This is a genomic window from Sphingomonas yunnanensis, from assembly GCF_019898765.1.
GTDB classification, from domain to species: domain Bacteria; phylum Pseudomonadota; class Alphaproteobacteria; order Sphingomonadales; family Sphingomonadaceae; genus Sphingomonas; species Sphingomonas yunnanensis.
The window spans coordinates 340,918-395,358 of the sequence record NZ_JAIOKB010000001.1 but is presented as its reverse complement, the minus strand read 5'-3'; the positions used below and the strand labels follow the sequence as shown (position 1 = coordinate 395,358).

58 protein-coding genes, 2 tRNA genes, 1 pseudogene and 1 riboswitch (2 of these 62 cut by a window edge) are annotated in these 54,441 nt (G+C 71.0%); of the genes and pseudogenes, 34 read left to right on the top strand and 27 right to left on the bottom strand.

Annotation, left to right across the window (positions count from 1 at the left end; translation table 11 throughout):
• Positions 1-97 carry the final stretch of a bacterioferritin gene (gene bfr / locus K7957_RS01830; RefSeq protein ID WP_223010287.1) on the top strand. The gene continues 419 nt to the left of window position 1, outside the view, so 97 of the gene's 516 nt are visible here — the last part of the coding sequence; the start codon falls outside the window, past its left edge; it ends in the stop codon at positions 95-97.
• A 22-nt stretch (positions 98-119) separates the two neighbouring features.
• Here the strand turns inward: bfr and K7957_RS01825 are convergent, their stop codons facing one another.
• The 10 genes and pseudogenes from K7957_RS01825 to K7957_RS20220 all read right to left on the bottom strand — a co-directional run.
• The gene (locus tag K7957_RS01825) at positions 120-536 is read right to left on the bottom strand and encodes an Hpt domain-containing protein (protein ID WP_223010286.1); all 417 of its coding nucleotides are present in this window, start codon (positions 534-536) and stop codon (positions 120-122) included.
• A gap of 68 nt (positions 537-604) precedes the next feature.
• The gene (gene der / locus K7957_RS01820) at positions 605-1,966 is read right to left on the bottom strand and encodes a ribosome biogenesis GTPase Der (RefSeq protein ID WP_223010285.1); all 1,362 of its coding nucleotides are present in this window, start codon (positions 1,964-1,966) and stop codon (positions 605-607) included.
• Between the two features lie 281 nt (positions 1,967-2,247).
• On the bottom strand, positions 2,248-3,570 hold the full coding sequence (locus K7957_RS01815; protein ID WP_223010284.1) for a PQQ-like beta-propeller repeat protein: 1,323 nt from the start codon (positions 3,568-3,570) through the stop codon (positions 2,248-2,250).
• On the bottom strand, positions 3,567-4,277 hold the full coding sequence (locus K7957_RS01810) for a tetratricopeptide repeat protein (protein ID WP_223010283.1): 711 nt from the start codon (positions 4,275-4,277) through the stop codon (positions 3,567-3,569). Before K7957_RS01810 ends, K7957_RS01815 begins: the two co-directional genes overlap by 4 nt.
• A gap of 112 nt (positions 4,278-4,389) precedes the next feature.
• A complete protein-coding gene (gene panB / locus K7957_RS01805) occupies positions 4,390-5,268 on the bottom strand; it encodes a 3-methyl-2-oxobutanoate hydroxymethyltransferase (RefSeq protein ID WP_223010282.1) in 879 nt (292 codons plus the stop codon).
• A gap of 22 nt (positions 5,269-5,290) precedes the next feature.
• Positions 5,291-5,704, bottom strand: a complete 414-nt coding sequence (locus tag K7957_RS01800; RefSeq protein WP_223010281.1) for a hypothetical protein — start codon at positions 5,702-5,704, stop codon at positions 5,291-5,293.
• 5 nt (positions 5,705-5,709) lie between these two features.
• Positions 5,710-6,054 (bottom strand): ArsC family reductase, encoded by a 345-nt coding sequence (locus K7957_RS01795; protein WP_223010280.1) that lies wholly within the window; start codon positions 6,052-6,054, stop codon positions 5,710-5,712.
• Between the two features lie 1,118 nt (positions 6,055-7,172).
• Positions 7,173-7,382: a hypothetical protein gene (locus K7957_RS20230; protein WP_246616608.1), complete on the bottom strand. Its 210-nt coding sequence runs from the start codon at positions 7,380-7,382 to the stop codon at positions 7,173-7,175.
• Positions 7,379-7,711, bottom strand: a complete 333-nt coding sequence (locus tag K7957_RS20225; protein ID WP_246616607.1) for a zinc-binding dehydrogenase — start codon at positions 7,709-7,711, stop codon at positions 7,379-7,381. The genes K7957_RS20230 and K7957_RS20225 overlap by 4 nt, the downstream gene beginning before the upstream one ends.
• A 53-nt stretch (positions 7,712-7,764) precedes the next feature.
• Positions 7,765-8,199 (bottom strand): annotated as a pseudogene (locus K7957_RS20220) (alcohol dehydrogenase catalytic domain-containing protein); the annotation flags it as partial.
• 280 nt (positions 8,200-8,479) lie between these two features.
• On the opposite strand from K7957_RS20220, the gene K7957_RS01785 reads away from it, so the two are divergent.
• Positions 8,480-8,662, top strand: a complete 183-nt coding sequence (locus K7957_RS01785) for a hypothetical protein (RefSeq protein WP_223010279.1) — start codon at positions 8,480-8,482, stop codon at positions 8,660-8,662.
• A 1,910-nt stretch (positions 8,663-10,572) separates the two neighbouring features.
• On the opposite strand, the gene K7957_RS01780 is transcribed toward K7957_RS01785, so the two are convergent.
• Positions 10,573-10,782 (bottom strand): hypothetical protein, encoded by a 210-nt coding sequence (locus K7957_RS01780; RefSeq protein WP_223010278.1) that lies wholly within the window; start codon positions 10,780-10,782, stop codon positions 10,573-10,575.
• 99 nt (positions 10,783-10,881) lie between these two features.
• A complete protein-coding gene (locus K7957_RS01775) occupies positions 10,882-11,088 on the bottom strand; it encodes a cold-shock protein (protein ID WP_223010277.1) in 207 nt (68 codons plus the stop codon).
• 729 nt (positions 11,089-11,817) lie between these two features.
• Here K7957_RS01775 and K7957_RS20730 point away from each other — a divergent pair.
• Positions 11,818-12,150: a DUF3768 domain-containing protein gene (locus K7957_RS20730; protein ID WP_425517141.1), complete on the top strand. Its 333-nt coding sequence runs from the start codon at positions 11,818-11,820 to the stop codon at positions 12,148-12,150.
• 374 nt (positions 12,151-12,524) lie between these two features.
• Here K7957_RS20730 and K7957_RS01765 read toward each other — a convergent pair.
• Positions 12,525-12,601: transfer RNA gene (locus tag K7957_RS01765), tRNA-Pro, on the bottom strand.
• A gap of 181 nt (positions 12,602-12,782) precedes the next feature.
• Between K7957_RS01765 and yajC the strand changes: the two genes are divergently transcribed.
• The 11 genes from yajC to cobJ all read left to right on the top strand — a co-directional run bounded on the left by yajC (position 12,783) and on the right by cobJ (position 24,954).
• Positions 12,783-13,121: a preprotein translocase subunit YajC gene (yajC, locus tag K7957_RS01760; protein ID WP_223010275.1), complete on the top strand. Its 339-nt coding sequence runs from the start codon at positions 12,783-12,785 to the stop codon at positions 13,119-13,121.
• 1 nt (position 13,122) lies between these two features.
• Complete coding sequence (gene secD, locus K7957_RS01755) at positions 13,123-14,724, top strand: protein translocase subunit SecD (RefSeq protein ID WP_223010274.1); 1,602 nt, start codon at positions 13,123-13,125, stop codon at positions 14,722-14,724.
• A 73-nt stretch (positions 14,725-14,797) separates the two neighbouring features.
• On the top strand, positions 14,798-15,769 hold the full coding sequence (gene secF, locus K7957_RS01750; protein ID WP_223010273.1) for a protein translocase subunit SecF: 972 nt from the start codon (positions 14,798-14,800) through the stop codon (positions 15,767-15,769).
• Entirely contained in the window at positions 15,769-16,155 is a 387-nt protein-coding gene (locus tag K7957_RS01745) for an MTH938/NDUFAF3 family protein (RefSeq protein WP_223010272.1), read from the top strand. Before secF ends, K7957_RS01745 begins: the two co-directional genes overlap by 1 nt.
• 145 nt (positions 16,156-16,300) lie before the next feature.
• On the top strand, positions 16,301-16,750 hold the full coding sequence (locus K7957_RS01740; protein ID WP_223010271.1) for a DUF4126 family protein: 450 nt from the start codon (positions 16,301-16,303) through the stop codon (positions 16,748-16,750).
• Positions 16,751-16,815: 65 nt separating this feature from the next.
• A riboswitch (cobalamin riboswitch) is annotated at positions 16,816-17,044 on the top strand.
• 172 nt (positions 17,045-17,216) lie between these two features.
• A complete protein-coding gene (gene cobW / locus K7957_RS01735) occupies positions 17,217-18,254 on the top strand; it encodes a cobalamin biosynthesis protein CobW (protein ID WP_223010270.1) in 1,038 nt (345 codons plus the stop codon).
• Between the two features lie 7 nt (positions 18,255-18,261).
• Entirely contained in the window at positions 18,262-21,693 is a 3,432-nt protein-coding gene (gene cobN, locus K7957_RS01730; protein WP_223011074.1) for a cobaltochelatase subunit CobN, read from the top strand.
• Entirely contained in the window at positions 21,690-22,853 is a 1,164-nt protein-coding gene (locus tag K7957_RS01725; protein WP_246616606.1) for a cobalamin biosynthesis protein CobG, read from the top strand. Before cobN ends, K7957_RS01725 begins: the two co-directional genes overlap by 4 nt.
• On the top strand, positions 22,854-23,483 hold the full coding sequence (locus tag K7957_RS01720) for a precorrin-8X methylmutase (RefSeq protein ID WP_223010269.1): 630 nt from the start codon (positions 22,854-22,856) through the stop codon (positions 23,481-23,483).
• Positions 23,480-24,205 carry a precorrin-2 C(20)-methyltransferase gene (cobI, locus tag K7957_RS01715; RefSeq protein WP_223010268.1) on the top strand — a complete coding sequence of 242 codons (726 nt, stop codon included), beginning with the start codon at positions 23,480-23,482 and terminating at the stop codon, positions 24,203-24,205. Before K7957_RS01720 ends, cobI begins: the two co-directional genes overlap by 4 nt.
• A complete protein-coding gene (gene cobJ, locus K7957_RS01710; RefSeq protein ID WP_223010267.1) occupies positions 24,202-24,954 on the top strand; it encodes a precorrin-3B C(17)-methyltransferase in 753 nt (250 codons plus the stop codon). Before cobI ends, cobJ begins: the two co-directional genes overlap by 4 nt.
• On the opposite strand, the gene K7957_RS01705 is transcribed toward cobJ, so the two are convergent.
• Positions 24,930-25,679: a cobalt-precorrin-6A reductase gene (locus K7957_RS01705; RefSeq protein WP_223010266.1), complete on the bottom strand. Its 750-nt coding sequence runs from the start codon at positions 25,677-25,679 to the stop codon at positions 24,930-24,932. The genes cobJ and K7957_RS01705 overlap by 25 nt on opposite strands.
• Here K7957_RS01705 and cbiE point away from each other — a divergent pair.
• The 5 genes from cbiE to cobF are packed head-to-tail and all read left to right on the top strand — an operon-like array spanning position 25,678 to position 30,074.
• Entirely contained in the window at positions 25,678-26,880 is a 1,203-nt protein-coding gene (gene cbiE / locus K7957_RS01700) for a precorrin-6y C5,15-methyltransferase (decarboxylating) subunit CbiE (RefSeq protein WP_223010265.1), read from the top strand. The genes K7957_RS01705 and cbiE overlap by 2 nt on opposite strands.
• Positions 26,877-27,236, top strand: coding sequence for a cobalamin biosynthesis protein (locus K7957_RS01695; protein ID WP_223010264.1), 360 nt, complete (start codon positions 26,877-26,879; stop codon positions 27,234-27,236). The genes cbiE and K7957_RS01695 overlap by 4 nt, the downstream gene beginning before the upstream one ends.
• Positions 27,233-28,000: a precorrin-4 C(11)-methyltransferase gene (gene cobM / locus K7957_RS01690; protein WP_223010263.1), complete on the top strand. Its 768-nt coding sequence runs from the start codon at positions 27,233-27,235 to the stop codon at positions 27,998-28,000. Before K7957_RS01695 ends, cobM begins: the two co-directional genes overlap by 4 nt.
• An 11-nt stretch (positions 28,001-28,011) precedes the next feature.
• Positions 28,012-29,301, top strand: coding sequence for a cobyrinic acid a,c-diamide synthase CobB (locus tag K7957_RS01685; RefSeq protein ID WP_223010262.1), 1,290 nt, complete (start codon positions 28,012-28,014; stop codon positions 29,299-29,301).
• Complete coding sequence (cobF, locus tag K7957_RS01680) at positions 29,298-30,074, top strand: precorrin-6A synthase (deacetylating) (protein WP_223010261.1); 777 nt, start codon at positions 29,298-29,300, stop codon at positions 30,072-30,074. The genes K7957_RS01685 and cobF overlap by 4 nt, the downstream gene beginning before the upstream one ends.
• Here the strand turns inward: cobF and K7957_RS01675 are convergent.
• Positions 30,016-30,591, bottom strand: coding sequence for a histidine phosphatase family protein (locus K7957_RS01675; protein ID WP_223010260.1), 576 nt, complete (start codon positions 30,589-30,591; stop codon positions 30,016-30,018). The genes cobF and K7957_RS01675 overlap by 59 nt on opposite strands.
• 196 nt (positions 30,592-30,787) lie before the next feature.
• Between K7957_RS01675 and K7957_RS01670 the strand changes: the two genes are divergently transcribed.
• The 7 genes from K7957_RS01670 to cobS are packed head-to-tail and all read left to right on the top strand — an operon-like array spanning position 30,788 to position 35,027.
• The gene (locus K7957_RS01670) at positions 30,788-31,009 is read left to right on the top strand and encodes a CbtB domain-containing protein (protein ID WP_223010259.1); all 222 of its coding nucleotides are present in this window, start codon (positions 30,788-30,790) and stop codon (positions 31,007-31,009) included.
• A gap of 15 nt (positions 31,010-31,024) precedes the next feature.
• Positions 31,025-31,735 carry a CbtA family protein gene (locus tag K7957_RS01665; protein ID WP_246616605.1) on the top strand — a complete coding sequence of 237 codons (711 nt, stop codon included), beginning with the start codon at positions 31,025-31,027 and terminating at the stop codon, positions 31,733-31,735.
• Positions 31,732-32,334, top strand: coding sequence for a cob(I)yrinic acid a,c-diamide adenosyltransferase (gene cobO / locus K7957_RS01660; protein WP_223010258.1), 603 nt, complete (start codon positions 31,732-31,734; stop codon positions 32,332-32,334). Before K7957_RS01665 ends, cobO begins: the two co-directional genes overlap by 4 nt.
• Positions 32,334-32,747 carry a DUF1636 domain-containing protein gene (locus K7957_RS01655; protein WP_223010257.1) on the top strand — a complete coding sequence of 138 codons (414 nt, stop codon included), beginning with the start codon at positions 32,334-32,336 and terminating at the stop codon, positions 32,745-32,747. Before cobO ends, K7957_RS01655 begins: the two co-directional genes overlap by 1 nt.
• Positions 32,744-33,757, top strand: coding sequence for a nicotinate-nucleotide--dimethylbenzimidazole phosphoribosyltransferase (cobT, locus tag K7957_RS01650; RefSeq protein WP_223010256.1), 1,014 nt, complete (start codon positions 32,744-32,746; stop codon positions 33,755-33,757). Before K7957_RS01655 ends, cobT begins: the two co-directional genes overlap by 4 nt.
• Positions 33,758-33,780: 23 nt before the next feature.
• The gene (locus tag K7957_RS01645; protein WP_223011072.1) at positions 33,781-34,320 is read left to right on the top strand and encodes a histidine phosphatase family protein; all 540 of its coding nucleotides are present in this window, start codon (positions 33,781-33,783) and stop codon (positions 34,318-34,320) included.
• Complete coding sequence (gene cobS / locus K7957_RS01640) at positions 34,320-35,027, top strand: adenosylcobinamide-GDP ribazoletransferase (protein WP_223011071.1); 708 nt, start codon at positions 34,320-34,322, stop codon at positions 35,025-35,027. The genes K7957_RS01645 and cobS overlap by 1 nt, the downstream gene beginning before the upstream one ends.
• Before the next feature lie 32 nt (positions 35,028-35,059).
• Here the strand turns inward: cobS and K7957_RS01635 are convergent, their stop codons facing one another.
• The 3 genes from K7957_RS01635 to K7957_RS01625 are packed head-to-tail and all read right to left on the bottom strand — an operon-like array spanning position 35,060 to position 38,545.
• Positions 35,060-36,523, bottom strand: coding sequence for a cobyric acid synthase (locus tag K7957_RS01635; RefSeq protein WP_223010255.1), 1,464 nt, complete (start codon positions 36,521-36,523; stop codon positions 35,060-35,062).
• Positions 36,511-37,533, bottom strand: a complete 1,023-nt coding sequence (locus tag K7957_RS01630) for a cobalamin biosynthesis protein CobD/CbiB (protein WP_343228267.1) — start codon at positions 37,531-37,533, stop codon at positions 36,511-36,513. Before K7957_RS01630 ends, K7957_RS01635 begins: the two co-directional genes overlap by 13 nt.
• Entirely contained in the window at positions 37,523-38,545 is a 1,023-nt protein-coding gene (locus tag K7957_RS01625) for an aminotransferase class I/II-fold pyridoxal phosphate-dependent enzyme (protein WP_223011070.1), read from the bottom strand. The genes K7957_RS01630 and K7957_RS01625 overlap by 11 nt, the downstream gene beginning before the upstream one ends.
• Positions 38,546-38,597: 52 nt before the next feature.
• Between K7957_RS01625 and cobU the strand changes: the two genes are divergently transcribed.
• Positions 38,598-39,113 (top strand): bifunctional adenosylcobinamide kinase/adenosylcobinamide-phosphate guanylyltransferase, encoded by a 516-nt coding sequence (gene cobU / locus K7957_RS01620; protein WP_223010253.1) that lies wholly within the window; start codon positions 38,598-38,600, stop codon positions 39,111-39,113.
• A 259-nt stretch (positions 39,114-39,372) separates the two neighbouring features.
• On the opposite strand, the gene K7957_RS01615 is transcribed toward cobU, so the two are convergent.
• Positions 39,373-40,860: a replicative DNA helicase gene (locus K7957_RS01615; protein ID WP_223010252.1), complete on the bottom strand. Its 1,488-nt coding sequence runs from the start codon at positions 40,858-40,860 to the stop codon at positions 39,373-39,375.
• A gap of 106 nt (positions 40,861-40,966) precedes the next feature.
• Here K7957_RS01615 and K7957_RS01610 point away from each other — a divergent pair, with 106 nt between their 5' ends.
• Genes K7957_RS01610 through K7957_RS01600 form a run of 3 tightly spaced genes read left to right on the top strand, consistent with a single transcriptional unit; the run spans position 40,967 to position 42,593 of the window.
• Positions 40,967-41,449, top strand: a complete 483-nt coding sequence (locus tag K7957_RS01610; protein ID WP_223010251.1) for a UPF0262 family protein — start codon at positions 40,967-40,969, stop codon at positions 41,447-41,449.
• A 32-nt stretch (positions 41,450-41,481) separates the two neighbouring features.
• The gene (locus K7957_RS01605; protein WP_223010250.1) at positions 41,482-42,135 is read left to right on the top strand and encodes a glycoside hydrolase family 25 protein; all 654 of its coding nucleotides are present in this window, start codon (positions 41,482-41,484) and stop codon (positions 42,133-42,135) included.
• A complete protein-coding gene (locus K7957_RS01600) occupies positions 42,132-42,593 on the top strand; it encodes a cytidine deaminase (RefSeq protein WP_223010249.1) in 462 nt (153 codons plus the stop codon). The genes K7957_RS01605 and K7957_RS01600 overlap by 4 nt, the downstream gene beginning before the upstream one ends.
• Positions 42,594-42,752: 159 nt before the next feature.
• Here the strand turns inward: K7957_RS01600 and cyoD are convergent, their stop codons facing one another.
• The 7 genes from cyoD to K7957_RS01565 all read right to left on the bottom strand — a co-directional run bounded on the left by cyoD (position 42,753) and on the right by K7957_RS01565 (position 48,661).
• Positions 42,753-43,127: a cytochrome o ubiquinol oxidase subunit IV gene (gene cyoD / locus K7957_RS01595; RefSeq protein WP_223010248.1), complete on the bottom strand. Its 375-nt coding sequence runs from the start codon at positions 43,125-43,127 to the stop codon at positions 42,753-42,755.
• On the bottom strand, positions 43,124-43,771 hold the full coding sequence (cyoC, locus tag K7957_RS01590) for a cytochrome o ubiquinol oxidase subunit III (protein ID WP_223010247.1): 648 nt from the start codon (positions 43,769-43,771) through the stop codon (positions 43,124-43,126). The genes cyoD and cyoC overlap by 4 nt, the downstream gene beginning before the upstream one ends.
• Complete coding sequence (locus K7957_RS01585) at positions 43,768-45,666, bottom strand: cbb3-type cytochrome c oxidase subunit I (protein ID WP_246616702.1); 1,899 nt, start codon at positions 45,664-45,666, stop codon at positions 43,768-43,770. Before K7957_RS01585 ends, cyoC begins: the two co-directional genes overlap by 4 nt.
• A 53-nt stretch (positions 45,667-45,719) precedes the next feature.
• Positions 45,720-46,601 carry a ubiquinol oxidase subunit II gene (gene cyoA / locus K7957_RS01580; RefSeq protein WP_223010245.1) on the bottom strand — a complete coding sequence of 294 codons (882 nt, stop codon included), beginning with the start codon at positions 46,599-46,601 and terminating at the stop codon, positions 45,720-45,722.
• The gene (locus tag K7957_RS01575) at positions 46,598-46,795 is read right to left on the bottom strand and encodes a DUF5818 domain-containing protein (RefSeq protein ID WP_425517140.1); all 198 of its coding nucleotides are present in this window, start codon (positions 46,793-46,795) and stop codon (positions 46,598-46,600) included. Before K7957_RS01575 ends, cyoA begins: the two co-directional genes overlap by 4 nt.
• Before the next feature lie 99 nt (positions 46,796-46,894).
• Positions 46,895-46,970: transfer RNA gene (locus tag K7957_RS01570), tRNA-Ile, on the bottom strand.
• Positions 46,971-47,023: 53 nt separating this feature from the next.
• Positions 47,024-48,661 (bottom strand): histidine kinase dimerization/phospho-acceptor domain-containing protein, encoded by a 1,638-nt coding sequence (locus tag K7957_RS01565; RefSeq protein WP_223010243.1) that lies wholly within the window; start codon positions 48,659-48,661, stop codon positions 47,024-47,026.
• Between the two features lie 206 nt (positions 48,662-48,867).
• Here K7957_RS01565 and K7957_RS01560 point away from each other — a divergent pair, with 206 nt between their 5' ends.
• Positions 48,868-49,329 (top strand): Lrp/AsnC family transcriptional regulator, encoded by a 462-nt coding sequence (locus tag K7957_RS01560; RefSeq protein ID WP_223010242.1) that lies wholly within the window; start codon positions 48,868-48,870, stop codon positions 49,327-49,329.
• A gap of 100 nt (positions 49,330-49,429) precedes the next feature.
• Here K7957_RS01560 and K7957_RS01555 read toward each other — a convergent pair whose 3' ends face one another.
• The gene (locus K7957_RS01555; protein ID WP_223010241.1) at positions 49,430-50,704 is read right to left on the bottom strand and encodes a hypothetical protein; all 1,275 of its coding nucleotides are present in this window, start codon (positions 50,702-50,704) and stop codon (positions 49,430-49,432) included.
• Positions 50,705-50,879: 175 nt separating this feature from the next.
• Here K7957_RS01555 and yaaA point away from each other — a divergent pair, with 175 nt between their 5' ends.
• From yaaA to gyrA, 3 genes are all read left to right on the top strand, one after another.
• Entirely contained in the window at positions 50,880-51,626 is a 747-nt protein-coding gene (gene yaaA, locus K7957_RS01550) for a peroxide stress protein YaaA (RefSeq protein WP_223010240.1), read from the top strand.
• Complete coding sequence (locus tag K7957_RS01545) at positions 51,623-52,282, top strand: SDR family oxidoreductase (RefSeq protein ID WP_223010239.1); 660 nt, start codon at positions 51,623-51,625, stop codon at positions 52,280-52,282. Before yaaA ends, K7957_RS01545 begins: the two co-directional genes overlap by 4 nt.
• Before the next feature lie 209 nt (positions 52,283-52,491).
• Positions 52,492-54,441, top strand: partial view of a DNA gyrase subunit A gene (gene gyrA, locus K7957_RS01540; protein WP_223010238.1) — the 5' portion only. The gene runs 864 nt beyond the window's last position; the window shows 1,950 of its 2,814 coding nt (coding positions 1-1,950); it begins with the start codon at positions 52,492-52,494; its stop codon lies beyond the right edge, outside the window.

Here is a 54,441-nt window from a genome sequence, read left to right as displayed (position 1 = left end):
GATCGAACGGATGGGCATCCACAATTACATCCAACTCAACTCGGTGAGCGAGCATGACAAGCCCGAGAGCGGCGCGGCCCCTTATCTGAAGGGGTAGGTCACGACTGCACGCGGTCGGCTCACGCCACCCTGCGCCCGAAGCCGCCCGGCCGTCGCACCGCGCCGGCCGGCGCGGTCCCCTCGCCTTCCAGCATGGCAAGCGTGCGCAGGAACAGAGGACGCAGCGCCACCACGTCCTCGATCGCGTCCTGCGGTGACTCATGATGCTCGACGCAGCCGCGCGCGTGGTCCTCGATCTTCTCGGCCAGCGCGGCGAGCACGATGGCGCCGAACTGGCTCGCCTCGCCTTTTAGCGTATGTGCGGGGATCACCATCGCCGCGGCATTGCCCTTGCGCATCGCGTCCTCGAGCGCGCTCAGCGACTTGACGCCGTCCTCGCGGAAATATCCGAGGATGCGCGCGAAACCGGTGCCCAGCTCGGCGCGCGCGCGCGCCAGCGCCACACGATCCACCAGTTGCTCCACCTCATCCGTCACGCGCCGCCTCCTCTTTTGCGCGCAAGCACTTAGCGGCGCAGAGGTAAAGAGGAGGTAAGCACCCCGGCTCAGCCCCCGGCGAACGGATTCTTCGGCGCGCGCAGCATCAACCGCACCGGCACCGCGCCGAAGCCGAGCTCGCGCCGGATGCCGTTGATGAGGTAGCGCTGGTAGCTCATCGGCAACTCGTCGACGCGCGTGCCGAACAGAACGAAGCCGGGCGGCCGCGTCTTGGCCTGGGTGAGATAGCGCAGCTTGATCCGCTTGCCCCCGGGGGCCGGCGGCGGGTTGGCCTCGATCGCGCGCTCGAACCAGCGGTTGAGCTCACCCGTGCCGACGCGGCGCGACCAGGCCTCGCGCGTCGCGAACGCCGCACCGATCAGCTGGTCGATCCCCTTGCCCGTCGCCCCCGACACCGTGAGCAGCGGCACGCCGCGCACCTGCGCCAGCCCCTCGTCGAGCGCGGTGCGAACGCCGTTGAACAGCTTGGACGGGTCCTCGGCGACGTCCCATTTGTTGAGCGCGATGACCAGCGCGCGCCCCTCTTCCAACACGCGGTCGGCGATGCGCAGGTCCTGCGATTCCAGCCCTAGCGTCGCGTCGAGCAGCAGTACCACCACCTCCGCGAAATCGACCGCGTGGAGCGCGTCGGCGACGGAGAGCTTCTCCAACTTGTCCTGCACCTTGGCGCGCTTGCGCATGCCGGCGGTGTCGATCAGGCGGACGTCGCGCGCGCCGTGGGGGCCGTGCCACACCCAGTCGATCGCGATCGAATCACGCGTGATCCCCGCCTCGGGACCGGTGATCATCCGGTCCTCGCCGAGGATACGATTGACCAGGGTCGACTTGCCCGCGTTGGGTCGGCCGACGATGGCGAGCTTGAGCGGCGCGTCGGGGCTCTCGTCCTGCTCCTCCTCCTCTGCCTCCAGCGCCTCGAGATGAGGCAGCAGCGCCTCGAACAGGTCGGCGACGCCCTCGCCGTGCTCGGCGGAGAGCTGCACCGCGTCGCCGAACCCGAGCGACAGCGCCTCGATCAGCCCGGCCTCCGCGGCACGCCCCTCGGCCTTGTTGCCGACGAGCACGATCGGGGTGGAAGCACCGCGCAGCCAGCGCGCGATCTCCTCGTCGAGCGGCACGATGCCGGCGCGCGCGTCGATCATGAACAAAGCGACGTCGGCGCTGTCGACCGCGGCCTGGGTCTGGCGGCGCATGCGTCCGGGCAGCGTGTCGGGGTCCTCGTCCTCGTAGCCGGCAGTATCGATCACGCGGAAGTCGAGCCCGAGCAGATGCGCGTCGGCCTCGCGGCGATCCCGGGTCACGCCGGGTCGGTCGTCCACCAGCGCCAGCTTCTTGCCGACGAGGCGGTTGAACAGCGTCGATTTGCCGACATTGGGGCGGCCGACGATGGCGACGGTGGGGAGACGGGACATGGGACGGGGACCTAGCGCGCTTCGAACGAGAGTGCCCCTCCCCTTCGAGGGAGGGTTGGGGTGGTGCGCTTTCTCGGGCCAAGCGCTCGCGGCGACACCCCACCCCCGCCCCCTCCCCTGAAAGGGAGGGGAGTTCAGGCTGCTCTACCCGCTAATCGACCGAAGCGATAGCGGGCGACACCGTGTCCCTGCCCACGCAGTAACCCAGGGCCATGCGCCCCATCGTTCGTGGCCCTGGGGTCCCGCCTACGCGGGAGCACGAGAGAGCATCAGACCCTCCCTCACCGCCAGGCGGTGATCACGCCCTTCTCGTCGAGCGTGTACAGTGTCTGGTTGGCGACGATCGGCGGGAGCGAGAAGCTGTCGCCGGCGCGGATCGTGGTCTGCACCTTGCCGTCCGCGACCGAGAGCGCGACCAGCTCGCCGCGCGAGTTGGTCAGCCACAATTTCTCGCCCGCCAGCACCGGTCCGAACCAATTGTACGGGTCCGAGCGCTTCTCCTCGTTCTTGTAGGCGCGCAGCTGACTGATCCAGCGGATCTTGCCGTTGGCGCGCGACAGGCACACCAGTCGCGCGTCGTCGGTGACGACGAAGATCCACTCGCCCGCGATCCACGGCGTCGAGATGCCCGCGAGATTCTGCTCCCACAGGCGCTGGCCGGTGGCGAGTTCGAGCGCGATCATGCGGCCGCCCTGCCCGATGGAATAGACGCGGCCGTCCTCGATCACCGGGTCGGCGTCGATATCGGCGAGGCTCGACACCGAGGTGGTGATCGAAGTGCGCGACAGCGCGTCCTGCCACAGCGAGCGGCCGTTCTCGTAGCGATAGGCGTTGAGTTCGCCGCTGGAGAAGCCCGCCACCACCGTACCCGAGCTCGCCGCGGGCGCGGCGACGCCGAACACGCCCTGGGTCTCGAGGCTGGCGGTCTGAGTCCACACCACCTTGCCGTCGGCCTGGTTGAGCGCGACGATCTGATTGTCCTGGCTCAGCACATAGACCTGGCCATTGGCGATCGTCGGCGCGCCGCGCAGCGGACCGCCCGGCTTGGCGCGCCACAGCACCGCGCCGTCGGCGGCGTTGGCGGCGATCACGTCGCCCAGCCCATCGGTGGCATAGACCTTCGCGTCGTCGTAGCTCACCCCGCCGCCGAAGCGCGCGGCGCGGTTCTCGTCACCCTCGGTGATCGCGCGGGTCCACAGCTTGGCCCCCGTGTCAGCGGTGAAGGCGTTGATCACGCCGTCGACGTCGACCACGAACAACTTGTTCTCGGCGATCACCGGCATGGCGGCGAGCCGCGCGCGGTTGCTGCCGCCGTCGATCTGGGCGGTCCAGCGCTTCGCCGGCGCGGCGGCGAGCAGCAGATGGCCCATCGACTTGGCCGCGCTGCCACCCGGCTGGGTCCAGCCGTCGTTGGCGGCCGGCGTCGGCAGCGTCACCTGGACGTCGGCGAGCCCCTTGTCGAGCTCGGCCGGGTTCTCCGACACGAGGATCGGCACGCGCTGGCCGACCGTGGGCGTCTTCTTGGGCGCGCTCTTGAAGATGCCGCAGCCGCTCAGCCCCACCAGCGCGGCGATCGCCACCCCGGTCGCGAACCTCGTCCTCATCGCTTGCTCACACCTTCGTTCTTGGCCGGCGCAGCGGGCGCCTTGGTCTCCAGTACGCCCGCCATCTGAACCGCACGTTGACGCAGCGAGCTGGGCACACCCGGGTCGGCGGCGATGCGCGCGAAGGTCTGGCCGGCGAGATCGCGCCGCCCTTCACGCAGATACGCCGCCGCCATCAGCTCACCCGCGCTGCCCAGCCACGCCCCGCCCGTCACCGCGAGCGGACGCATCCGCTCGACGATCACCTGGGGCTGCAGCTGGTCGAACTCGGCGCTGGTCTGGCGGATCACCGCCAGGTCGCGAAACGGCTGCGCCAGCGAGGTGTCGGCGGCGATCTTGGCGAAAGCCGCCGCGGCGCCGCGCAGATCGTCCTTCTGCAGCAGCACGTCGGCCTGGGTGAAACGAGCGGCAGCACGATAGCCGTCGCGCGACGAGTCGGTCAGCGCGGCGAGCGGCGCCGCGGCCGCCTTGGTGTCCTGCGCGGCGAGCGAGTCGAATGACTGCTGCAGCTGCTCGCCCTCGCGCTCGGCCGCGACCGCCTGGCGGTGCTGCCAGAACAGGAAGGCCGCCAGCGCGGCGAGCGCCAGCACCACGGCGGCGATGATCGCCCGGCCGTAGCGCTTCCACACGTGGATCGCCTGGTCGCGACGCAGCTCGTCATCGACCTCGCGCAGGAACGCTTCATTGTTTTGCGGCGTCAGAGCCACCGATCACTCCGGGCTGAAGGGGAACCGCCGCGCTGTAGCGACTCGGCCGGCGCGAGGAAAGGGCGCGCGCGAGCGCTTCGTCCCGCACCGCGCGCCGCGACGATCCGCACGCCTACTCCTTCGGTGCGTAGACCTGGTCGGCACCGGGGAAAGCGCGCGCGCGCACCTCATCGGCGAAGGCGGTGACCCGCTCGGACACATAGCCCGCCATGTCGCCGTAGCGCTTCACGAAGCGCGGCGTACGCTCGAACAGTCCGAGCATGTCCTCGGCGACGAGCACCTGACCGTCGCAGGCGGCGGAGGCGCCGATGCCGATCGTCGGCACCGCGACGCTGGTCGTGATCTCGACCGCGATCGGCTCGACCACGCCCTCGATCACCAAGGCGAAGGCTCCCGCCTCGGCGACCGCGCGCGCGTCGCCGACGATCTTGGCGGCCTCGGCGGCGCTGCGCCCACGCGCGCCATAGCCGCCGAGCGTGTTGACCGCCTGCGGGGTGAGCCCGACGTGACCCATCACGGGGATGCCGCGCTCGGCGAGGAAGGCGACCGTGTTCGCCATCGCGTTGCCGCCCTCCAGCTTCACCGCTGCCGCGCCGCTTTCCTTGAGAAGCCGCGCCGCGCTCTCGAACGCCTGCTGCGGCGACGCCTCGTAGCTGCCGAACGGCATGTCGACGACGACCAGCGCGTGGTAGCTGCCGCGCACCACCGCGGCGGCGTGCGCGGCCATCATCTCCAGCGTGACGGGAACGGTGGAGGGCAGGCCATAGATCACCTGCCCGAGGCTGTCGCCGACCAGCAGCAGGTCGCACTGCGCGTCCATCAGCTGGGCCATGCGCACGGTATAGGCCGTGAGCATCACCAGTGGCTCGCCCTTCCCCGCCGCGATCTCGACCTTGCGCTGGCGGATCGCGGGGACGGTGAGCCGCTTCATCGGCGCGGCGACGGGGGTGGCGCGGCTGGTGGCGGAGTCGATCGTGAAGGTGGTGGACATGCGCCCTGCTACTCCGGCGCGCTCACCCGATCCAGCCGCGCCGCGCGGCGAGATGCGCGAGCTGGAGCGCGACGGCGCCGACCAGCAGGATCAGCAGCGGGAAGAAGAGCGTGCCCGCCCCGCGCCGCGCGAGCAGGTCGGTCATCGCGAACAGCCAGCCGAATTGGATCAGCGCCGCCACCAGCGACACCGTCAGCGCGGGCACCGCCACGCGCCGGCGCAGCAGCAGGGCGAGCGCGCCGAGCAGCAGTCCGAGGCTTGCCACCCCATAGTCGACCCCATACCAGCCCGGCAGGGCGGCGAGCAGCGCGCGGTCCGCCGGGTCGGCCGCCGCGCCCGCGCCCGCCATCAGCTGCGTGACGCAGGCATAGGCCGAGAGCGCCGCCCAGGGCAGCAGCGCGCCGACGAGCAGCCGAAACCAGAGTGGCGCGCGCATCCCGCTCAGCCGAACAGCGCGTTGTAGAACTCGGGCTTGAAGCCGACCTCCACGCCGCCGTCATGGACCAACACGGGCCGCTTGATCATCGCGGGCTGCGCCAGCATCAATGCGGTCGCGCGCACCCGGTCAAGCCCGGCGCGCTCCGGCTCGGGCAGCTTGCGAAAGGTGGTGCCGGCACGATTGAGCAACGGCTCCCAGCCGAGCCGGTCGATCCAGGCATCGAGCAGCGCGGGGTCGAGGCCGTCCCTTCGGAAGTCGTGAAAGCGATGGGCGACGTTGTGGTCGGCGAGCCAGAGGCGTGCCCTCTTCACCGTGTCGCAATGAGGGATACCGTGGAGCGTGATCATGCGGCCGCCGTGGCATCGCCGAGCGCCGATGGGAAGCGCCGTCGGCCGCGCGCCACGGCAGCTCTCGCATCAAGGTCACCCTCGATGGCACCAAAACCTATCTGATCCAGTAACGACCGTAAGATCGCGCCTCGAAAACTCAGCGGCTGTCTATCGCGCGGCATGGATCCCCCCCGCGTGCGCCTCCAGCAGCTACCAGATTATGTCGGTGGATCACGATGGCTCGACGGCGACGTCAGCGCGGGTGACCTAATGACGGCCTCTGTGCTGCTGCGCTTCCGCGTCACGGGTCTGCTTGATGTCTTATCGGAGTTCGCGGCTCACGTCACCCGCGGGGAGACTAGGCCAGCGGATCGCCGCGCCTTCGCTGCTCAGGCCGCCGCTGCATGTCGCTTAAGACATCGATCACTGCTTAGTAGACCCGCGCCTTTGACCCAGCAGCGGCCGTCCCCGACGCCCTGCCGGTCCCCCATTTCCGGTCACTCACTCATCTCAGCGTTGGGCGAACGACCCTGCCAGGCGCAGAGTGTTGGGGTGCTGAGGAAAAGCCGTGAAGCCATTGCTGACGCTCCCGCGCCATTAACAGCGAGCTGTATGGGCAGTCGTCGAGCGTGGAATCGGCGTCGCCTGCGCGGATCAGCCCCTCGTTGTAGGGGTTCTGCATTCATACCCTCCTACCAAAGTCGGCCGTACAATCCCGATTCGCTTTAGGGTTAGATCTACACCAAAGGATACCTTTATGTTCGACGAGGGCCACCAGCACCTGCATGATCGACATTAGTACGTTATCGGTCTCTTTCTGCAGTCTGACATATTTTGAACTGTGGGCGAATGTACGATCGTCTGCCTTCGCTTGCGAGCGGGTGCATCGCGGTGAACGGCCCGCAGCCCGTGCAATCATAGTCATAGAGAGGCATGGCATTTCTCAACCGACAGGCGCTCGCGAGCGGGGGCGGGACGGCACCACCACCCGCTCGCTCCGGGTCGCCAGACGGCCTTCAGGATCACCTTGGTCCAGCCGTCGTCGCGAGCGTCGAAGTGACGATAAGCGGTCGGCGCCTCGTCAAGCGGCAACTCGTGCGACACGATGAACGACGGCCGCGCTCGACCGGTCGAGATCAGGTCGCGCAGTAAGCGATTATACGCCTTGACGTTACACTGGCCGGTACCGATCCGCTGACCTTTGAACCAGAACAGGCCATAGTGAAGACGATCTCACCCTGCTTGTAGAGCTTGTCCTGCGGCGCCGGATCCTCGGGTACGAACACACCGACCACGCCGATCCCGCCAGTGAACTTCACCGATCGCATCAGGTCGTTCATGGTCATGTTGGGGTGCTCGGCTCCCGCGGGTCGTGCGCCTGATAACCGACACATTCACAGCCTCGGTCCGCGCCGGTGCCGCGGGTGAGTTCCAGCACCCGATCGACCGCCGAGCCTTGGGAATCATCGATCGCGATCGCACCGATCGACTCGGCGAGGCGCAGGCGGTCGGCGTGGCGATCGACGACCATGACCAGGCAGGCGCCCTTGATCATCGCGGCGTGTGCGGCCATGAGCCCGACCGGACCCGCGCCGTAGATCCCGATCGACTCGCCGGGGCGCAGCCCTGCCAACTCGGTGGCATGCCAACCGGTCGGGAAGATGTCGGCGAGCATGACATAGTCGCTCTGCCACTCTGCCGCTCTGCCGCGTCGGGCGGCAGCTTGAGGCAGTTATAGTCGCCGTAGGGGACGCGCAGCAGGTCGGCCTGACCGCCCCGATGAGGACCTATGCCCGCGAAGCCGTAGGCCGCGCCGGCCATGTCGGGGAAGACGCTCTTGTCCGCGGTGGTCAGGCAGAAGGCGCTCAGACCCCGCTCACAGTTGCGGCAGAAGCCGCAGCCAATGTTGAAGGGAATGACAAACCAGTCGCCGACCTTCACGCGATCGACGGCCGCTCCCACCTCGATCACCTGGCCGAGGTTCTCGTGGCCGAAGACACCCCCAGTGGGGAAGTCGGTCCGACCTTCGTACAGGTGGAGGTCGAAGCCGCAGATGTTGGCGCTGGTGATGCGGACCAGGACGTCGGTCGGCCGCTCGATCTGAGCGTCAGGTACCTCCTGGACCGCGATGTCGCGTGGCCCGTTGTGAACGACTGCCCTCATCGGACACTCCGTCGGAGAGAGTGGATTAACGGCGCGATCCTTCGCCGACGAGCGATGGAGCGATCGCGCATTTCGGCAGACTGCCTCATCCGGCCGCCTCGCGAACGGGATCGATCGGGCAACCATCAGGCCAGATCAGGGAGGGACCTGGCCGTTTTCGCCCGGAACCGCCTCAGGCGCGTACGACCATCGGTCTGCAATGACCTGTTCGCACCCCTTGCGCGCCCTACGCTGTCGTGGTCATGCCTTCACCGCGTCCAACGATCGAGGGAGCCGCGGCATGCAGGTGAACGCAGAGGGTGAGGATACTGAATCAGAGCGCGCCGAAGTTCACTTTCTCGCCGCGTTGCTAGACGAGCTGATGCGCAAGATGCTCAGTGCCGGCGTGCTGACGCAAGCCGACCTGAACGAGGTAGAGGCCGTCGCTGCTAAGAGGGTCGGCGGAGTACCTCGAGCTTGGTGACGTCAGGATTGTACGAGGCTCAAAAAAGGTTTTTACAGGAATAGCCGCTGGATCGCACAAAATTGGACGTCGTTCGACGAATTGATATGTCACGGACTCGGTCACATATATGTGCGGCGGCCGCCTCTGTCGTTCGTGGACCAAGCCTCTTAGCAGATAAGGTTCTGCATCATCGCAAGTACGATAGAGGTACGATTTTCAGGCAGAGGGCCACCAAGGTGTAGGTAGCCCCCCTTACTTATCATCCCCTCAGAAACACTCTCACATCTCCTATGCTGAGGCAACTTAGCTCAGGAAAAAGTAATTCTCATTCGTGCGGAAGCGGCCTATGAGCGATTTAGCCTATTCGTTAATTGCCCTTCTCTGCAGTATTGACTTACATAGCGCGTGAATGGAGCTAGCGATGACGACGAAAGATCAAGCTGCGCAATATCGGCAGCAAGCTGAAGATGAGAGACAGAAGGCGGTCGGCTCACCGTATGGTGGTGTGCGAGCTCGCGGGCTCGCATCAGCGGCAGCTTTGGATAAGCTGGCCGAGCGAATGGAGCTCAGCGCTCGCTACTCGGACGACAGGGCTGCGTACCGGTAATATTGGGCGGGAGCTTCTGGAACGCCGCTCTTGGATCCGGCCGGCTGTCGCTCTCTGGCGGAGGGCCCATGAGCGGTCGTTCAGGCCGCTTAACCTGCCCCATCATCAGACGCATGTTCAATGCTGGATCCTGTTTGGATCACGGCTTCTCAAGGGCGGCGATGTAGCTGACGCTCGCTCCTGAAACAACAATCCGGCCCTTGCTGAGCACGCCTTCCTTGATCGTCCGCCTTTATCTGCATCTCAGGGGTAAGAACCTTCTCACGACCTTGCGCTTACCGAATGGTCTTGCAAGCACCTCCGTGAAGGTTCATGGTTCAACGATCGCTGACATTCGCCTCGTAAGCGTCGGCGGCTGAGAGACTTAGAGCTCCCGCTTACGCGCGGAGCGATGTAGATGGAGCTCTCTAAAAATCCTCTAACCCGGGGCGTGTACACGCACGACTGCAACTGCGCCCTTTTGTCTGGAGCCCGACGGGCAGGTTCTCCGGCTGACGATGCCAGTATTGCCTTCGTTCGCGCTGACACCTTGATACAGGCTGCGACATCGGCCAGTCGGCCATGATCTGGCTCCTTGTCGTGCTAAGCGTCATCTGGATCACGCCCAGCGCGCTGGTCATCATGCTCTATCTCAGCTCCGTAACGTCGCCACGTGCCCGCGGCTGGCTGCTACGTCACCTTGTTTCATAATGGTCGTTGCGACTGGAGTCGCGCATCGGCGATGGACGCAGAGCGATATAACCGCCTTACGGGGCGGCATTCTCGCCGGGCATGGAAGCGGTGCGCTAGCGAGAACGCTCGATCGCGAAGTGGCTGATCTCTCGCGGATGGCCGCGCGCCTAAATCTGACACTCGGCCCCGCCGAGGCAACCTGAGGTGTCAGGTGTCAGCCTTGCACGTCTGATGCCCTCTCGAGCGTGAGCAGCATAAGGACGTCTCGCACCATCGTTGTCCAACGGCACCCAGAACCTCACGACGATGTCCCAGAGTATTGCTCCTGCCGCGGTCGGACCGCCAAGAAGAGCGTGCAGAGACTTCTACGAGCGCGCCTTGATGCCGCTAATCGCGATCAGGAAGCAGCTGCAACCGATCGCCGCATCGAGCGCAAGCCGATACGCTGCGATACCAGGACGTCGAGCCCTTTCGGCGACCATCGAGTAGATCGACGTCAGGTCCGAACCCATCGAATAAGACCGAGCTCTCCACTCGTGCTTGGCGAACGTGAGCCTCTCGGATGATCCGCCTGCTGGCGGCGGAGGACCTGAATCCGACAAGCACCTCGGCAGGCGGCGCAAGCTGAACGTTTAGCCGGTCACCTCACCTATTTGGCGGCAAAGTCACCGGGAACGGCGCCATGATGCTGCTTCGCGAAAGCGCGGGCGGCATGGGCGCTCTCGAAGCTCTCCGGCTGAAGGGCGGAGGTCACGATCGGATAATGCTGGGAGTTGTACCGAACCTGCCGCAGCGTGAGCCGGAACGCGCCCGCATCATCTTTGGCAATGAGAAATGGCTTTGGAATGCTTCTCGACATGATTGTGCCTCCGGATCATCGAACAGATAAATAGGGATCGCAGCCGGGCGAGCCTGTCACGCTCAAGCGTTGGCCGGGTTCCCGCCCGGCCGCGATCATTCAAGCGTCCTGCAGGTTCACCGCGGAAGACTTGCCACGTCGGTCGGTCTCGAGTTCGTAAGTGACCCGTTGATCCTTGTTGAGCGTCTGCATGCCTGCACGCTCGACAGCCGAAATGTGAACAAAGGCATCATCGCCGCCACTCTCTGGCGCGATAAAGCCATAGCCCTTGTCGTTATTGAAGAACTTAACGGTTCCGATGGTCATAGCACGGTCCTGCCCAATTGTTGGCGGGCATGCGCAAAAGCAGCGCATCCCGGCCTCAGTGATGCTTGAAAGGGACAAGGAGGCGACGACGTCAGCTCGTATATCCGTCACACGCGACGTCAGCCACCTCAATATAAGCGATTTAAACGAAAATGGAAGGGTTGATTCGTACGGATTGATGCGAACAAAAATGCACAGTAATCTGGGCTGGTGACAAAGATTTCATGCCAGTGAGCTATCGAGGCCTTATATTGCGCCGTTGTCGAAATGCCGCGTAATTCCAGTTTTTACCGATCAGTCGTGGTCAGTCCTTCGGCGCCACCGGCTGAGAGACATAGTGCTCCCGCTTACGCGTGGAGAGCAGCCATGAACCTCACCGAATTGTACCGTCGTCAACAGATTCACATGGGCATGGCAGCGGCCGCCGCCACGCCGGAGGCATGATCGTCCCATCGTCAATTTGCCTCAGCCTATGCTACGCCGATCAAGAACTTCGACGCAGACGCCGAGGAGCGTTTTTCGGCCACCCGGGTGATCGAACAAGTAGCAGTCCGCCGTGCTGATCATGCCGCTGCGCCGTTTGCGAACGAGGATGTCGCGGTGGTACGGCCGCCAACTTGAGTCGGTCTCTGGCCGCCGCGCTCCGCGAGCCAGGGAAACCCTTGTCGATCGAGCGAGAGAGCGCAGTCCCGAGCGGCGCGTCGTTCTCGCTGACCGTCCACGGGGACAGTGGTTTGTATCCATGGTGTGTTCGCGCTTGCACCAGAGGCGCTGCCGATCATCCTGAAGCTGGTGCAAGCCTTTGACGCGTTCACGCCCGAGAACGATCCACTTAGCGAACACAGGTTCGCTGCCCTTGGCTTGCAGGGCAAGCGCCTACCCTGCACACCGTCTGCCTGGCGGGTAAACCGATCGAGGATAAGGAGCTTACCGACGGCGCCTTCTCGGAAGAGACGGCCGCAGCCGCTCGATCTGCTGGTCCGTCGGCCAAAACAGGTCGCTCATCCCGGTCTCCGCGCGACGCCCGAATCAGATCGCGACGCGCGCATCGATGAGTTCTGACCCGAGCCGGAGGCCGGAACGATCGTCATGCCTGTCCAACCTGATAGCGGTGCTGCCCGGGCCGGTTTGCATCGTCGAGGCGTACTGCGCCAATACAAGGGGAGCGAAACCCTGATCGGGGCATGTTCGTCTCGGTTCGAAGGGTCGGGCGCTCCCCAGCCCGACCGTACGTCCGGCGTCGGGTGATCTACTCGCGGCGACGCGACTTGAAGGGTCCGTCCGCCCCAGAAGCCGGACAGCGCCTTGTCACGCTTTAGCTCGCGTCATCTGGGCAAGCGAGGCCAGTCGGTTCTGATCGACCGCGTCGTTCTTGCTATGTGAAGGCTGACCCGTGCTGCACGGCCATGCGGCCAAAGCTAAGTCGCTTGAAACATTGGTCGGGGCGACAGGATTCGAACCTGCGACCCCCACACCCCCAGTGTGATGCGCTACCAGGCTGCGCTACGCCCCGACCGAGGGGGCGCCTCTACGCGCGGTCGCAGGGCATTGCAAGCGGCTAGGCACAGGGCACGGCGGACGACGCGCGCGCCGTCGCGGGGCGAGCCCATGTTGCGCCCGCGCCCCGGCGATGATAGCGGCAGCGGCTTCGTGCGGCCGGGTTTCGGCCGCCCCAATGTCATGCACGGAATCCGATGCTCATTCCTCCCGCTTACGCGCAGACGGCCGGCGGCGCCGCACAGGGCGGCGGCCTCGCCGGCTTCATCAGCCTGGCGCCGCTCCTGCTGGTGTTCGTCGTCTTCTACTTTCTGATGATCCGCCCGCAGCAGGGTCGCATGAAGTCGCTTCAGAACGCGATCGCCGCGGTCAAGAAGGGCGATGCGGTCGTCACCGCGGGCGGACTGGTCGGCCGCGTCACCAAGGTCGAGGAAGGTTTCGTCGAAGTCGAGATCGCGCCCAACATCCGCGTGCGCGTCGTCAAGGCGACGCTGGCGGAAGTGACGCCGCTCGGCGGCAAGCCGGCGAACGACTGACATGCTGGACTTTCCCCGCTGGAAAGTAACCGCCATCTGGCTTTTGCTGGCGGTGCTAGTGTCGCTCTCGATTCCCAGCTTCCTGCCCGATCGGGTCACCCAGGGTTTGGGCATCAGGGCGCCCCAGATCAATCTCGGGCTGGACCTTGCCGGCGGCAGCTACCTGCTGCTCGAGGCTGACACCGACGGGCTTGCCGCGGCGCGCGTCGAGGCGATGCGCGAGCAGGTGCAGACCGAGATGCGCCGCCAGACGCCGCGCATCGACATCGGCGAGATCTCCAGCCGCAACGGCCAGCTCTCCTTCCTGCTGCGCGATCCCAGCCAGGTCGACGCCGCGCGCGAGCGGCTGCTCCAGATCACCGGCACCGGCGCGGGGATGACGGGCCAGCGCCAGTGGGACATCCAGGTCATCGATACCAGCCGTTTCGTGCTGACGCCGACGCGGGCGGGGCTCGATCAGGCGATCAAGACCGCGATGAGCGACACCGTCGAGGTGGTGCGCAGGCGCATCGACGCGCTCGGCACGCGCGAGCCGACGATCATCGGCCAGGGCACCAACCGCATCGTCGTCCAGGTCCCCGGCCTGCAGGATCCGCAGCAGCTCAAGGCGCTGGTGGGCAAGACCGCCAAGCTCGAGTTCAAACTGGTCGACATCAACGCCGATCCGCAGGCGCTCGCCAAGGGCCAGGCGCCCGCCGGCGACCAGATCCTGCCCTACCCCGGCAACCCACAGGGCATCCCGCTGATCGCGGTCAAGCGTCAGGCGATCATCACCGGCGACATGCTGAGCGACGCGCGCCAGGAGTTCGCGCCCGAGACCAACGCGCCGCAGGTGGCGATCACCTTCGACAGCCAGGGCGGACGCCGCTTCGCCCAGGCGACCAAGGAGAATGTCGGCCGTCCGTTCGCGATCGTGATCGACAATCAGGTGATCTCGGCGCCCAACATCAACGAGCCGATCCTCGGTGGCCGCGCCTCGATCAGCGGCGGCTTCACCGTCGACAGCGCCAACCAGCTCGCCATCGCGCTGCGCTCGGGCAAGCTCGCGGTCGACCTCAAGGTGGTCGAGGAATCGACCGTCGGCCCCGACCTCGGCGTCGACTCGGTTCGCGCCGGTATCCTCGCGTCCGCCGTCGCGGTGGCGCTGGTGGTGGCGTTCATGCTCGTCACTTATGGCCGGTTCGGTTTCTACGCGAACCTCGCCGTCGTCATCAACGTGTTCGTCATCCTCGGCGTGATGGCGCTGATCAACGGCACGCTGACGCTGCCGGGCATCGCCGGCTTCGTGCTGACGATCGGTACCGCGGTGGACGCCAACGTGCTGATCAACGAACGCATCCGCGAGGAGCGTCACCGCGGTCGCGGGGTCGTCCAGGCCGTCGAGCTCGGCTATAAGGAGGCCAGCCGCACGATCTTCGAGGCGAACGTAACCCACGCCATCTCGGGTATCATCATGTTCCTGCTGGGCTCGGGCCCGGTCAAGGGTTTCGCCGTGGTGCTCCTGATCGGCATCGCCACCAGCGTGTTCACCGCGGTGACCTTCACGCGCATGCTCGTGGCGGGATGGCTGCGCCGCGCCAAGCCGAAGACGATCAACATATGAGGGCGGCGGCGCTCGCCCGCGGGCTCACCATGATCACTCGCACGGCACCCACGACACGGGGTGACGAGGTACTATGAAACTGCTCAAGCTCGTCCCCGACGACACCAACATCGACTTCGTCCGGCTGCGCGGCATCGCCTTCGCGCTGACGCTGCTGCTCAGCGTGCTCGCGGTCGGCCTCACCGTCTACAAGGGCCTCAACTTCGGCGTCGACTTCGAAGGCGGCCTGATGATCGAGGAGAAGTTCGCGCAGCCGCCCGCGATCGAGGCGGTGCGCGCGCAGGTCGACTCGCAGGGGCTCGGCGAGGCCAACATCCAGCCGATCGGCGACGGCAAGACGCTGACGATCCGTTTGCCCGTCCAGAAGGGCGGCGACGAGGGCGCCACCAACGCCGCGGTGCGCAAGGTGGAGAGCGCGCTCGCCGCCAAATTCCCCGGCAGCACCTTTCTCCGCTACTCGACCGTGTCGGGCAAGGTATCCAACGAGCTGATCCGCAACGGCGTGCTCGCGGTGGTGCTGGCGATCCTCGGCATCGGCCTGTTCGCGATCTTCCGCTTCGAGTGGCAGTTCGGCGTCTCGACGATCGTCGCGATTGTCCACGATCTGCTGATGACGCTCGGCTTCTTCGCGATCACGCGGTTCGAATTCGATCTCAACATCGTGGCCGCGGTGCTGACGATCATCGGCTATTCGATCAACGACAAGATCGTGATCGACGATCGCATCCGCGAGAACATGCGCCGCTATCGCAAGATGGACATGCGCGAGATCATCAACCTTTCGGTCAACGAGACCCTCCCGAGAACGGTGATGACCTCGGTGACGATCCTGCTCGCGCTGCTCGCGCTGCTGTTCCTCGGCGGCCACGTGCTGCGCGGCTTCACCGCGGCGATGATCCTGGGCATCGTCGTGGGCACCTATTCGTCGATCTACGTCTCGTCATCGCTGCTGATCTCGCTCGGGCTACGCGCCGAGCCCGAGGGCGGCGCCGCGCCGAAGCGGAACGGTATCGAGAACGCCGAGCGCGTCGGGCCGCGCAGCTGATGCGGATGGACCGCGAGCGCCCGGCGCCTGGGCCGCTCGTGCGCGGCTTCGGCGCGGGCGGCTACCGAGTCGACGCGCCCGACGGGACGATGGGGGTCTACCCAGCGCTGCTGCTCACCGAGACTCGCGCCGACAACTGGTCGCCACCGGCACTAGAGATGCTCGACGAGACCGCACTCGCGCGGCTCTTCGGCAGCCAGATCGAGTTCCTGCTACTCGGTACCGGCGATACGCTTCGTCGTGCGCCCAAGGCGCTGGTCGCGGCGCTGGACGCGCGCGGGATCGGCATTGAGGCGATGGACAGCCGCGCCGCCGCGCGTGCCTGGGGCGTGCTGCGCGCCGAGGAACGCCAGATCGCCGCGGCGCTCTACCCGCTCGATTACTAAGTCGCTGCCGTACTCCTGCGCCCGCAGGGGCCCAGCGCCGCGGCGACGCGCTCGACCATTCCTACGTTCGAGGGAACACGGCTGACGACGTGAACTCTCCCCCGCCCTAACGGTTCTTCCAGCACCCCCGCGGAGACCACCCACCATGCTCGCCTCGCTGTTGATCGCTGCCGTCTCGGGCATGCGCGCGATGACCCCGCTCGCCACCGTCGCCAATGCCGCACGCCGCGGCGAGCTGCCGCGCGACGGCGGCGCGCCAGCGCTGCTCGCGCACCCGCTCGTCTCGGCGGGCACGCTCGCGCTCGCCGCCGGTGAGCTCGCCGGCGACAAGATGAAGACCGCGCCCGACCGGATCATCCTGCCCGGCATGGTCGCGCGCATCGCGACCGGCGCCTTCGCCGCGGCGAGCCTCGCGCCGAGGAAGCAGCGGACGATGGCGGCATTGCTCGGCGCCGGGGTGGCAGCCGGCGCCTCCTATGTCACCTTCCGCGCGCGGGCGGCAGCGATGCGTCGCTTCGGCCAGATCGGCACAGGCGCGGTGGAGGATGCGATCGCGCTCGGCACCGCCGCGCTGGCGGTGCGCGCCGCACGGTGACGCCGCCGCATATTGGCAGCGGCGCGACGATCGGCTAGGCCGCGCGACGGGGCCGGTATCCGGCCCCACGATCGCGCCGGTGCCCCGACGAGGGGCTCAAATGGGAATGCGGTGAGGGGAGGACTCCCCGAATCCGCGGCTGTCCCTGCAACTGTGAGCGGCGAGCGAGCGGCACATGTCTCCTGCGAAGGCGGGGGGCGGTCACTGGAGCGCGGGGTTCGCCCCGTCCCGGGAAGGCCGTGCCGGGAGCGACGACCCGCGAGCCAGGATACCTGCCGGCGCAGGGTCGCTCTTGCCTTAGGTCCAGGGGATGGCCGGGCACGGTGTTCCGTCTGAGCGACGAAGCCATGCGGCCGGGGCCGCAGCGGCGCGTGGCACGGGCGACGGCGGGCGCCCGTCCGTGGTGCGCGCCGGCCGACCTTCGGCCCCGGTCCACGCACCGTCGCGGCGCCCCGAAGGAACATCTTTGCGCGACCTTTCAAAGGTTCCCGTCACCGTCGTCACCGGCTTTCTCGGCGCGGGCAAGACCACGCTGATCAGCCACCTCATCCGCCACGCGGGCGGGCGGCGGCTCGCCGTCGTCGTCAACGAGTTCGGCACGCTCGGGGTCGACGGCGCGATCCTCGAGCAATGCGCCATCCCGGACTGCCCGGCGGAGAATATCGTCGAGCTCGCCAACGGCTGCATCTGCTGCACCGTCGCCGACGACTTCATTCCGACGATCGAGCGGCTGCTCGCGCTCGAGCCGCGCCCCGACCATATCCTGATCGAGACCTCGGGGCTGGCGTTGCCCAAGCCGCTGCTCAAGGCATTCGACTGGCCCGCGATCCGCTCGCGCGTCACGGTCGACGGCGTGATCGCGCTCGCCGACGCCGAGGCGGTGGCGGCCGGTCGGTTCGCGCCCGACCCCGCGGCGGTCGCGGCGCAGCGCGCGGCGGACACGGAGGTCGAGCATGACACGCCGCTGGCCGAGGTGTTCGAGGACCAGCTCGCCTGCGCCGACGTGGTGCTGCTCACCAAGGCGGATCTCGCGGGCGCGGACGCGGTCGAGGCCGCGCGCGCGGTCGTGCGCGCCGAGGCGCGGCGGCCGGTGCCGATCGTCGCTCTGGTCGACGGCGCGATCGATCCCGGCGTGATCCTCGGGCTCGGTGCCGCTGCGGAGGACGATCTCGCCGCTCGCCCCTCGCATCACGACGGCGAGGACGACCATGAGCACGACGATTTCGACAGCCTCGTCCACGAACTCGGCGAGATCGACGATCCGGCCACCCTCGCCGACGAGCTGGCCGCGCTCGCGCGCGACCGCGACGTTCTGCGCGTCAAAGGCTATGCGGCGGTGCGCGGCAAGCCGATGCGGCTGCTGGTGCAGGCGGTCGGGGCGCGCGTGCGCACCAGCTACGACCGGCCGTGGCGCGCGGACGAGCCGCGCCGCACCCGGCTGGTCGTGATCGCCGAGCGCGGGCGGGTCGATGCCGCCACTGTCGGGGCAGCGCTGGCCGGCTGAGCGCGCGATGCACGTCCTCTTCCGCGAGACGCACGGGCTCGACTCGGCCGCGGCGCCGCGCGACCTCGCGCAGTCGCCCGCCGATCTCGTCGTCCTGTCCTTCTCGGACAGCGACCTTCAGGCGTTCGCCGCGGGCTGGCACGCCGCCGGCGCGAGCGGGTCGGCGTTGCCATCGCTGCGCCTCGCCGACCTCGCCGAACTGGCGCACCCGCTCTCGGTCGACACCTATGTCGAGGCGACGCTGTTACACGCGCGCGCGATCCTGGTGCGGCTGATCGGCGGACGCTCTTATTGGAGCTACGGGCTGCAGCAGCTCACGCGGTTGGCGCAGGAGCGCGGCATCGCGCTGGCGGTGCTCGCCGCGGACGGACGTGAGGACGGTGCGCTCGACGCCGCCTCGACGCTGCCGCGGGTCGAGCTGCGCGCGCTGGCGCGCCTCTGCGACTCGGGGGGCGCCGAGGCGGCGCGCGGGGCGCTGGCGCTCCTCGCGCGTGCCGCGGGGCTCGACGCCGTGCAGCCGGCAGAGGCGCCGCCGCTCGCCGCCGTCGGGGCGTGGGCCAAGGGCGCCGCGCCCACCTGCCCCGCGGCGCTCGCCTTCGCTGTGGAGCGGCCGCGCGCGCTGATCGTCTTCTACCGCTCCTATCTGCTCGCCGGCGACGTCGCGCCGATCGCAGCGCTGCGCGAGGCGCTCGCTGCGCGCGGCCTGCCCGCGGTGGCGCTGTTCGCACCCTCGCTCAAGGAGCCCGAGGCACGACGCTGGCTGCGACGCTGGGTCGCCGTGCTCGCGCCCGAGGCGATCGTCAGCGTGACCGCCTTCGCCGCCGGCAACGCCGAGGACTTGTCGCCGCTCGATACCGCGGGCGCACCCGTCTTCCAGGTGGCGCTGGCAACGTCCGAGCGGCGCGACTGGATCGAGGCCGTCCGGGGTCTCTCGCCGGCGGATCTCGCGATGCACGTGGTGCTGCCCGAGGTGGACGGGCGCATCTTCGCCGGCGTGGCAAGCTTCAAGGACGCGGGTGCGCGCGATCCAGCGCTGGAGTTCGCGCGCCGCACGCACCGGCCGGACGTGGCGCGGGTCGAGGCGATCGCGGACCGGGTCGCGGGCTGGGTCGCACTCGGGCGCACGCCGCGCCGCCAGCGGCGCGTCGCGCTGGTGCTGTCGACCTATCCGGGCAAGAGCTATCAGCACGCGCACGCCGTCGGGCTCGACCCGCTCGCCTCCGCCGAGGCGATGCTGAGCGACCTGGAAGACGCGGGCTATGATGTGGCGATCGGCGGGATATCGGCGCTGTGTGGGGTGAGTCACGCGAGCGCGCGTCCTTCGTCCGTTCCCCGGCGCACGCCGGGGCCCGGTTGGGACAACCGTGGTGACATGATCGCAGCGGCCCGCAACTGGGCCCCGGCCTCCGCCGGGGCACGGGTTGAGGAGGGCGCGGCCCCACTTCCGCCAAACGATCCCGCGACCTCCCTAACCTGGCCGCTCCCCGACTACGAGCGCGCCCTCGCGACGCTTTCCCGCCCCCTTCAGGACTCACTGACGGCCACCTGGGGGAGCCCCGGTGACGACCCCGCCGTCACCGACGGCCACTTCCACTTCGCGGCGCTCGAGCGCGGCAACGCGCTGGTCGCGCTCCAGCCCGAGCGCGGCGACCCGCGCGCGCGCGGTGACGAGTACCATGACGTCGCCCGCGTACCGCGCCACGCCTATGTCGCCTTCTACCTGTGGCTGCGCGCGCGCGGCAGCGACGCGATCGTCCATGTCGGCGCGCATGGCACGCTCGAGTGGCTGCCGGGCAAGGCGGTGGCGCTCTCGGACGAGTGCTGGCCCGAGGCGCTGATCGGCGCGACCCCGCTGATCTATCCCTTCATCGTCAACGATCCCGGCGAGGCGGCGCAGGCCAAGCGCCGCGCCGCCGCGGTGACGCTCGGTCACCTGCCGCCAGCGCTGGCACGCGCCGAGGCGGGTGCGGGGCTCGCGCGGCTCGAGCTGCTCCTCGACGAATTTTCCGCCGCCGACGGGCTCGATCCGGCGCGGCGCGTGCGGCTGGCCGGCGACATCGCCGACGAGGCCGCGGCGACCGGGCTCGCCGCCGAGCTCGACCTCGCGGCCTGCCCCAGTGACGCCGAGCGGGTGACGCGGATCGACACCTTCGTCTGCGACGTCAAGGACTCGCGTTTCGGCGACGGGCTCCACGTCTACGGCCGTGGCGAGAGCGGCGCGGCGGAGCGCGACGGGTGGCTCGCGGCGCTCGACGGACGCCGCGTCGCCGCGGGGCCGGCCGGCTCGCCCGCGCGCGGTGCGGCGGTGCTGCCGACCGGGCGCAACCTGTACGGCGTCGACCCGCGCGCCACCCCGTCGCGCAGCGCGCATCGTCAGGGCGTCGCGCTCGCGGATGAGCTGCTGCGCCGCCACCTGCAGGACGAGGGCGACTATCCGCGGGCGCTGGTGGTGGACCTGTGGGGCTCGGCGACGATGCGCACCGCGGGTGAGGAGTTCGCGATGGCGCTCCACCTGCTCGGCGCCGCGCCGCAATGGGACCATGGCTCGGATCGGGTCTCGGGCGTCGAGATCCTGCCGCTCGCGCTGCTCGACCGGCCGCGCGTCGACGTGACGCTGCGCATCTCGGGCCTGTTCCGCGACACCTTCCCGACGCTCTGCGCGCTGTTCGGCCAGGCCGTCCGCGCGCTCCATGCGCGCGACGAGCCGAGCGAGATGAACCCGTTCGCCGCCGACGTGATCGAGCCGCGGGTCTATGGCCCGGCGCCGGGCGGCTATGGCGTCGGGCTGGGCGACAGCGTCGAACGCTATGACGAAGAGGGGCGGTCCGCTGCCGGGAAGCGGTGGTTCGCCGCCTCGTCGCACGCCTATGACGACGCGCTCGAGGCCCCTGCCGGGCACGGGGACGCCGGGGGGCTCAGGCGCCGCGTGGCCGCCGCGGAAGCGCTCGTCCACCCGCACGACCTGCCCGAGAGCGATCTGCTCACCGCCGCCGACGTCGCCGCGCATGTCGGTGGCTTCGCCGCGGCCAAGGCGGCGCTCGGCGGGGAGGCGCGGCTGCTGCACCTCGATAGCCGGGACCCGGCCGCACCGCGCGCGCGCCCGATCGGTGAGGAGATCGCGCGGGTGATGCGGGCGCGCGCGGGCAACCGGCGCTGGCTCGCCGGCATGATGCGCCACGGCTATCGCGGCGCGGCCGAGATCGCGGCAACGCTCGACCATCTCGCCGCCTTCGCGCATCTCACGCGAGTCGTGCCGACAGCGCTGCTCGACCTCTACCACGGGGCGACACTCGGCGACGCGGCGGTGCGCGACTTCCTCGCCGACGCGAACCCGGCGGCACTGGCCGCGATGGAGGCGCGCTTCCGCGCGCTGCACCGCTCGGGACTGTGGCCGACGCGGCGCAACGCGATCGTCGCCGCGCTTGGGGAAACGGCATGAGCGCGGTGCGCGGCTGGTGCCCGAGCGCGTGGCGACCGATGGCCGCGGGTGACGGGCTGCTGCTCCGCGTCCGGCCGCCACTGTCGCGGCTGACGTGCGCCCAGGCGCTGCTCGTCGCGGAGCTGGCGGCCGCCAATGGCAACGGCGCGATCGATCTCACGCGCCGCGCCGCACTGCAGCTCCGCGGCTTCGACGAGGCGAGCTGGGGCGAGGCGGTGAAGCGGCTGGTGGCGGCCGGACTGGTCGATCCCGATCCCGCGATCGAGGCGGTAACGCTCACGGTGGCGCCGGATTGGCATGCGGACGACGACACGCATCGGATCGCGCGCGCGCTGGAGATGCGGCGCGTCGAGCTGCCCCGGCTGCCGGGCAAGTTCGGGATCGCGATTGACGCGGGTGAGCGCTCGGTGCTCGGCGACACGCCCGCTGATCTGCGGGTGGAGCGCGGCGTGCATGGCGGGCTGATCCTGCGCGCGGACGGGCGAGCGACGGGCGCGCGCCTGGTGCGCGGCCGGGAGGTCGACGCGGTCGTGTCGCTCGCGCGCTGGTTCATCGCGAGCGGCGGGGCGGCAGTGGGTCGGATGGCGCGCCACGCCGCCGTGCTGCCGGACGGGGCGGTGGGCGAGGTCGGGCCGCTGGTCGGGCAGTCGCAGGGCGAGCAGGTGTCGCCGCGCCACGGCCGGCTCACCGGCGCGGAGCTGGCATCGCTCGCCGAGGCAGCAGAGGCGCTGCGGGTCACGCCGTGGCGCTCACTCCTCCCGGAGCGAGCTGGAGGAGCTGCCATGTTCAGCGCTCGCCCTTCTAACTTCCTGTCATGCAAGGGCGCACCGGTGGCGGTGCACTCACCGGCGGTGACATCTATCCACCGGCGTGCGGCTGATCCCGCTACTAGCGTCGAGGCCTGTGTCGGCGCGCCCGCTTGCCCGCAGGCGAGCGTCGCCACCCGCGCGCTCGCCGACCTCCTCGCATCAGCCTCTCTCGCCGGCCCGATCCACGTCTCCGGCTGCGCCAAGGGCTGCGCCCGCAGCGCGCCCGCGGCGCTCACGATCGTCGGGCGCGCCGGCCGCTACGACCTCGTCCGAGACGGCCGTGCCGACTCACCACCCGCCCTTCTTGACCTCACCGCCGCGGCGTTGCTCGCTGAGCTCGGAGCCTCCTGAATGCGATGTGCCTATGAGACCGATGGGGCGACGATCTATCGCCGATCCTTCGCGATCATCCGCGCCGAGGCCGATCTCGCGCGATTCTCCGCGAAGGAGGAGCCCGTCGCGGTGCGCATGATCCACGCCGCCGGACTCGTCGCGCTGGCCGACAGCATTCGCTTCTCGCCCAGCTTCGCCGGCGCCGCCCGCGCCGCGCTGGCCGCGGGCGCGCCGATCCTGTGCGACGCGCGCATGGTGAGCGAGGGTGTCACGCGCGCGCGACTTCCCGCCGACAACGCGGTGATCTGCACGCTCCAGGACCCGATGGTGCCGCTGCTGGCGGCGGCGCTGAACACCACGCGCTCCGCCGCCGCGCTGGAACTCTGGCGCCCGCATCTCGGCGGCGCGCTGGTCGCTATCGGCAACGCGCCCACAGCGTTGTTCCACCTGCTCGCGATGCTCGACGACCCCGGCTGCCCGCGTCCCGCCGCGATCATCGGTTGCCCAGTCGGCTTCGTCGGTGCGGCGGAGTCGAAGGCAGCGCTGTGGTGCGAGGCACCCGTGCCCTGCGCGATCGTGACGGGTCGGCTCGGCGGCAGCGCGATCACGGTCGCCGCCGTCAACGCTCTGGCGAGCGCGGCGGAATGAGCGTGGGGACGATCCACGGCGTCGGCCTGGGGCCGGGCGCGGCGGACCTGATGAGCGTCCGCGCCGACCGGCTGGTGCGCGGCGCGCGCCACCTCGCCTTCTTCCGCAAGCGCGGGCGGCCCGGTCACGCCCGGCGGCTGGTCGAGAACATGCTGCGCGACGACGTCGTCGAATATGCGATGGAATATCCGGTCACCACCGAGCTGGCGGTGAGCGATCCAGCCTACAACGCGCAGCTCGCCGCCTTCTACGCGGACTGCGCCGCGCATCTCGCCGCGCTCGCCCGCGCCGGAGAAGAGGTGGTGGTGCTGTGCGAGGGCGACCCGTTCTTCTACGGCTCGTTCATGCACCTGCACGCGCGGCTCGCCGGCGCGGTGCCGGTGGCGGTGGTGCCGGGGGTCACCGGCATGTCCGGCGCCTGGACCGCGAGCGGCGCGCCGATCACCTGGGGCGACGACGTGCTCACCGTCGCCACCGCGACGCTGCCCGAGGCCGAGCTGACCCGTCGCGTGCGCGACACCGACGCGCTGGTGGTGATGAAGGTCGGGCGACACCTGCCCAAGCTGCGTCGCGCGCTCGCCGCGGCGGGATGCGCGGACAGGGCCTGGCTGGTCGAGCACGCCGCCATGCCCGAGCAGCGCGTCGTGCCGCTCGCCGCGGCGGGCGAGACCGCGCCCTATTTCGCGATCGTGCTGGTCCACGGCCGGGGGCGGCGCCCGTGAGCGACGGCTGGCTCGCCATCGCGGGGCTCGGACCCGGCGACGAGGCGCTCGTCACCCCCGAGGTGAGCGCGGCGCTCGCCGCCGCGACCGACGTGATCGGCTACGTGCCCTACGTGCGTCGCCTCGCGCCGCGCGCCGGGCTGACTCGGCACGAGTCGGACAATCGCGTCGAACTTGACCGCGCGCGCCACGCTCTGTCGCTCGCCGCCTCCGGCGCGCGGGTCGTCGTGGTGTCCTCGGGTGACCCGGGCGTGTTCGCGATGGCAGCGGCGGTGTTCGAGGCGATCGAGGGCGGAGAACCGCGCTGGCGCGCGCTCGACGTCCGCGTTCTGCCCGGGATCACCGCGATGCTCGCCGCCAGCGCGCGTGCCGGCGCGCCGCTGGGGCATGATTTCTGCGCGATCAACCTGTCGGACAATCTCAAGCCCACCGCGCTGATCGAGCGCCGCCTGCGCTTGGCAGCGGAGGCCGACTTCGCGATCGCGCTCTACAACCCGCGCTCGGTCGCCCGGCCCGACGGGCTCGATCGCGCGCTCGCCGTGCTGCGCGAGACCTGCACCGACCCGCGCCCGGTGCTGTTCGCGCGCGCGGTGACCACGCCCGCGGAGTCGCTGCAGGTCGTGCCGCTACCAGAGGCGCGCGGCGACATGGCGGACATGCGGACGGTGGTGATCGTCGGCTCGAGCCGCACGCGGCTGATCGAACGCGCCGGCGCGCCCTGGCTCTACACGCCGCGGTCGGTCGCGTGATCGAGCCAATCGAGCACCGCCGCGACGCTCTCGCACGTCCGCCGCGGCGGCAGCGCGGGACGGTCGATCATCAGCACTGGCACGCCGAGCGCGCGTGCCGCGGCGAGCTTGGCCGCGGCGCCCTCGCCGCCCGCGTTCTTGCACACGATCAGCTCGGTGCGATGCGCCTCCAGCAGCCGCCGGTCGCCCGCCGCGGTGAAGGGGCCGCGATCGATCACCAGGCGGTGGTTCGGCAGCGCCGGCGGTCGCTCGGGCGGATCGACGAAGCGCAGCAGATAGTCGTGCTGCGGTCGCGCCGCGAAGCGCTCGACGTGCATCCGCCCGAGCGCGAGCATCACGCGCCGCGGCGGTCCGTCGAGCGCGGCGACGGCGGTCTCGAGGTCGGCGACAGACGTCCAGCGATCGCCCGCCGCGGCATGCCACGCCGGCCGGGTGAGCGCGACCAGCGGCACGCCCGCCTGCCCCGCCGCCGCGACCGCGTTGGCGCTGACCCGCGCGGCGAAGGGATGGGTCGCGTCGACGACATGCGTGACCTGCTCGGCGCGAATCCAGGCGGCGAGACCCTCCGCGCCGCCGAAACCGCCGACGCGCACCGGCACCGGCTGCGCGCGCGGGTGCGCGGTGCGGCCGGCGTAGCTCAGCATCGCGCGAACGCCCCGCGCCGCCACAGCGGCAGCGAGCGCGCTCGCCTCGGTGGTCCCGCCGAGGATCAGGAGGTGCGGCATGGCTGAGCGGGGTCCGTGGCTGACGATCGTGGGTATCGGCGAGGATGGACCGGCTGGGCTGTGCGCGGCAAGCCGCGACGCGCTCGACCGCGCCGCGCACGTGTTCGGCGCACGACGCCAGCTCGCGCTGCTGCCGGCGCTGACGGCGACGCGAGAGGAGTGGCCCGTCCCCTTCTCCGCCGGGGTGGAGCGGCTGCTGGCGCGGCGCGGCCGGCCCACGGTGATGCTCGCCTCGGGAGATCCCTTCTGGTTCGGCGCGGGCGGCACCGTCACCGCGCGGCTCGGGCGCGACGAATGGGTGGCTTACCCAGCGCGCTCGACGTTCGCGCTGGCGGCGGCGCGGCTCGGCTGGCGGCTGGAGGAGGCCGCCTGCCTCGGGCTGCACGCCGCGCCGCTGAGCCGGCTGCGCCCGCTGCTCGCGCCGGGCGAGCGCGCGATCGTGCTGGTGCGCGACGGCGACGTAGCGGCCGAGACCGCGCGCTACCTCGTCGCGGAGGGCTTCGGCGCGAGCGCGGTGACCGTGCTGGAGGCGCTCGGCGGCGCGCGCGAACGGGTGCGCCCGACCACGGCCGCAGCATGGGACCTCGACGATGTCGCGCACCCGGTCGCGCTCGCGATCGCGGTGAACGGCGACGGCCGCGTCATGCCGCGCGCGAGCGGGCTCGCCGACGACTGGTTCGCGCATGACGGCCAGCTCACCAAGCGCCCGCAGCGCGCGCTGGCGCTATCGGCGCTCGCCCCGCGCGCCGGCGAGCTGCTGTGGGACATCGGCGCGGGCGCGGGCTCGATCGCGATCGAGTGGCTGCTCGCGCATCCGCGCACCGCGGCGGTGGCGATCGAGCGCGACCCGGTCCGCGCCGCGCGCGCGCGCGCCAATGCCGAGGCGCTCGGGGTCGATCGACTGCGGCTGGTCGAGGGCGCGGCGCCGGCGGTGCTAACCGAGCTGCCCCTGCCCGACGCTGTTTTCGTCGGCGGCGGGCTCTGCGACGCGCTGCTCGACTGGTTGTTCGAATCGCTGCCCGCCGGCACGCGCCTCGTCGCGCACGCGGTGACGCTCGAGTCGGAGGCGCTGCTCGGTGCGCGTCACGCCGCGCACGGCGGGGCCCTGCTGCGCGTCGAGCTGGCGGAGGCGGCGGCGCTCGGCACACGGCGCGGCTGGCGCACCAGCTTCCCGGTCGTGCAGTGGAGCGTGACACTGTGATCGTCGCCGGCTTCGGCTGCCGCGCCGGCGCTACCACCGAGTCGCTCGCCGCAGCGCTGGTTGCCGCGGCAGAGGGGCGGAAGGTCGACGGGCTCGCCGCCCCCACCGATCGGGTCGCGCTGCTGAGGCCGCTCGCGCGCGCGCTCGGCATCCCGCTCACCGCCGTCACGGACGCGGCACTCGCCGCCACTGTCACACCGACCCGCTCACCCGTCAGCCTCGCCGCGCGGGGCACCGGCAGCGTCGCCGAGGCCGCCGCGCTCCATGCCGCCGGTCGGGGCGCTCGCCTGCTCACGACGCGGCGCGTCTCCCCCGATCGGCGCGCCACCTGCGCGCTCGCCCAAGGAATCCCATGACCGTTCATTTCATCGGCGCCGGCCCCGGCGCGCCCGACCTGCTGACGCTGCGCGGCCGCGACCTGATCGCCGCCGCGCCGGTGTGCCTCTACGCCGGCTCGCTCATTCCCGCCGCGATGCTGCGCCACTGCCCGCCCGGCGCCAGGATCATCGACACCGCACCGCTGTCGCTCGATCAGATCGTCGCCGAGATCGTCGCGGCGCACGCCGCCGGGCAGGACGTGGCGCGCCTCCACTCGGGCGACCTGTCGGTCTGGTCCGCCATGGGCGAGCAGATGCGCCGGCTGCGCGCGCTCGGTATCCCCGTCACGGTGACACCGGGGGTCCCCGCCTTCGCGGCCGCGGCCGCCGCGCTGGAGAGCGAGCTGACGCTGCCCGGCATCGCCCAGTCGGTGGTGCTCACGCGCACGTCCGGCCGCGCCAGCGCGATGCCGCCGGCCGAGACGCTCGCCGCCTTCGCTGCGACCGGCGCGACGCTGGCGATCCACCTCTCGATCCATCGCCTCGCCGAGGTCGCGGCGGCGCTGCTGCCGACGCACGGTGGCGACTGCCCCGCCGCGGTGGTCTGGCGGGCGAGCTGGCCCGACGAGCGCGTGGTCCGCGCGACGCTGGCGACGCTCGCCGACGCCGCCGCGGGCGGCCCCGAGCGCACGGCGCTGATCCTGGTTGGCCGCGTGCTCGGGGCCGAGCATTTCGACGAGAGCCGGCTTTACGCGCCCGACTATGAGCGCCGCTTCCGCCCTGCCGCCGGGCCGGCGGCGTGACGTCGGGCCTGATGATCGCGGCCCCCGCGTCGGGGAGCGGCAAGACGACGGTAATGCTCGGGCTGCTCCGCGCGCTCGCCGAAGACGGCGTCGTCGTACAGCCCTACAAGAGCGGGCCCGACTACATCGACCCCGCCTTCCACCGCGCCGCGTGCGGGCGCGACTCGTACAATCTCGACGGCTGGGCGATGCCGGGCGCGCTGCTCGACGCGCTCGTGGCGCGCGCGGGCGACGCCGAGCTGGCGCTGGCCGAGGCGTCGATGGGGCTGTTCGACGGCGTCGCGACGCCGGGGCAGAGCGGTACCGGCGCGGGCGCCGAGATCGCGCGACGCTTCGGCTGGCCGGTCGTGCTGGTGCTCGATGTCAGCGGCCAGGCGCAGTCCGCCGCCGCGACCGCGCTCGGCTTCGCGACGCTCGACCCCGAGCTGCGTCTCGCCGGCGTGATCCTCAACCGCGTGGCGAGCGCGCGGCACGAGCGACTCGCGCGCGCGGGCATGGCGGCGGCGGGGATCGCGGTGCTCGGCGCTCTGCCGCGTGCGCCCGAGTTGCGGCTCCCCGAGCGCCACCTCGGCCTCGTGCAGGCGGGCGAGCACGCCGACCTCGAGGAGCGGATCGGCGCACACGCCGCCTTCGTGCGCGCGCATCTCGACCTGGCTGCCCTGCGCGCCCTCGCCGCGGGCGGGCGCGCCGAGGCAGCGTCACCGCGGATCGACCCGCCGGCGCAGCGGATCGCGCTCGCGCAGGATGCCGCCTTCTCCTTCACCTACCCGCACCTGCTGAGCGGCTGGCGCGCGGCGGGCGCGACGCTGCTCCCCTTCTCACCGCTCGCCGACGAGTCGCCGGCGGCGGACGCCGACCTGATCTGGCTGCCCGGCGGCTATCCCGAGCTCCATGCCGGCCGTCTCGCCGCGGCGACGCGGTTCCTCGCCGGGTTGCGTACGCACGCCGAGACGCGCCCCGTTCACGGCGAGTGCGGCGGCTACATGGTGCTCGGCGAGGCGCTGGTCGACGCCGAGGGCACCCGGCACCGCATGGCCGGGCTGCTCGGCCTGGTGACCAGCCACGCGACCCGGCGGCTGCACCTCGGCTATCGGCGGGCGACGCTGGCGCAGCGGCTGGGCGCCCTCGCGGCCGACACGATCCTGTTCGGGCACGAATTCCACTATTCCTCGATCCTCGCCCAACCGGATGCGCCGCTCGCCGCGGTGACCGACGCCGATGGAGTCGCGGTGGCGGAGACCGGTTCGGCGCGCGGGCATGTCAGCGGCAGCTTCTTCCACCTGATCGCGGCGGCGCGATGATCGCGCTGAGCCTCATCGGGATCGGCACCGGCAATCCCGACCATCTCACCCGCGCGGCCGAGGGGGCGATGCGCGCCGCCGACCTGATCCTGCTGCCGCGCAAGCGCGCCGAGACCGCCGAGCTGCTCGACCTGCGCGCCGCGATCTGCGCCGCGGTGGTCGGTGAGACCGCGCGAACCGCGACCTTCGACATGCCCGGGCGCGACCCGACGCTGCCCTACCTCGACGGGGTCGACGCGTGGCACGACGCCATCGCGGCGGCGTGGCGGGGGGCGATCGCGCGCCACTTGCCCGACGGCGGCCGGGTGGCGCTGCTCGTCTGGGGCGACCCGTCGCTCTACGACAGCAGCCTGCGCATCGCCGCGCGGCTCCGCGCCGGCGCGATGCCGGTGACGGTCGAGGTGGTGCCCGGCATCACCAGCCTGCAGGCGCTCGCCGCGGCGCATGCCATCCCGCTCACCGGGCTCGGGACGCCCCTGCTCGTCACCACCGGGCGGCGGCTGGCTGCCGAGGGCTGGCCCGCCGGCACCGAGATGGTGGCCGTGATGCTCGACTCGGGCTGCGCGTTCGAGCGGCTCGATACGGCGTGCACGTCGATCTGGTGGGGCGCCTACCTCGGCATGGCGCAGGAGTCGCTGCTCGCCGGCCCGCTCGCCGCGACCGCGCCCGCGATCCGCGATGAGCGCACGCTGCTGCGCGCACGGCACGGCTGGATCATGGACTGTTATCTGCTCCGCCGCGACGCAGCTCGCGCAGCCGCCAGCGATCGGTGAACGACAGCACGACGATGGCGAGCGGTGCGACGTCGATCGCCAGCGTCGCGGCGACCGGCAGCGCGAGCGCATGGGCCAGCGCGGCGCGGACCACCGCGGCATGGGTCACCGCGAGCCATCGCCCCTCGCCCCGCGCGGCGAGCGAGTCGAGCCACGTACCGACCCGCGCGCGCACCGCGTCGAGCGACTCGCCACCGGGTGCACCGCGCTCGGGGGTCGCGATCCACGCCGCGAGCTCTTCCGCGGGCAGCGTCGCCAGCGCGCGACCGCGCCACGCGCCGGCGTCCCGGTCAGCGAGCGCCGGCTCGTCGGTCGCGGGCAGGCCCAGCGCCGCCGCGGTCTCGCGCGCCGACCGCTCGGGCGCGGCGACGCAGCGCCACGACGCCGCCGCGCCGAGCCGCAACGCCCGTACCTTGATGAGGCCGGCGGGGTCGAGCGCGTCGCCGGGCGCGGCGAAGCGCGCTGCGCGCGTCGCCTCGGTGGCGCCGGCGCAGAGCAGCAGCAGGCGAACGGTCACGATGGGGCTCCTGCTCGGTTGACGCGGTGCCGTGCAGCCGTCACAGCTGCGTTCCTCAGCACCGGGCGGGAAGCCGGTGAGACTCCGGCGCGGTCGCGCCACTGTGATCGACGGCCCCTGCGCTGTCGAGAGTCAGACCCCGCCCGGCGCGTCCACCGCTATTCCGGGCGCGCTTCCCCGGACTGGAGCCGAACCGATGACCAGCCGCGTCGCCGCGCGCCCGCTTCCCGCCCCTGCTCCCGCCGCTGCGATCCCGCTCGCCGAGATCGCGCCCTGGGCGGTCTTCGCCGCGATCGTGGCGTTGATCCTGCTCTACTTCGTCAGCACCGAGCAGGGCGCCTTCGCTTTGTTCAAGGGCATGTACGTCCACGAGTTCGTCCATGACGGACGACACCTGCTCGGCTTTCCCTGCCACTAAGCGCAAGGTCACATCATGACAGGGCTGCTGCTCTGGCGAGGGATGCTCGCCGGGCTCGCCGGCGCGTTCGTCGCCGCCACCTTCGCGCTGATCGTCGCCGAGCCGCACGTCGACGCCGCGATCGCGTTCGAGGCGCGCCACGCGGCGCACGAGAGCGGAGTGGAGCTGGTATCGCGCGCGACGCAGAAGACGCTGGGGCTGTACACCGCGATGATGCTCTACGGCGCGGCGCTGGGCGGGCTGCTCGCGATCGTGGTGGCGGCGTGTCACGGCCGGGTCGGTGCGATCCCGCCGCGCGCGCTCGCGCTGCTGCTCGCCGCGCTCGCCTGCGTCGTGCTGGTGCTCGCGCCCGCGCTCAAATACCCGCCGACGCCGCCCGCGGTCGGGCTGCACGAGACGGTGCGGCTGCGCACCGGCGCGTTCCTCGCGATGCTGGCGGGATCGCTGCTCGCCGCGCTCGCCGGGGCGTGGACGGCGCAGCGGCTCGGCGCGGTCGTAACCCGGCTCGACCGCTGGCTCGCGGGCGGGCTCGTCTATGTCGCCGCCGTCGCGCTGGTCGCCCTGTTGCTGCCGCACGTCGACGAGGTGCCCACCGACTTCCCCGCCTCGCTGCTGTGGCAGTATCGCGTCGCGGCGATCGCGGGGCAGATGATCTTCTGGCTCAGCACCGCCGAGCTGTTCGGGCGGCTCGCCCAGCCGCTGCTCGCGCCGCGGGTGGCACGATGACCGCGACCGAGCAGCGCCACACCGAGAAGATGCGCCGGGTCCAGGCGGGCCGGCGCGCGATGATGGCGACCAAGACGCAGGAGAAGGGTCTGCTGATCGTCCACACCGGCGCGGGCAAGGGCAAGACCACCGCCGCCTTCGGCATGGCGGTGCGCACGATCGGGCACGGCATGCGGGTCGGCATCGTCCAGTTCGTCAAGGGCGCGATGTCCACGGGCGAGCGCGCCGTGTTCGACGCCTTCCCTGACCTGGTCACCTTCCGCGCCATGGGCGAGGGCTTCACCTGGGACACCCAGGACCGCGCCCGCGACGTCGCGGTCGCGCGCGCCGCCTGGGACGAAGTCGCGCGGATGGTCGCCGATCCGTCCTACGCGATGGTCATCGCGGACGAGCTCAACATCGTCCTGCGCTACGATTATCTGCCGGTCGCCGACGTGCTCGCGGTCGCCGCCGCGCGGCCGGCGATGACTCATCTCGTCGTCACCGGGCGCAACGCGCCCGCCGCGCTGATCGAGGCCGCGGACCTCGTCACCGAGATGACCCAGGTCAAACACCCGTTCCGCGGCGGGGTGAAGGCACAGCCCGGGGTGGAGTTCTGATGGTCACGCTTCGAGCGACTGCGCCCGGCACGTCGGTGGTGGCGTGCAACACCTGCCGTCACAGCGCCGCCGCGCGCGAGGATACGGACGGCGCGCGCGGCGGCGCACGCCTGGCCGCGGCGCTGCGCGCGCTCCAGGGAAGCGACCCGGCCTATGCAGCGGTCACGGTCGAGGAGATGCCGTGCCTGTTCGCGTGCGGCGACTTCTGCACCGTCCACCTGCGCGCCCCGGGGAAGGTGGGCTATGTGCTCGGCCGCTTCGCCCCCTGCGACGAGTCCGCACGCGCGATCCTCGACTATGCCGCGCGCTACGCGGCGAGCGAGACCGGCCAGGTACCCTTCAAGGAGTGGCCGGCCGGCGTGAAGGGGCATTTCCTCACCCGCACCCCGCCCGAAGGATATGTCGTCGCATGATTCGGCTCGACACGCCCGCCGCGCTCGACGCCGCGCTGCGCACCCTCCCGGCCGCCGACGCGGCCGCGCGCGCCGCCGCGGCGGCGCGGCAGGCGCAGCTTACCAAGCCGCCCGGCTCGCTCGGGCGGCTCGAGGAGATCGCGCTGTTCATGGCGGGCTGGCAGGCGCGCGCGATCCCGAAGCTGGAGCGCGGCCGGGTCGCGATCTTCGCGGGCAACCACGGCGTCGCCGCGCGCGGCGTCAGCGCCTTCCCACCCGAGGTCACCGCGCAGCAGGTGGCGAACTTCACCGCGGGGGGCGGCGCGATCAACGCGCTCGCCTACGCCTCCGGCCTGGAGCTGACGGTCACCGCGCTCGAGCTCGACCGACCCACCGGCGACATCGCCGAGACCGCGGCGATGAGCGAGGCCGAGTGCGGCGAGGCGCTGATGGCCGGCGCCGCCGCGGTCGAGCCGGGGCTCGACCTGCTCGTGCCGGGCGAGATGGGCATCGCCAATTCCACCGTCGCCGCCGCACTCTGCGCCGCGACGCTCGGCGGCGACGCGGTGGACTGGGTCGGCCCGGGCAGCGGGGTCAGCGGCCTCGCGGCGACCGCGAAGCGCGAGGCGGTCGCGCGCGCGCTGTCGCTCCACCGCGCGCGTGCCAACACGCCGTTCGAGGCGCTGCGGCGGCTCGGCGGGCGCGAGCTCGCCGCCATGGCGGGTGCGGTGATCGCGGCGCGCCATGCCGGCGTACCGGTGCTGCTCGACGGCTTCATCGCCACCGCGCCGCTCGCCCCGCTCGCGGTCGCCGCGCCGGCGATCACCGACCATTGTCTCGCCGGGCATCGCTCCGCCGAGCCGGGGCACGCGCGGCTGCTCGCCGGGCTCGGCCTCACCCCGCTCCTCGCGCTCGACCTGCGGCTGGGCGAGGCGAGCGGCGGCGCGCTCGCGGCCGCGCTCGTCCGCGCGGCGCTCGCCGCGCATGAGCGCATGGCGACCTTCGCCGAGGCCGGGGTGAGCGCCGGGTGACCGCGCCGGTCACGCTCCACCTGATGCGGCACGGGGCCACGGATAAGGAGGGCCATTTGAACGGTCGCAGCGACGTGCGCGTCACCGCCGCCGGGCTGGCGAGCTGCGTCGCTGCCGCTGCCCCGCTCGGGTTCGAGCGCGTGGTGACCTCGGACCTGGCACGCGCGCGCGACTGCGGCGCCGCGATCGCGCGCGCGGCCGAAGTGCCGATCCGCGTGGACGCGCGCTGGCGCGAGCTCGACTTCGGTGAGTGGGACGGCCGCCATCCCGGAACACTCGACCCCGACCGGCTCGCCGCTTTCTGGGCCGACCCTGACGGTGCCGCGCCGCCGGGCGGGGAGTGCTGGTCGGGGCTGACCGCGCGCGTCGGCGCGGCACTCGACGCTCTCGCCGCTGACACGCTCGTCGTCGCCCATGCCGGCGCGATCCGTGCCGCGCTCGCGGTCACCTGCGGGCTCGACCCGCGCCAGGTCTGGATGTTCGACCTGCCCTATGCCGCGGCCGTGACGCTGCGACGATGGGGCGACGTCGCGCCGGTGACGCAGATCACCGCGCTGCGATGATCCGCGCGCTGATCGTCGCGCTCGGCTTCCTCACGCGGCTGCCGCTGCCGCGCGTCGAAGCGAGCGAGCGCGACTGGGTCGCCTCGATCCGCTGCTATCCCGTCGCCGGCCTCATTATCGGGGCGATCGTCGCGGGCGCGGGGGCGGCGGCGGGCGCGCGCGACCCGTGGCTCGGCGCGCTGGCCGCGCTGGTCGCCTGGGCGGCGGTCACCGGCGCGCTCCACCTCGACGGGCTCAGCGACCTCGCCGACGCGCTGGGCGCCGCGCACGGCGACCGGACGCGACTGTTGCGCGTGCTCGCCGAGCCGCAGGTGGGAAGCTTCGGCGTGGTCGCGATCGCGCTCCAGCTGCTCGCCAAGCTGGTGCTGCTCCACGCGCTGCCGCCCGGTGGCTGGTGGACGCTGCCGCTGGTCACCGCGGCGGCGCGTACCGGGCCGCTCGCCTGGGCGCGCTGGCTGCCGCCGCTCAAGCCGGGTCTCGGCGCGACGCTGGCGAAGGCGGTGCGCGCGCGCGACCTGCTCGGCTGGAGCGCGCTGCTGCTCGCCGCGGGCGTGCTTGAGCCGGCGCTACTGGCCGCTATGCCCTTGATCGCGCTGTACGGCCAGTGGCTGAGGCGGCGGCTCGGCGGGATCAACGGCGACGCGCACGGCGCGGGGATCGAGCTGGTCGAGACGGGGCTCCTCGTCATCGTCGTCGCGCTGGGCTGAGCGTCGGTGCACCGCGCGGGGCGCGCACAACCTCACGCAGCCGCCGCCTCTCCCGCCAGCGCCAGCAGCGCGTCGAGGTCGAGATGTCGCTCCAGCGTGGCCGCGATCGAGTCGAGCGCCGCGTCGACGTCGGCGCCATGATCCACCCCGCCGCCGGCGACGCCGAGCGGCGCGAGCCAGGCGCGACGCTGCTCGGCGAGCGCGAACAGCCCGTGGACATAGGTCCCGGTCACCAATCCATCGGGCGAGGTCGCGCCGTCCGCGCGGCCGTCGTCGAAGCGCACCGGCGCGCGGGCAGCGTCTATCCCCGCGGTCGTGCCGAGATGCATCTCATAGCCCTCTAGCCGAGCGCCACGCGCCGCACCCGCCACCGCCACGAGCGCCTTGTCGCCGCCCAGCACGGTCGCAACGTCGAGCAGACCGAGCCCCTCGACCGTCTCCGCCGGCCCCTCGATCCCGCCGGGATCGGCGACGCTGCGACCCAGCATCTGATAGCCGCCGCACAGCCCGAGCACCGGCCTGCCGCGGCGGACATGCGCGCGCACGTCGATGTCCCAGCCCTCGCGCCGCAGCGCGCGCAGGTCGGCGATCGTCGCCTTGGAGCCGGCCAGCACGATCAGCGCCGCCTCGGCGGGGATCGGCCTCCCCGGCGGCACCATCACCAACTCGACCTCGGGCTCCAGCCGCAGCGGGTCGAGGTCATCGAAATTGGCGATATGCGGCGTGATCGGGCACGCCACCACGATCCGGCCGGCGCCCGCGGCCGGGGCGCGCTGGAGCACCACCGCGTCCTCGCTCGGCAGCCGCCGCGCCTCGGCGAGCCAGGGCACCACGCCGTAGCCGCGCCACCCGCTGCGCTGCTCGATCGCGCGATAGCCGTCCTCGAACAGCGCGGGATCGCCGCGGAATTTATTGACGAGGAAACCGCGCACCATCGCGGCGTCGGCGGGGTCGATCACCGCGCGGGTACCGACCAGCGAGGCGATCACGCCACCGCGGTCGATGTCACCGACCAGCACCACCGGCACCCCGGCGGCACGCGCGAAGCCCATGTTGGCGATGTCCCCTGCGCGCAGGTTGATCTCGGCGGACGATCCCGCCCCCTCGACCAACACGAGGTCGGCCTCGCGCGCGAGCCGGCGGTAGCTCGCCAGCACTGCGTCGAGCAGTCCCTCGCGGCCTTGGCGCCACTCGCTCGCGCGCAGCACGCCGCGGACGCGCCCGTTGACCACCAGCTGCGACGTGCGGTCGCCCTGTGGCTTGAGGAGCACCGGGTTCATGTCGCTATGTGGCACCACGCGCGCGGCGAGCGCCTGGGTCGCCTGCGCGCGCCCGATCTCGCCGCCGTCGGCGGTGACCGCGGCGTTGGTCGACATGTTCTGCGGCTTGAACGGTCGCACCGCCAGCCCGCGGTTGGTGAAGGCGCGGCAGAGCCCGGCGACGAGCACCGACTTGCCGACATCGGACCCGGTGCCCTGCAGCATCAACGCGCCCATGCGACGGCTCCCGCGAGGCACCACAGCAGCAGGCAGCCGCGGCGGAAGACCAACAACGCGCGACGGATGTCGCGCGCACCGAGCTCGGCGCGGCCATCGCCGATCCAGGGCTTGTCCGTGACCGCGCCGTCGTAGGCCATGGGTCCGGCGAGCCGCGCGCCGAGCACGCCCGCCAACGCCGCCTCGGTCCAGCCAGCGTTGGGTGAGGCGTGGCGGCGCGAGTCGCGCCATAGCACGCGCCAGCCTCCCCCGCCCGCGACGCAGAGCAGCGCCCCGCCCAGCCGCGCGGGCAGCCAGTTGGCAAGATCGTCGGTGCGCGCCGCGGCCCAACCGAAGGCGCGCCAGCGCGGCTCGCGATGACCGATCAGGCTGTCCGCGGTGTTGATCGCCTTATAACCCCACAGGCCCGCCGGCCCGAGCAGCAGCAGCCAGAACAGCGGCGCGGCGACGGCGTCGCAGAAGCTCTCGGCGAGGCTCTCGACCGCCGCGCGCGCGACGCCGGCGCGGTCGAGCGCGGCGGTGTCGCGCCCGACGATGCGACCGACCGCGGCGCGCGCGGCGGCGAGGTCGCCGTGATCGAGCGCGGCGGCGATGGGCCGGACGTGATCGTCGAGGCTGCGCTGCGCGAGCCCCGGCCAGGCGAGCAGCGCGACGGCGAGCCAGGCCGGCGCGCCGAGCGTCGCGCGCAAGGCTCGCTCAGCTAACAGGGCTGCGCCCGCAGCGAAGGCGATGGCGGCGAGGAGGGTGACTCCGCCGAGCAGGCGACGACGGCGCCGTTGCGTCGGGGTGAGATAGTCTGGCGCGTCGCCGGGGGAGCGCGGTGGTGGCTGCCCCTCGCTCTCTTCCATCACGACGGGAGCGACCACCGCCGCGTTCCACCGCCGCTCGCCGACGGCGATCACCCGCGCGATCGCGCCGACCGGGTGCCCCACGCGCGCGTAGAGCCACGCCGGCCAGCCCAGCGCCGCGTCGAGCGCGAGCGCCACCAGAGCGACGGGCTCAGCGACCACCGAGCGCCGCGTCGAGCCGGGCGAGCGCCGCCGCGTCACCGGGCAGGCCGAGGCGAAGCCGCCGGGGCGCCTCGTTGAACGGGCGCACCAGGATCCCGGCGCGCGCGAGCCGCTCGAACAGCAGCGGCGCGTCGTCACGCTCGACTTGGCGGAACAAGGGGCAGGCGCCGGTCGGCGCGAGATCGTGCGCGTCCAGCACGGCGTCCAGCGCCGCCGCCGCCGCGGCGAGCTGCTCGCGCGTCGCCGCCATCCAGGCGGTGTCGCGATAGGCCGCGGTGCCGATCCGCAATGCCGCGGTCGACACCGGCCAGCTGCCGAGCCGCGCCGCCACCGCGCCGACCAGCGCCGCCCCGCCCGCGGCGAAGCCGAGCCGCACGCCCGCGAGCCCGAAGAACTTGCCGAACGAGCGGAACACCAGCACGCGGTCGTCGCGCATCAGCAGCGGCAGGACGCTCGCGCCAGGCATCGCGTCCGCGAAGGCCTCGTCGACCACCAGCACCCCGCCGCGATCGGCGAGCGCCTGCGCCAGCTCGAGCAGCCGCGCCGCAGGCCAGCAGCGACCGTCGGGATTGTTGGGGTTGGCGAGCAGCAGCGTGCCGCCGCCGCGCGCGACCGCGTCGACCGCGGCAGCGCTGATCGTCGTCGCCCCCGGCAGCGCCGCTTGATGGGTGCGGTAGCTCGGCGCGACGACGTGCCACGGCCGCGGCAGCGCCAGGCCGGCGAGCGCGCGCAGCCCGATCTCGCTGCCGGGCAGCGCGGTGATCGCCGCCTCGTGCGCACCGAAGGCAGCGGCGGCGGCATGGTGGAGCGCGCTCAGCTCGGCGGGCGACGGCAGCGCGCGCAGCGCGGACAGCGGCACGTCCGCGCCCTCCCACGCGAAAGGGTTGATCCCGGTGGAGAGATCGAGCCATGGCGCGGGCGCGTCGGGGTAGAGGCGCGCGGCGGCGTCAGCACGTCCGCCGTGATAGGTCAGCGCGGCGGCGGGCGCGGGCGGAGGGTCGGTCAGCAGCATCGGCGGCCCGTCTTTCGCCAGCCCGGCGGCCGAACACAAGGCGGGAGTGACGATGATCGACACGCGGGTGACGTTGGTGCTGGGCGGCGCGCGATCGGGCAAGAGCCGCCATGCCCAGGCTCGGGCGGAGGCGCGGGGCGGCGCGCTCGTCTTCGTCGCCACCGCACAGGCGCTCGACGACGAGATGCGCGCGCGCGTGGCGCAGCACCGCGCCGACCGGGACTCGCGCTGGCGCACGGTGGAGGCGCCGCTCGCGCTGGCCGAGACGATCGTCGCGGAGGGGCGAGCGGGATCGGTGCTGCTGGTCGACTGCCTGACGCTCTGGGCATCCAACCTGCTGCTCGGCGAGGCGGATGCGGCGCTCGCGCTGGACGCTCTCGACGCCGCGCTGCGCGACACTGCCGCGCGGGTGGTGCTGGTCGCGAACGAGGTGGGGCTCGGCATCGTGCCCGACAACGCGCTGGCACGGCGGTTCCGCGACCTGGCGGGGACGATCAACCAGCGCGTCGCCGCACGCGCGGACCGGGTCGTCTTCGTCGCCGCCGGGCTGCCGCTGGTGCTGAAGTAGCGCGGGCTGTTCGCGCTTGCGTTACCTTAGGACGACGACGCCTCCCCTCGTCATCCCGGCGCTGAGCCGGGATCCATGGTGCCGCATATCCACCGGATTCAGCGAACCCCGGACAAATGAATGCCGCCTCAAGCCGACATACCGGACGCGGTGGAGCCGATGTAGCGACTTCAAGCTCCTGCGCACGCAGGAGCCCAGGGGCCGCGAGCGGCTCGCTCCATGAACCTGGACCCTCGCTTCCGCAGGAGAACCCGCCCGCTCAATAACCCGCGTAATCCGAGAAGCGCGTGATCGTCGGGTCGAACTTGAGCACCACCTTGCCGGTCGCGCCGTGGCGCTGCTTGGCCACGATCAGCTCGGCGAGGCCGTAGACCCGCTCCATGTCCGCCGCCCAGCGCGCGTGATCCTCGAAGACGTTGGCCGAGTCGCCCTCCATCGGCCGCTTGGGCTCGCGCTGCGCGGTGTAATAATCCTCGCGATAGACGAACCACACCATGTCGGCGTCCTGCTCGATCGAGCCCGATTCGCGCAGGTCGGAGAGCATCGGGCGCTTGTCCTCGCGCTGCTCCACCGCGCGGCTCAGCTGCGAGAGCGCCAGCACCGGCACGTTCATGTCCTTCGCCAGCGTCTTCAGCCCGCGGCTGATCTCCGAGATCTCCTGCACGCGATTGCCGTCGCCCTTGCCCGAGCCCGAGAGCAGCTGGAGGTAATCCACCACCACCAGGCCGATCTCGTTGTTGTGGCGGCGCTGGAGCCGGCGCACGCGGGTGTGCAGCGCGCCGATCGAGAGGCCGCCGGTATCGTCGATGAAGAAAGGCAGATTCTCCAGCTCGGCGGCGGCGGCCGCGAGCTGCTCGAACTCGGTCTTGCTGATCTTGCCCATGCGCAGCGCCTCGGAGCTGATCCGCGACTGTTCGGCGAGAATACGCGTGGCGAGCTGATCCGCGCTCATCTCGAGGCTGAAGAAGGCGACCTTGGCGCCGACCGACTTGGACGGCGGGATACCGTCGCGCATGTCGCGCATCCAGCGCTGCGCCGCGTTGAAGGCGATGTTGGTGGCGAGCGAGGTCTTGCCCATGCCGGGGCGGCCGGCGAGGATCATCAGATCCGAGTGATGCATGCCGCCGATCTTGCCGTTGACCGAGTCGAGCCCGGTGGTGACGCCCGACAGGTTGCCGCCCCAGTTGAGCGCGCGCTCGGCCATCTTCACCGCCGCGGTGCTCGCCTGGGCGAAGCTTTTCACCGCATTCTCGGTACCCCCGTCGGCCGCGACGCGGAACAGCTCCTCCTCGGCGGCCTCGATCTGCGCGCGAGGGTTGACCTCCTCGCTGGTGTCCATCGCGCGGTCGACCATCGTGTGGCCGACCGAGACGAGCGCGCGCAGCAGCGCGAGATCGTAGATCTGCTGCGCGAACTGGCGCGCGCCGATCAGCCCGGCGCCCGAGCCGGTCAGCCCGGCGAGATAGCCGACCCCGCCCAGCTCCTTCATCCCCTCGTCCGCCTCGAACATCGGGCGCAGCGTCACGGGCGTCGCGAGCATGTCGGTGGCGCGCAGCGACTTGATCGCGGCGAAGACCCGGCCGTGGACGGGCTCGTAGAAATGCTGCGGCTCGAGCCGGTCGACGATGTCGTCGGCGAGACGGTTGTCGATCATCATCGCGCCCAGCATCGCCGCCTCGGCCTCGACGTTGCGCGGCAGGTGGACGGGCTCGGGCGATGCCGGCGGTGCGAATGCTAAGGTGGCCATCCGCCAGCCTATACGCGCCTGAAGCGGCGAGCGGAACGGCACGGCCGGTGGAACCTGTGGATGACTCGATTGTGACGGCGGCGCATCGCCTCTATCGAGCGAGCGCATGGCCGATCCGCGGATCATCGACATCGAGCTGGACGAGCGCACCATCCTGTGGCGCTCGGCCGACATCGAGCAGGAGCGCCGCATCGCCATCTTCGACCTGATCGAGGACAATCACTTCGCCCCGCAGCGCGCGCAGCCCGACGGCTATGCGGGGCCCTATAAGGTGCGGCTGTCGGTGGAGGAGGGCCGCTTGGCACTGGCGATCCGCCGCGCCGACGACACGCCGCTCGAGACTCTGGTGCTCGGGCTCGCACGCTTCCGCCGGCCGATCAGAGATTATTTCGCGATCTGCGACAGTTACTATCAGGCGATCCGCCAATCGACGCTGCAGCAGATCGAGACGGTGGACATGGCGCGGCGCGCCATCCACAATGAGGCCGCCGACCTGCTGCGGGAGCGGCTCGACGGCAAGGTGACGATCGACTTCGACACCGCTCGGCGTCTCTTCACGCTGATCTGCGTTCTTCATATCAAGGCATAAAGTTGACTATGTGGGGTTTGGGAAGAATCTTCTTGATTCTGAGCGCGATCGCGCTCGCGGGCGTGGCCGCGTGGCAGGTCGCGCTGCGATGGCGGCCGGGGATCGAGCGCTATCCGGTGCAGGGCGTCGACGTGTCCGAGGCGACCGGCGACGTCGTCTGGCCGGTCCTCAAGGGCGAGGGCGCCGACTTCGGCTATGCGGTGGCGACGAGCGGCGCACGCGCGCGCGACCGTGCCTTCCAGACCAACTGGGACGAGATGGCGCGCGCCGGGCTACGCCGCGGCGCGATCCACGTCTTCTCCTTCTGCCAGCCGCCGCGCGCGCAGGCCGACTCGTTCAACACCGTCGTGCCGCGCGACCCCGCCGCGCTGCCGGTGGCGATCTCGTTCCGCTACGTCGAGGACTGCCCGGACCGCCCCGAGCGGGCCGCGCTGGTGGCGGGTGTGGCCGACATGATCGCGCGGATCGAGACTCACACGGGCAAGCCGGTGCTGCTCAAGGTGGCGCGCGACGTCGAGCGCGACTATCGTCTGACCGAGGCGTTCGACCGGCCGCTCTGGGCGATCGGCAACTTCCTCCGTCCCGGCTATGGCGCGCGGGTGTGGCGGATGTGGCGCGCGACCGACCTGCGCCGCGTCGACGGCGTCGACGGGCCGGTCAACTGGGACGTGGTGGAGCTGGGATGAGCGAGCGGGATCAGGACCAGGCGCGGCAGCTGATCGCGGCGGCGCGCGCGGCGGCGGTGCACGCGCACGCGCCCTACTCGCGCTTCGCGGTCGGCGCCGCGGTACTGCTCGACGACGGCAGCGTGGTGACCGGCGCCAATGTCGAGAACGCCAGCTACGGCCTGTCGCTCTGCGCCGAGACGGTGGCGATCGCGACCGTCTCCGCCTCGGGCCGGCTGCGCCGGGTGGTGGCGCTGGGCGTGATCGGCGGCGCGATGGACTTGGCCGGCCGCGCCACCGGCGACGCGCCGGTGCGGCCGTGCGGCCGCTGCCGGCAGGTGCTCAACGAGGCCGCGCAGCTGAGCGGGCACGACCTCGCGATCCACTGCGCCGGCGCCGAGGGCGAGGCGGTGGCGAGCTATCGTCTGTCCGAGCTGCTGCCGGACGCCTTCGGGCCGAGCGACCTGGGCGTGCGCTGAGCGGGTGGTGCAACCTCTAGCGCCACCATTGCCGTCATCCTGAACTCGTTTTAAGATCCACGGGCCCGCAGGTGCCTCCGCGTCTGAGCGCCCGGCACGGTAGATCGTGAGACGAGCTCAGGATGACGCCGGAGGATGCAGACGCGGCGGCCGCACACCTCACGGCTTCGCCATCGCCGCCATCGGCATCATATTGTGGTCGAGGTGCGCCATGATCCACAGCGTGCCTCCCACCGTCAGCACCACGATCATCACGCCGAAGGCGAGCGCCAGCGTGTTGTTGGTGTTCTCCGGCCCGCTGGTGATGTGGAGGAAGAAGACGAGGTGCACCCCCATCTGCGCTACCGCCAGCACCGCGAGCAGGATCGGGATCGCCGGCGCCCAGACCGCGCCCGAGCCGACCAGCGCGAACGACGCGACCGTCAGCAGCAGCGCCAACCCGAGCCCGGCGAGATAGGTCGAGAGCCGCGCCGCGCCCTCCTTGTGCCCGCCGGGCGCATGGTCGAGCCGGCGGTCGCCCTTCTGCTCGCTCATCCCATCACTCCGTACAGATAGACGACGGTGAACAGCGCCACCCAGACGATGTCGAGCGCGTGCCAATAGAGGCCGAAGCACAGCAGCCGCCGCTCCACCGCCTCGGTGAAGCCCAGCGTCGCCACCTGCCCCATCATCACCGTCAGCCACACAAGCCCGGCGGCGACGTGCAGCCCGTGCGCGCCCACCAGTGTGAACAGGGCCGAGAGGAAGGCGCTGCGCGTCGGCGCCGCGCCCTCGGCGATCAGATGGGTCAGCTCGTACAGCTCGATCGCGAGGAAGCTGAGCCCGAGCAGCGCGGTGAGCGCCCCCCACAGGTAGGTCGCCCCGGCGCGCTGCTTCACCGCCATGATCGACATCACGCCGCAGGTGAAGCTGGAGAGGAGCAGGCACAAAGTCTCGACGAAGACCAGCCGCAGCTCGAACAGCTCGCTCCCTTCCGGCCCGCCCGCGGTGTTGGGCGCGAGCACCGCATAGGCGGCGAACAGCCCCGAGAACATGATGATGTCGCTGAGCAGGAAGATCCAGAAGCCGAACGCGACGGTCACCTGCTTCGGCGCCGGGCCGCCCTCCCCGTGCCCGGGAGGATCGCTCCTCGCGCCCTCGTCGCCCTCGTGGCGCGGGTCGGCGATCTCGCCGCTCATGCCGCCGGCTCCAGCGCGCGCAGCTCGTCGACGCCGATCTCCTGCACGCCGGGCTGGTGCCACGCGATCCACAAGGTCGTCGCGAAGCCGGCGAGCATCCCCAACACCACCAGCCACCAGATATGCCACACCAGGGCGAAGCCGGTGAGATAGGTGAAGAAGGCGCCGACGAAGCCATAGGCGCTGTTGCGCGGCATCTCGATCGGCTCGAGCGGATCGGGCGCCTTCTCCGCCTCGCCGCGCTTCATCAGCGCGAGCGCGTCTCGCCCCTCCACCTGGGGCAGCCGCGCGAAGTTCCAGGGCGGCGGGGGCGAGCGGGTCGCCCATTCCAAGGTGCGCCCGTCCCACGGGTCACCGCTCTCGTCGACGAGCGAGCGGCGCTCGCGCACCGAGACGTAGAGCTGCATCGCCAGGCTCGCGATCCCGCCGAGGATGAGCAGCGCACCGAGCCAGGCGGCGACCAGCCAGGGCTGCCACGCCGGGTTGTCGTAGTGCTGAAGCCGCCGCGTCATGCCCATCAGCCCCAGCGCGTAGAGCGGCATGAAGGCGAGGTAGAAGCCGCTGACCCACAGCACCGCCGCGGCCTTGCCCCAGCCGTCATGCAGGCGAAAGCCGAACGCCTTGGGGAACCAGTAGCTATAGCCCGCGAAGGCGGCGAACAGCACGCCGCCGATGATCACGTTGTGGAAGTGCGCGACCAGGAAGACCGAGTTGTGGAGCACGAAATCCGCCGGCGGCACCGCCAGCAGCACGCCGGTCATCCCACCGACGACGAAGGTGGGGATGAACGCCACCGCCCACAGCATCGGCACCTCGAAGCGCAGTCGCCCGCCGTACATCGTGAACAGCCAGTTGAAGACCTTCACGCCCGTCGGCACCGCGATGATCATCGTCATCACGCCGAACACGCCGTTGACGTCCGCCCCCGCCCCCATGGTGAAGAAATGGTGCAGCCATACCATGAAGGAGAGGACGCAGATCGCCAGCGTCGCGAGCACCATCGAGCGATAGCCGAACAGGGGCTTGCCGCTGAACGTCGCGATGATCTCGCTGAAGATGCCGAAGGCGGGTAGCACCAGGATATAGACCTCGGGATGCCCCCAGGCCCAGATCAGATTGACGAACAGCATCTGGTTGCCGCCCGCTTCGTTGGTGAAGAAGTGGAAGCCCAGGTAGCGGTCCAGCGTCAGCATGGTCAGCGTCGCGGTCAGGATCGGGAAGGCCGCTACGATCAGCAGGTTGCTCGCCAGCGCCGTCCAGCAGAAGATCGGCATGCGGGTGTAGCGCATCCCCGGTGCGCGCATCTTCAGGATCGTCGTGACCAGGTTGATCCCGCCGAGCAGCGTCCCCGCGCCCGAGATCTGCAGCGCCCAGAGGTAATAGTCGACCCCGACCCCGGGCGAGAAGGCGCGCTCGCTCAGCGGCGGGTAGACCAGCCAACCGGTGCGCGCGAACTCGCCGACGACGAGGCTGGTGTTGATCAGCAGCACGCCGGTGGCGGTGAGCCAGAAGCTGACCGAGTTGAGCGTCGGGAAGGCGACGTCGCGCACGCCCAGCTGGAGCGGCACCGCGAAGTTCATCAGCCCGATCATGAACGGCATCGCCACGAAGAAGATCATGATCGTGCCATGCGCGCTGAAGATCTGGTCATAGTGGTCGGGCGGCAGGAAGCCCTTGCCGGTCCCCACCGCCATCGCCTGGTGCGAGCGCATCATCAGCGCGTCGGCGAAGCCGCGGATCAGCATCACCAGCGCGAGCAGGCAGTACATCACGCCGATGCGCTTGTGATCGACCGAGGTGATCCACTCGCGCCAGAGATAGGGCAGCCAGCCCTTGAACAGGATCGTCGCGCCGGTGCCGAGCAGCACCACGAACAGCACGCCCGCGGTGACCATCACGATCGGTTCGTGCAGAGGGATCGAGTCCCAGCTCAGCCGCCCGAGCGACGTCACTGCCCCGCCTCGGCGTCGGCTTCGCCCTGGTTGCTGGCATCGCGTGGGCGTTCCGCCGCGGGGGCTCGCTGCGCCACGATCGCGTCGAACAGCCTCGTCGGTGCGGTGCCGAACACCAGCGGCTGAGCCACGGTGCCGCGCCGCGCGAGCTGGCGGTAGCGCGCCTCGTCGAGCGGGGGCGCCGCGCGCGCCTGCGCCACCCAGGCGGAAAACTGCGCCGCGGGCAGCGCGTCGACGGTGAAGGTCATGTCGGAGAAGCCCTTGCCGCTGTAATGCGCGGCGATGCCGGGATAACGCCCGGGTCGGTCGGCGGCGAGGCGGAGCTGCGCCTCCATCCCCGCCATGGCGTAGATCTGGCTGCCGAGCTGCGGCACGAAGAAGCTGTTCATCACCGTCGCCGAGGTAAGGCGGAAGTGGATCGGCGTGCCCGCCGGCACGACGAGCCGGTTGACCGTGGCGACGCGCTGGCCAGGGTAGAGGAAGAGCCATTTCCAGTCGAGCGCGACCACCTGCACCTCGATCGGCGCGGCCGTGGCCGGGATCGCGCGGCGCGGGTCGAGCAGATGCGCGCCGACCCAGCCGGTGCCGCCGAGGAACAGCACGATCATCGCCGGTACCGACCAGATCAGCAGCTCGAGCTTGCCCGAATAATCCCAGTCGGGCCGATACCGGGCTCGGCTGTTGCCGGCGCGGAACCACCAGGCGAAGGCCAGTGTCGCCAGCATCACCGGCACGACGATGAGCAGCATCGCGCCGACCGAGTCGAACAGGATCTGCTTCTCGGCGCGCGCCACCGGCCCCCGCGGGTCGAGCACGCCCCCACTGCACCCGGCGAGCGCGATCGGCGCCACCGCGAACCAGCGCGGGCTCGCGCTCACGCTGCGGCGACTCCGTCGACGCTGACTCGCGCCGCGTCGATCAGCACGCCACGGATGCGGACTCGCTTGGCGACAAAGTCGACCGGAACGCGCTGGAGCTCGAGCACGAAGCTGCCGCCGCGGTCGCGCTGGAGGACGAAGGCGCCGCCCTCGCGCACCAACGTGCCGGTCTCGTCGACGGGGCTGCCCGGCATCGCCATGGCGCGCCCATGCGCCCTCGCCTGCCCAGACGCAAGCGCGGTTAACGAAGCACTTGCGTCATCTGAAACGAGGGGGCGAACCGACGCGAGCGATGGTGGGCCCGGCAGGACTCGAACCCGCAACCTAGCCGTTATGAGCGGCCAGCTCTAACCGTTGAGCTACAGGCCCGCCCGCGTCGGTGCTGCCACGTAGCGGCACGCCGGGGCGGCTGGCAAGCCGGCTCAGTTCCCGCCCTGTGCATGGTCGCGCGGCGCGTCGCCGTCGCCCGGCGCGGCTGCGGGAGACGCGCTCGGCAGCGCCAGCCGCAGCCGCTCGGGCAGGATGTCCAGCCGCCCGCCCAGCTCGACCGCGAGGTTGCGCGCGAGCCGCAGCGCGAAGCCGGTGCCGAGCAGCGGCGCGCCCTCCTCGTCGCTCACCGCCTCGTCGTCGAGCGCGAGCAGCGCGGCCTCGTCTCGCCCGACCAAGGCCGCGGGCAGCGCGATCGTCAGTACGACCGACTCCCCGGCGCTCTCGACCGCGACGCCGAGCAGTTCGCCGCGCGTCGCCGCCGCCAGCAGCGTCGCGAACAGCCGCTGCACCAGCCGCTCGACCGCGTGCGCGTCGGCGGCCCAGCGCGCCGCGCCGGGCTCGGGCAGCGCCAGCGCGCCACCGCGCAGCGCGGCGAGCGGCGCGAGATCCTGCGCGACGCGCGCGAGCAGTGGCGCGAGCGCGACCACGTCGTCGCGCAGGTCGAGCGCATTCCCCTCCAGCCGCGCGGCGAGGTCGAGGTCGTCGATCGCGCCGATCAGACCGGCGACGTGGCGGCGGATCGCGGCGGCGCGGTCGCGGTAGCGCGGCGGCACCGGGCCGAGCAGCTCCTGCTCGATCAGCTCGGAGAAGCCCGCGATCGCGTTGGTCGGCGTGCGCAGCTCGTGCACCAGCCGGCGCAGTCCCTCGGCGCCGGCGCTCCCCGCCACCGACCGCGCCGCCGCGGCGCTCTCCTCGACGCGCGGCCGGCGCGCGCGACCGCGGAAGCCGACGAAGCTGCCGCTGGCGAGATCGAACATGGGCGCGCCCGAGATGCGCCAGTCACCCCCCACCGCCGACTCGCCCGGCACGCGCAGCCGCGCGTCGGCGAAGGTGGCACGCTTGCGGAACGCCCCGGCGGCGACCCCGTCGACGTGGTGGTGCGCGGGCGCGAGCGCCGCGTCATGGCTGAGCGACAGGCCGATCAGCGCACCGCGGGGTCCGGTGTCGACCCAGCGGATGATGCCGGCGACGTCGGTCTCAAACCGGAAGAGGTGGACTGGCGCGGGTGACACCTCGTCGAGTCCGAGCGCGGCACCGCGCTGGCGCTGGTATGCCTCGATGCGGTGCACCAGATCGGCCACCTCGAAGCGCTCGCCCGCATGTGTGGGAGTCGCCGCGACCGTCTCGATCGCTGGCGCCTCGGGTTCCGGCAGCGCGAAGTCGGTCGACCCGAACGCTTCGAGCGCGCGGCTCACGGAAGGCGCGAGATCGCTTCGCCGGCGCAGGACGCTGCGGCCGTGTGGGCCGAGCTGCGGCAGCAGCACGTCCCACTCCTCGGGCACGAGCCGGGCCACGCGGAGCATGGTGGCGGCGATCTCGGGCGTGTCCTCGGCGAAGAAGGCGACGAGGGCGGCGGGCGGATCGGCCAGCGCGAGCCCGCGTGCCGCCGCCGCTCGCATCTCGGCCGGCACCGTCGCGCGGAGGTCGCGGAGTCGCGCCAGCAGGGCGGGCTCGGCGGGCGCGCGCCCGCGCCCGATCAGGTCGACCAGCTGGCGGAAAGCCGCGCGCGCGCCGAACGCCGTCGAGACGTCGGCGGCGAGAACGGTCTTCAGACTGTCGTCGAACCGCACCGGTGGGAGCCCTCTGCTGCTGTGATCGGCGCGCCATCGGTGCGCCTGCAACGTACATAGGGCGGCCCCGAAACGGTCGCTAACGCTCATTGCGGCGCAAAAAGCGGCCATGTCGCAGCTTGGCACAATTGCGTTGCCACGCAATTTTATTGTAGCGGGGCGTTCCGAAGCTATCGCGATACTGCGTTCAGCAGCTAAGAGGCGTCATGACCCTGGACCGTATCGACCGGCAAATCCTCGCACTGCTGCAGGAAGACGGGCGCATGACCAACGTCGATCTCGCCGAGCGCGTCGGGCTCACCGCGCCGCCGTGCCTGCGCCGCGTGCGGGCGCTGGAACAGGCGGGCGTGATCCGCGGCTACCATGCCGAATGCGATCCGGCGCAGCTCGGTTTCCCGATCACCGTCTTCGCGATGGTGAGCCTGCGCAGCCAGGCCGAGCAGGATCTCGCCGCCTTCGAGAGTCATGTCGCCGCGATTCCCGAGGTGCGGGAATGCCATATGCTCAACGGCGAGATCGATTTCATCCTCAAGATCGTCGCGGCCGACCTCGAGAGCTTCCAGCGCATCCTGACGACCAAATTGACGTCCGCCCCCAACGTGGCGAGCGTGAAATCGTCGCTGACGATCCGCAGTTCCAAGTCGCAGGTCGGCGTGCCGATCGCCTAGATCCTCCCCGCTCGCGGGGAGGTGGCAGCGCGCAACATGATCTCCCTCCCCGCCAGCGGGGGAATTGGCCGCGCGCCCGACCGAGTGCGCGGCCGTCACCTCATGCCTGCGGCGGGTGATCGAGGAACTCGATCCACCAGGCGGCGATATCCGCGCGCGGGCTGCCCTGCACCGCCTGGAAGGCGGTCTTGGCGCCGGCGGTATCGCCCGAGTTGGCGAGCGCGATGCCGAGGCGCGTGTTCACCGTATTAGCGTCCACCCCGCCCTTCTGCAGCGCGGTGCGATACAGCGCGACCGACTTGGCCCACTCGCCCGTGCCCAGATAGGCGTCGGCGGTGCTGGCGGCGAGCTTGCCATCCGCCGCCTTCTGCGCGCGCGCCTCGACCGCGGTCATCGAGCCCTCGTTCGAGATCGACTTGTTCGACGCCGCGAGCAGGCTGTTCGCGTTGGCGCTGTCGGCCGGGATCTTGCCCGCGGCCTTGCCCTCGGTCAGCACCGCCTTGGACTCCCACGGCAGGCCCTGGTCGAAGGTCCATTGCGCGTAGATCTCATAGTCATACTGGTCAGCCAGCGCCTTGCCGGTGCGCAGCAGGCGGAAGAGGTCGACCTTCTGGTTCTTGTCGAGCGTCACCACCGCCTGCGTCTGGATGCCCCAGAAGGTCAGCATGTCGCGCCAGTTCTTCTTGGTCGGGTAGGCCGCCAGATAACGGCGCATCCACGCCACCGTCTCGGCGTTGTTCTTCGCCTGATTGTTCTTGGCGATGGCGTATTTGTAGATGTCCTCGCTCGGCTTGGTACCGGCGGCGACCTGCTGGTCGACCATCTTGGCGAGCGCGGCCGAGCCGCCCGCGACATCACCCGAGTCCATCTTCAGCTTGACCAGCTGAAGCGGCAGGTTCGGGTCGTTGTAGCCGAGCTGCTGCGCCTGCTCGAAGAAGCGCGACGCGCCGGCCGGATCCTTGGCGTTGGCGGCGATCACGCCGCGCTGGTAGGCGTAGCGCGCCTTGTCGGCCGGCGGGGTGCGGGGGCTGGCGATCAGCGCGTCGAGCGGCGCGGTCAGGCCGGCCGAGCCGCCGCCGCTGTCCATCTTGATCGCCTCGAGGTTCAGCCGCAGCGCCGCCGCGATATACTTCTCGTCGTCGGTCTTGGCCGCGGCCTCGACCTGCGCCACCAGCGGCGTGGCGGTGGCCGTGTCCTTGGCGGCGAGCGCGGTCTGCGCCTGCGCCGCGGGGCCGCGGACCTCGTTGCTGAGCTTCAGCTGCGAGCCCTGGTCCTTCTTCTCGTCTTTCTTCTGCGCGAGCGCGGGCTGCGCGAGCGCGACGGTGGCGCCCCCGGCGAGCAGCGCGGCCATGACCGCGTTCGAAAGCATCTTCATCGACATGTCTCTCCAGAATCTGCGCCAGACGATCGCGCCAGGATAAATCTCGGGCACAACGCTCGCCCGCCGCTCTAGTGCCGGTCTCGCGGCGGTTCAAGGAAGCGTGGGTGACATTGCGTGTCGCCGCTGAACCGCGATTGAACGTGCCTCGGGGGCGGCGTAGGGCGGCGGCATGATCGCCGTGCTGTCGCCCGCCAAGACGCTGGACCTCGAGACCCCGCCGCCCTTCCCCGCCACCCCCGCGCGCTTCGCCGCCGAGGCCGCGACACTTGCGCATGCCGCGTCGCACCTGACGCAGAAGAAGCTGGCCGAGCTGATGAAGATCTCGCCGGCGCTGGCCAAGCTCAACGCCGATCGCTTCCGCGACTTCGACGCCGCGGAAGAGCGCCCCGCGCTCTACACCTTCGCGGGCGACGTCTATGCGGGCTTCGAGGCGAAGACGCTCGACGAGGCGGCGGTGCGGTTCGCGCAGGACCATGTCCGCCTTCTGTCAGGTCTCTACGGTATACTGCGCCCGCTCGACGGCATCCGCCCCTATCGGCTCGAGATGGGCACGCGCTGGGCGCCGCGGAAGAAGAAGCTGACCGACTGGTGGGACGATCGCGTCGCGACGGCGCTGGCCGAGGATCTCGCGGCGGAGGGGTCGGGCGTGGTGCTCAACCTCGCCAGCCAGGAATATTGGGAGGTGGTCGCGGACCGGCTGCCCGCCGACGTGCGCGTGGTCGCGGTCGACTTCCGCGAGGCGGACGGGCGCTTCGTCAGCTTCCACGCCAAGAAGGCGCGCGGGATGATGGCGCGCTACCTGGCCGAGCATCACGTCACCGAGCTGGACGGCATGAGGGCCTTCGACACCGCCGGCTACCGCTTCGCCGCCGACCAGAGCGACAGAGCGCGCTGGACCTTCGAGCGCGCGGCATGACCCGCGCGGTGGTGATCGGCGCGAACGGCGGCATCGGCGCGGCCCTCGCGGACGCGCTGGAGGAGGAAGGCCAGGAGGTGCTGCGGCTCGCGCGCGGCGACCTCGACGTCACCGACGAGGGATCGATCGCGGCCGCGGCGGCGCGCGCGGGCACGCCCGAGCTGGTCGTGGTCGCCACCGGACTGCTCCACGACGCCGAGCACGGACCGGAGAAGGCGCTGCGCGACCTCGACCCGGTCTGGCTGGCGCGGCAATATGCGGTCAACGCCATCGGACCCGCGCTGGTCGCCAAACACTTCCTGCCGATCATGCCGCGCACCGGCCGGTCGGTGTTCGCGGCGCTGTCGGCGCGCGTCGGCAGCATCTCGGACAACCGGCTCGGCGGCTGGTACGGCTATCGCGCCAGCAAGGCCGCGCTCAACCAGCTGATCCGCACGCTCGCGATCGAGGACAAGCGCCGCAACGATCGCGGGCTGGTGGTGGCGCTGCACCCGGGCACGGTCGACACGCGGCTGTCCAAGCCGTTCCAGCAGCGCGGGCGCGACCTGTTCCAGCCCGGGCGGGCCGCGGTCCAGCTGCTCGACGTGCTCGACGGGCTGCGCCCCGCCGACAGCGGCAAGGTCTTCGCCTGGGACGGCGCGGAGGTCGCGCCTTAGATATGTTCCCCGGGGTAGGCCGAGGCCCAGTTGGGCGACGGTGGTGAGTCCCGCGAGCGTTCTCCCACCTGGGCCCCGGCCTTCGCCGGGGCACACGCACCCCCGCATCGGGTAAGGGGGCCTCACGCGCACGCGCGCGTACGCGTGACTTTGTGGCCGCGCCGTCCTACACCCCGCCCAGCAACGATTCCGCAAAAGAAAGAAGCATCTTGGCCGTCGACACCGTCCTCGCCGATCCGTCTGACATCGCCCCCATCTCCATCGTCGAGGAGATGAAGACCAGCTACCTGGACTACGCCATGAGCGTGATCGTCGCGCGCGCGCTGCCCGACGTGCGCGACGGCCTCAAGCCGGTCCACCGCCGCATCCTCTTCTCCGCGAGCGAGAGCGGCTTCCTCTACAACCGGCCGTATCGCAAGTCCGCGCGCATCGTCGGCGACGTGATCGGTAAATACCACCCGCACGGCGATACCGCGATCTACGACGCCTTGGCGCGCATGACGCAGGACTGGTCGATGCGGCTGCCGCTGATCGACGGTCAGGGCAATTTCGGCTCGATGGACCCCGATCCGCCCGCGGCGATGCGCTACACCGAGGCGCGGCTCGCCAAGGCGGCCAACTACCTGCTCGACGACCTCGACAAGGACACGGTCGACTTCCAGCCCAATTATGACGCGAGCGAGCGCGAGCCGCAGGTGCTCCCCGCGCGCTTCCCCAACCTGCTCGTCAACGGCGCCGGCGGCATCGCGGTCGGCATGGCCACCAACATCCCCCCGCACAATCTCGGCGAGGTCGTCGCCGCCTGCCTCGCCTATCTCGACAACGGGGCGATCACCACCGAGGAGCTGATGGAGATCGTCCCCGGTCCGGACTTCCCGACCGGCGCGATCATCCTCGGCCGCGCCGGCGCGCGCTCGGCCTATGAGACCGGACGCGGCTCGATCATCGTGCGCTCGCGCCATAAGGTCGAGACCGGGCGCGGCGACCGCACCTCGATCGTGCTGACCGAGATCCCGTTCCAGCAGGGCAAGAACGCGCTGGTCGAGAAGATCGCGGACGCGGCCAAGGAGAAGCGCGTCGAGGGTGTCAGCGACATCCGCGACGAGTCGAACCGCGAGGGCGTGCGGATCGTCATCGACCTCAAGCGCGACGCCACGCCCGAGGTGGTGCTCAATCAGCTGTGGCGCCACACGCCGGCGCAGGGCTCCTTCCCCGCCAACATGCTGGCGATCCGCGGCGGCCGGCCCGAGCTGCTCAACCTGCGCGACATCATCGCGGCCTTCGTCACCTTCCGCGAGCAGGTGATCACGCGCCGCGCCAAGTTCGAGCTCAACAAGGCACGCGAGCGCGCGCACATCTTGCTCGGCCTCGTCATCGCGGTGACCAACCTCGACGAGGTGGTGCGCATCATCCGCGGCTCGTCGAGCCCGGCCGAGGCCCGTGGCAAGCTGCTGTCGCGCGACTGGCCGATCGCGGAGATCGCGCCCTATCTGCGACTGGTGGAAGCGCTGGAGACCGACGTCGCCGGCGATACCTATCGCCTCAGCGAGGTGCAGGTCCGCGCCATCCTCGACCTCCGACTCCACCGCCTCACCGCGCTCGGCCGCGACGAGATCGGGGACGAGCTCAAGACGCTCGCCGACTCGATCACCGAGCTGCTCGCGATCCTGTCCGACCGCGTGAAGCTCTACGCCGTGATGCGCGAGGAATTCCGCGACGTGCGCGAGCAGTTCGCGACACCGCGGCGGACTGAGATCGCCGCCGCCGCCGACGGGATCGACGACGAGGACCTGATCGAGCGCGAGGAGATGGTCGTCACCGTCACCATGGCGGGCTACATCAAGCGCACCCCGCTCGACGCCTTCCGTGCGCAGGCGCGCGGCGGCAAGGGCCGCAGTGCGATGGCGACCAAGGACGAGGACGTCGTCACCAAGCTGTTCGTCACCTCGACCCACACGCCGGTGCTGTTCTTCTCCACGCTCGGTCGCGTCTATCGCATGAAGGTGTGGAAACTGCCCGAGGGCGGGCCCGCGACACGCGGCCGGCCGATGATCAACCTGCTCCCGCTCGAGCAGGGGGAGACGATCTCCACCGTGCTGCCGCTGCCCGAGGACGAGGCGGAATGGGGCAAGCTCCACGTCATGTTCGCGACGGCGCGC

Bases quoted from the DNA above. Each gene is read 5' to 3' on its own strand.
- K7957_RS01600 (WP_223010249.1), top strand. From the start codon at position 42,132: ATGAGCGAGCGGGATCAGGACCAGGCGCGGCAGCTGATCGCGGCGGCG.
- cyoD (WP_223010248.1), bottom strand. From the start codon at position 43,127: ATGAGCGAGCAGAAGGGCGACCGCCGGCTCGACCATGCGCCCGGCGGG.
- cyoC (WP_223010247.1), bottom strand. From the start codon at position 43,771: ATGAGCGGCGAGATCGCCGACCCGCGCCACGAGGGCGACGAGGGCGCG.
- panB (WP_223010282.1), bottom strand. From the start codon at position 5,268: ATGTCCACCACCTTCACGATCGACTCCGCCACCAGCCGCGCCACCCCC.
- K7957_RS01780 (WP_223010278.1), bottom strand. From the start codon at position 10,782: ATGTCGAGAAGCATTCCAAAGCCATTTCTCATTGCCAAAGATGATGCG.
- secF (WP_223010273.1), top strand. From the start codon at position 14,798: ATGAAACTGCTCAAGCTCGTCCCCGACGACACCAACATCGACTTCGTC.
- yajC (WP_223010275.1), top strand. From the start codon at position 12,783: ATGCTCATTCCTCCCGCTTACGCGCAGACGGCCGGCGGCGCCGCACAG.
- K7957_RS01615 (WP_223010252.1), bottom strand. From the start codon at position 40,860: ATGGCCACCTTAGCATTCGCACCGCCGGCATCGCCCGAGCCCGTCCAC.
- K7957_RS01560 (WP_223010242.1), top strand. From the start codon at position 48,868: ATGACCCTGGACCGTATCGACCGGCAAATCCTCGCACTGCTGCAGGAA.
- K7957_RS01635 (WP_223010255.1), bottom strand. From the start codon at position 36,523: ATGGGCGCGTTGATGCTGCAGGGCACCGGGTCCGATGTCGGCAAGTCG.
- yaaA (WP_223010240.1), top strand. From the start codon at position 50,880: ATGATCGCCGTGCTGTCGCCCGCCAAGACGCTGGACCTCGAGACCCCG.
- K7957_RS01720 (WP_223010269.1), top strand. From the start codon at position 22,854: ATGCGATGTGCCTATGAGACCGATGGGGCGACGATCTATCGCCGATCC.
- K7957_RS20230 (WP_246616608.1), bottom strand. From the start codon at position 7,382: ATGACCATGAACGACCTGATGCGATCGGTGAAGTTCACTGGCGGGATC.
- cobI (WP_223010268.1), top strand. From the start codon at position 23,480: ATGAGCGTGGGGACGATCCACGGCGTCGGCCTGGGGCCGGGCGCGGCG.
- cobO (WP_223010258.1), top strand. From the start codon at position 31,732: ATGACCGCGACCGAGCAGCGCCACACCGAGAAGATGCGCCGGGTCCAG.
- cobM (WP_223010263.1), top strand. From the start codon at position 27,233: ATGACCGTTCATTTCATCGGCGCCGGCCCCGGCGCGCCCGACCTGCTG.
- K7957_RS01655 (WP_223010257.1), top strand. From the start codon at position 32,334: ATGGTCACGCTTCGAGCGACTGCGCCCGGCACGTCGGTGGTGGCGTGC.
- secD (WP_223010274.1), top strand. From the start codon at position 13,123: ATGCTGGACTTTCCCCGCTGGAAAGTAACCGCCATCTGGCTTTTGCTG.
- der (WP_223010285.1), bottom strand. From the start codon at position 1,966: ATGTCCCGTCTCCCCACCGTCGCCATCGTCGGCCGCCCCAATGTCGGC.
- K7957_RS01725 (WP_246616606.1), top strand. From the start codon at position 21,690: ATGAGCGCGGTGCGCGGCTGGTGCCCGAGCGCGTGGCGACCGATGGCC.
- K7957_RS01705 (WP_223010266.1), bottom strand. From the start codon at position 25,679: ATGCCGCACCTCCTGATCCTCGGCGGGACCACCGAGGCGAGCGCGCTC.
- K7957_RS01785 (WP_223010279.1), top strand. From the start codon at position 8,480: ATGCAGGTGAACGCAGAGGGTGAGGATACTGAATCAGAGCGCGCCGAA.
- K7957_RS20225 (WP_246616607.1), bottom strand. From the start codon at position 7,711: ATGCTCGCCGACATCTTCCCGACCGGTTGGCATGCCACCGAGTTGGCA.
- K7957_RS01585 (WP_246616702.1), bottom strand. From the start codon at position 45,666: ATGGTCACCGCGGGCGTGCTGTTCGTGGTGCTGCTCGGCACCGGCGCG.
- cbiE (WP_223010265.1), top strand. From the start codon at position 25,678: ATGGCTGAGCGGGGTCCGTGGCTGACGATCGTGGGTATCGGCGAGGAT.
- cobN (WP_223011074.1), top strand. From the start codon at position 18,262: ATGCACGTCCTCTTCCGCGAGACGCACGGGCTCGACTCGGCCGCGGCG.
- K7957_RS01815 (WP_223010284.1), bottom strand. From the start codon at position 3,570: ATGAGGACGAGGTTCGCGACCGGGGTGGCGATCGCCGCGCTGGTGGGG.
- K7957_RS01800 (WP_223010281.1), bottom strand. From the start codon at position 5,704: ATGCGCGCGCCACTCTGGTTTCGGCTGCTCGTCGGCGCGCTGCTGCCC.
- K7957_RS01775 (WP_223010277.1), bottom strand. From the start codon at position 11,088: ATGACCATCGGAACCGTTAAGTTCTTCAATAACGACAAGGGCTATGGC.
- K7957_RS01795 (WP_223010280.1), bottom strand. From the start codon at position 6,054: ATGATCACGCTCCACGGTATCCCTCATTGCGACACGGTGAAGAGGGCA.
- K7957_RS01555 (WP_223010241.1), bottom strand. From the start codon at position 50,704: ATGAAGATGCTTTCGAACGCGGTCATGGCCGCGCTGCTCGCCGGGGGC.
- K7957_RS01740 (WP_223010271.1), top strand. From the start codon at position 16,301: ATGCTCGCCTCGCTGTTGATCGCTGCCGTCTCGGGCATGCGCGCGATG.
- K7957_RS01545 (WP_223010239.1), top strand. From the start codon at position 51,623: ATGACCCGCGCGGTGGTGATCGGCGCGAACGGCGGCATCGGCGCGGCC.
- K7957_RS01575 (WP_425517140.1), bottom strand. From the start codon at position 46,795: ATGCCGGGCAGCCCCGTCGACGAGACCGGCACGTTGGTGCGCGAGGGC.
- K7957_RS01685 (WP_223010262.1), top strand. From the start codon at position 28,012: ATGATCGCGGCCCCCGCGTCGGGGAGCGGCAAGACGACGGTAATGCTC.
- cobF (WP_223010261.1), top strand. From the start codon at position 29,298: ATGATCGCGCTGAGCCTCATCGGGATCGGCACCGGCAATCCCGACCAT.
- cobT (WP_223010256.1), top strand. From the start codon at position 32,744: ATGATTCGGCTCGACACGCCCGCCGCGCTCGACGCCGCGCTGCGCACC.
- K7957_RS01745 (WP_223010272.1), top strand. From the start codon at position 15,769: ATGCGGATGGACCGCGAGCGCCCGGCGCCTGGGCCGCTCGTGCGCGGC.
- K7957_RS01645 (WP_223011072.1), top strand. From the start codon at position 33,781: ATGCGGCACGGGGCCACGGATAAGGAGGGCCATTTGAACGGTCGCAGC.
- K7957_RS01610 (WP_223010251.1), top strand. From the start codon at position 40,967: ATGGCCGATCCGCGGATCATCGACATCGAGCTGGACGAGCGCACCATC.
- K7957_RS01665 (WP_246616605.1), top strand. From the start codon at position 31,025: ATGACAGGGCTGCTGCTCTGGCGAGGGATGCTCGCCGGGCTCGCCGGC.
- K7957_RS01625 (WP_223011070.1), bottom strand. From the start codon at position 38,545: ATGCTGCTGACCGACCCTCCGCCCGCGCCCGCCGCCGCGCTGACCTAT.
- cobU (WP_223010253.1), top strand. From the start codon at position 38,598: ATGATCGACACGCGGGTGACGTTGGTGCTGGGCGGCGCGCGATCGGGC.
- K7957_RS01670 (WP_223010259.1), top strand. From the start codon at position 30,788: ATGACCAGCCGCGTCGCCGCGCGCCCGCTTCCCGCCCCTGCTCCCGCC.